Below are 55,229 nucleotides of genomic sequence, written 5' to 3'. Positions count from 1 at the left end.
CTCTCAACAAGGTCCAGACTGCGCTCACCACGGCGGACCTGGTCAAGCTCAACGACGAGGTGTCAGGCTCCGCCAAGCAGGATCCGAAGGCCGCCGCGGACGCGTGGCTCAAGGAGAAGGGCCTCGCTGGCTGACGCGCGCCGGGGCCACCGTCATCTCCCCGTCGGTGAGTGTGGCCCCGGCGGCCCGAAAGGGTGCGGGAGGCTGGCCCCTGCGGAAGGCGCCATCCGTAGTGTGGGCTGCCTCGTCTGCACTGCCTTCAACTCAGCGGAAGCGGATGGTTCACCCGGTGCGCGGGCCTGCCTACAGTCGATCCGGCAGCGCACTGAGTGACATGGATCACAGAGGGGTCAGGCCGCTCCCTTTGCGACGTCAAGGAGTTGAGGCGCGATGACAGAGGTCGGCAGGCAGTCGGGGGTCCACGCGACGGGAACTGCCCGCGCGCGGTCACTGAAGTTCTCGACCGACGGGATTCCCGCCGCCAACCGGGTCGAGCTGTGGACGATCCACAACGCGAAGGCGCTCATCGCACTCGACATCCGGACCATGGACGATTCGCCCCTCACGGCGGCTGAGATCAACCTGCATTTCCCTTCGATCAAACTGGCCCAGGTGCGGGGCAGCGCGCAGGTGATCGAGCGGAACGAGCCATACATCCGCAAGCATCCGACGGAAGTCATCGGCGTGTTCTTCGCGCTCAAGGGCGAGGCTTTCTTCTACTACCCGGGCGGGTTCGAGACCCTCAGACCGGGTCAGGCCGTCATCTACGACGCAGACCAGCCGTACATGCGCGGGTTCCACCGCGGCGTCGAAGAGATGGTCCTGACCATCCCGCGCGACGACTACCTCGCGCTCTCCGGAGGCAAGCCGCTCCTGCGGCCTGTGGTCGTCGACTTCCATGAGGCCGGTCCGGCGAACCGGCACATGCTCGCGCTTGCGCGGCTCGTCCGGGACGCGCTCGCCGAGGGGATGGGTGCCGGGGCCACAGGTGGGACTCCGCTCGACTCAGGTGCCGTCGAGTCGACATCCCTCGAACTCCTTCGCCTCCTCGTGGCAGGGCGGGGCGGGGGAACGCCCGAGGGGTACCTTGCCGCGGCCAAGTGCTTCATCGAAGACCACCTCGGTGATCCCGGTCTGTGCCCGGCCCAAGTGGCCGACGCCGTCGGCATCAGCGAGCGGCACCTCACCCGCGTGTTCGCCGAGGCGGGCGAGCCCCCTGCCGCCTACGTTATGAGACGCCGCCTCGAACGCGCCCGCGCCATCCTCGCCGACGGTTCAGAGCGCACGACGCCGATCGCGGCGCTGGCTTCCCGGTGCGGCTTCTCCTCGCAGGCCTACTTTGCCCGCGTGTTCAAGGCCCGCTTCGGCACAACGCCGCTCAAGGCCAGGCGCGAGGCATGCAGTGAGGGTCTTGTGCTTCCCGCACATGACCCGCTGTTGGGCGGGACGTTCAACCCTCAAGGAATCGGATCGGAAGGGGGCTGACGCGGTCGGGTAACTCGTAATGAGCGAGGTGCCCCGCGCCCTCGATCTCGTGATATTCGATACCGGGCACCAGCTCACGCAGCCTGCTCATAGATGCCCTCGGAATCTTCTGATCCTGCGCCCCGTAGGTGAGCAGCACGGGGATGCCCTGGGCCCCGATGCTTCGGTAGCAGGAGGTAGCGTCATGCAAGGCGTCGCCTCTCAGGTTGGCCAGGATCGCCCTGCGCTTTCCGCGATAGCGGAACTGCTCGATGACCTCGCGTTCGAGTGAGGCCCTCGTCTCAGGTGAGACGAGGGCGTCCGAGAGGTCTGCGAGCTTGCGGTCGCTCATCATCTGCAGGACGAGTTCCCCGACAATGGGCCGGACGAGGAGCCTGTATGCCGCGCCGTCTTGCCCCGGGAGCTGATCGAAGAACGGTGCCAGGAGGGCGAGCCTGCTGACGGCGCCTGGACGCTCTGCCGTGAAGCAGGCGGCGATGCTTCCCCCCTGAGACGTACCCACCACGCGGACCGGCTCCGCGATACCAAGACGGTTCAACAACTCCGTCAGCTGCACGTTGTAGAAATGGCGGTCGTATCTCTTCAGTTCCGGCCTGTCCGAGAAGCCGTGACCGAAAAGGTCGTATCGGAGCACCCGGAAACCCACCTCGCACAGAGGCCCGACCGTCTGATTCCAGGTAATGTAGGGTGCCGCGTTGCCATGGATCAGGACGACGGTCTTGGCACCCGAGTCGCCGCGGAGTTCGTAGTGTGTAACGCCTGCCGAAAGCTTTACGAAACTGCCGGGCAGGCTGCCTCGTGTCTCGTCCGTCAGAGCCTGCCGTCGGGTGCCCAACATCTCCACTCCTGCCCGTGCCGTTAGCAGCGAGTATGGGGTGCCTCGGACATCCTGTATCGGGTCAAAGGCCCCTCGTTTTTGCACTTGTCGGACGCGTTTTTGACCCTCGGGGACCAGACAGGCGATAGGGCCACAAGACCACTTGTGATCCTGAACACTCGACGGCATGGCAACTACCTCCATTGATCCCCGCGATCTGCGGCACGCGTTCGGGCGCTTCGGCACCGGCGTCACGGTCGTCACGACCCGCAACGACGAGGGCGAGGCCCATGGCGCCACCGTGAGCGCGTTCACCTCCGTTTCCCTCGACCCGCCGCTCGCGCAGGTCACGCTCATGCGCGAATCCAAGCTGTCGACCTACGTGGCTGGGCAGCCGTTCGCGATCAACATCATGAGCGCCGCGCAGCAGGCAACGTGCCTGCATTTCGCGGGCAAGCCGATGACCGACGGCCCGGTGTGGGGTGCGAGCGCCACGGGTGTCCCCGTCCTCGCGGGCAACGCGGCGACCCTCGAGTGCCGTCCGTGGGCCGTGTACGACGGCGGCGATCACCTCATCGTCGTCGGCGAGGTCGTTGCCCTCGAGATCACACCGGGTGCCCCCCTGTTGTTCTTCGGAGGGAAGTTCCACCACCTCGGCGGCCTCGTCGGCGGGGCTCCGTGGGACTTCTGCGGCGACGGCCACCTCACCCAGTTCACGTCCGTTCCGCAGTTCGCCGCCGTCTAACCCCAGACCAGAACCCGAGCCCAAGGCCTCACCCGCCCACCCCAGGCCGCGGCAGCGCCGCCGTCGACCTCACGAAAGGAAAGCTCCACCATGACCGAAACCCTCGAGAACCCCACGAACACCATCCCGGACATGAGCGCCCGCACCACGCCGGCCAACCCCCTCAAGCCGCAGACCGGCGACGAGTACATCGCCTCCCTCCAGGACGGCCGCGAGGTGTGGATCTACGGCGAGCGCGTCAAGGACGTCACGACCCACCCCGCCTTCCGCAACTCGGTGCGCATGGTCGCGCGCCTGTACGACGGGTTCCACCACGACGAGACGGCGGGCAAGCTGCTCGTCCCCACGGACACCGGCTCCGGGGGCCTCACGCACCCCTTCTTCAAGGCCGCCCGAAGCGTCGAGGACCTGAAGGCCTCGCGCACCGCGATCGAGACGTGGGCGCGGATGTCCTACGGCTGGCTTGGCCGCTCGCCGGACTACAAGGGCTCCTTCCTCGGAACCCTCGGCGGCATGCCCGAGTATTACGAGCCGTACCAGGACAATGCCAACCGCTGGTACAAGGAGTCCCAGGAAAAGGTCCTGTACTGGAACCACGCGATCGTCAACCCTCCGGTGGACCGCCACCTTCCCCCGGAGGAAGCCGGGGACGTGTTCATGAAGGTCCACAAGGAGACCGACGCGGGGCTCATCGTCTCCGGTGCCAAGGTGGTGGCGACCGGCTCCGCGATCACGCAGTACAACTTCATCGCGCACTACGGGCTTCCGATCAAGCGCAAGGAGTTCGCGCTCATCTGCACCGTCCCCATGGACTCTCCCGGGGTGAAGCTGATCTCGCGCGCCTCATACTCCCACCAGGCCGCAGTGATGGGCACGCCGTTCGACTACCCGCTCTCCTCGAGGCTGGACGAGAACGACGCCGTGTTCGTGTTCGACAACGTGCTCGTCCCATGGGAGAACGTCTTCTCCTACGGCGACATCGACAAGATGAACAACTTCACCCCGGCCACGGGCTTCCTCAACCGCTTCTCGTTCCAGGGCGTGATCCGCCTGGCGGTGAAGCTCGACTTCATCGCGGGACTCCTGCTCAAGGCTCTCGAGATCACGGGCACCAAGGACTTCCGCGGCGTGCAGACGCGCGCCGGCGAGGTGATCGCCTGGCGCAACATGTTCTACGCTCTCGCCGACGGGATGGCGCTCAACCCGGATGCGGGCCCCAACGGGACAGTCCTGCCCAAGGTCGACTACGCGATGGCCTATCGGGTCTTCATGTCGGTCGGCTACCCGCGGATCAAGGAGATCATCGAGCAGGACGTGGCCTCAGGGCTCATCTATCTCAACTCGAGCGCGCTCGATTTCAAGACCCCGGAGATCCGCCCGTACCTCGACAAGTACATCCGCGGCTCCGAGGGGGTCCAGGCCGTAGACCGCGTCAAGCTCATGAAGCTGCTGTGGGACGCGATCGGCACCGAGTTCGGAGGCCGGCACGAGCTCTACGAGCGCAATTACGCCGGCAACCACGAGGGGGTCAAGCTCGAGACCCTCATGGTCGCCGAGGCCAACGGCACCACTGCCGCCATGAAGGGGCTGGCCGATGCATGCCTTGCCGAGTACGACCTCGACGGCTGGACCGTGCCGGACCTCATCAACAACGACGACGTGAGCATCTTCCTCAACCGTCGCTGACGCCCGCCATCCAGAGCGTGGCCCCCGGACTCCGGGGGCCACGTTCTGTCTTGTCGCCCTGTCCGCGATCAGCCGCGCTCGCGGATGGTGAGTGTTCCCGCGAGGTCGAGGTCCGCGTGTGTGCCGGGGTACCCGGACTCGGCGATGAGGATGGCGCCGAACGCGGCGGCCCAGAACGTCTTGACCTCCTGACGCGAACTCCGGTCGATCAGCCAACCGCGCAGGCCGAGGACGTTCTCGAGGTGACGCTCGGACATGCGGAACAGCAGGCTCAGGTGGCCTTTGACCACGGGCCCGAGCGCCGGTTTGGCCCGAGCGAGCGCGAGCGCGCTGATGACCACCGGGAGGGAAGGCGTCACGAGCACGGTCCGGGCGACGGCCCGTCGGAACGCCTCGGCCGTGGAAAGCCGCATCCCCACGCCCTCGATCCTGCCCGCGTCCCGCAGGAGCAGTGCAAACGCGGAGTGGATGAACAGCGAGTCCTTGGACCCGAAGTGGTAGGTGATCTGGTTCGGGAACACCCCCGCGGCGGCCGCGATCTCGCTCACTGTGACCTTGTCCGATGGGCGCGCCGCAAACAGCGCGGCGGCAGCGTCGATGATGCGGTTCCGGGTACGGGCGCCGCGGCGCTTCGTCGGGAAGAGGCGGCGCACCCGTGCTCCGTTTGTGTCGCTCGACTGCTCAGTGCGGGGCTCGGTCTCGACGGTGCGCATGGAGGAATTGTATGCTGTACAAACTGAGCTCTTCTTGTATCGCATACAAATGCGGTCGGGTCCTTGGTCTGATCGGAGGAACTGTGGCCCAGACAGCGGTCGTCATCACGGGAATGGGTGCGACGACGCCCCTCGGGGGCACCGTCCCGGAACTCTGGGACGGCATGCTTGCGCTGCGCTCCGGCGTGCGATCGCTCCGCGGCGAGGGGTTCGACGCTCTGCCCGTGCACATCGCGGCGACCCTCGCGGTCGAGCCCGAGTCCGCCATGCCCCCGGTTCAGGCCCGCCGCCTCGACCGCAGCCAGCAGGCCGCGGTGATCGCCGCTCGCGAGGCGTGGGCCGACGCCGGGTTGCCGGATGTCGACGGCGACCGGCTCGCCGTCGTGATCGGGACGGGCATCGGCGGCGTCCTGACACTCCTCGGCCAGGATGACGTCCTCGAGCGCTCCGGCCCGCGCCGCGTCTCCCCGCGCACAGTTCCCATGCTCATGGCCAACGCGGCCGCAGCCCAGGTGAGCATCGAGTTCGGGGCCCGGGCGGCGGCGTGCGCGCCCACGTCCGCTTGCGCCTCGGGCGCCGAGGCGCTTGTCCAGGCTGCACGGCTCATCGAGTGCGGGGAGGCGGATATCGTGATCGCCGGAGGCGCCGAGGCCGCCATCACGCCCCTGACGATCGCCGGGTTCGCCCAGATCGGTGCCCTCTCGAAGGATCCGGGGAACCCGGAAGCCGCCTCCCGCCCGTTCGACGTGAACCGGACTGGATTTGTCCTCGGCGAGGGCGCCGGCATCGTCATCCTCGAGCGGGCCGACCACGCCCGCGCGCGCGGAGCGAGGATCCGTGCGGTCCTCGCCGGCTACGGCGTCACGGCGGACGCGTTCCACATCACCGGAACGGACCCGGAGGGGGTCGGCCAGATCAAGGCCATCCGCAAGGCCCTCGTGAAGGCCGGACTGGCGCCCGCGGACGTCCAGCACGTCAACGCCCATGCCACGGCGACCACGGTGGGCGACGTGAGCGAGGCGCTCGCCGTCCGCGAGGCCCTCGGCGAGCACGTGGCCGTGACGGCGCCCAAGGGCGCCCTCGGCCACCTCGTCGGAGCGGCGGGCGCCGTCGAGGCGATCCTGACCGCGCTCACGCTCGAGTCGGGCGTCATTCCCGCGACCCGCAACCTCGAGAAGCTCGACCCGGCGATCGACATCGATGTCGTGACCGATGCCCCGCGTCAGGCCCGCGTCGAAGCCGCAGTCTCCAATTCGTTCGGATTCGGCGGCCACAACGTGAGCCTCCTGCTCACGCGTCCGTAGCGCGGGCTTCCCGCAGGGTCACCAGAGGCGCGACTGGTCCATGAGGAGCCGGCGGCGCACCTCGTCCCGCTCGGCGTCGAGGCCAGCTTCCCGTTCGGCGGCAGAGCGCCATCCGCGCACGACGGCGCCCGCCGCGCGCCGCAGCCAGCTCGCCTCGGGTCCGCGAGGCACGGCGCCGCGAGGCACGGCGCCGTAAGACGCGGCCTCATCCGCGCGCGCGGCCTCGATGGCGCTCACTTCGCGCTCGACGCGTTCCTCGAACGCGTCGAGCTGGGCCCCCGTCAGCCTGGGCACAGGGACGTCCGCCCTTATGGGTCCACGTGCAGATGCACGCACTGTTGCTGTTGCCGTTGCGGCGGTGCTCATCGTGTGCCGTCCCTTGTGCTCGAGGTTTCCCGCCGCCGCGTGTTCGGCCCCGGGCAGCACCGCGCCGGCCAGCAGCGCAGGCGCGTGTCTTGGGTGGATTCCCCCTGTGCTGGTTAGGACGGTGCTGGAGCGTGCTGTGCTGGTGCGTGCAGTTGTGGTGCGCTCGCGGTCTACCCGGCGCGCAACCCCACGTGATGCCATGGCCTTCAACCTTTCGTTCTGCTGTCCCAGATCCAGTCTCGTCTTGCGCTAGGACAGGATCGGTCCTCTGTCTAGACGCGATATATCGTGTTTGAAAATCAAGATATATCGCGACTTTCGTGGGCGCAAGAGTAGTGTCCGAAGATCCGCTCCTGCGGACAGCACCTGTCCGCAATCCTGAGTCATGATGGAGGGGTGAACGACACAACCCAGCGCGTGCTGAGCCTCCTCAACCTGCTGCAGTCGCGCCCGGTGTGGACGGGTGCGGAGCTGGCCGAGCGGCTTGGAGTGACGACGCGCAGCATCCGCCGCGACGTCGAGCGCCTGCGCGAGCTCGGCTACCCCGTGCGCGCCGAGCACGGCACGGGTGGCGGGTACCAGCTGGGTGCAGGCAAGGCGCTTCCACCGCTCCTGCTCGACGACGAGGAGGCGGTTGCCGTCGCCGTCAGCCTGCGCCTCGCCGCCGGCGGCACGGTCACGGGGCTGGGCGAGGCGGCCGTCCGCTCACTCGCCAAGCTCGACCAGGTGCTGCCCGCGCGCCTGCGCAGCGAGGTCAAAGGCGTCATCGACGCGACCGTGAGCCTCGACGGCCCGGTCACCCCGGTCGACGCCGACATCCTCGTGGCCCTCGCCCGCGCTGTCCGAACCCCCGAGCGGGCAACGTTCGACTACACCAAGCCCGGCGGAGAGCGCTCCGAACGGCGGGTGGAGCCCTACCGGCTGGTGGCTGCAGCACGGCGCTGGTACCTCATGGCCTGGGACCTCGACCGCGAGGACTGGCGCACGTTCCGACTCGACCGGATGGTGGCCGCCCGGGGCACCGGGTGGCGGTTCAAGCCGCGGGACGCCCCGGACGCCGTCGAATACGTCCAGTCCTCCATCACCCAGGCGCCCTACCAGTTCGTTGCAAAGGTCCGCATCTATGCCCCGGCCCACCAGGTCGCCGAGCGCGTCCCCCCGACGATGGCGGTCGTGGAGCCCGACGGCGAGGCCTCGATCCTCACGGCAGGTGCCGACAATCTCGACTACGTCGCCTACCACGTGGTGCGACTCGGCTGGCCTGTGACGGTGATCGAGCCGCCCGAGCTGCGCGAGGCCATGCGCGAGCTCGCGGAGAGGCTGACGGCGGCAGGGGCGTAGCAGCGCGCCCGCCCGCGATCCCTGCCCGCGATCCCTGCCCGCGACAAGGTGTCCCCCCGGCGTTGCGGGGTCTCTGGCAGGCTGTTGTGGGGTCTCTGGCGGGGCGATGCGGGGTCTCTGGCGGGGTGTTGGGGGGTCTCTGGCGGAGCCCGGTGCGGTCACTCGAGCTCGGACCGCCGCTGCCGGAGCTCCCGGAGCGCCCGGTTGAGGGGCGAGCCCGTGAACGGCAGCTCGCTCAGGTCCGCGCGCGCGGCGGCCCCGAGCGCGAGGGCCCGCGCGGATGCGGCGGCCTTGGCGGGCAGGCGGACCGCGTCGGCGAACTCGGCCCAGTGCCGTGCCCGGATCCCTCTCGTGCGGCCCGCGATCGGCAGCGCCATCGTCATGTCGCCGTAGAGGACGGTGCTCGGGAGATCGAACATCGGGGCCACAGCCGCGTGCCCGCGCGCGTCGGTCAGGACGGCCACGTTCTTCGCGTGCAGGTCGCCGTTGCCCGTGAGCCACGCGAAGAGGAACTGGAGATAGAGGTTCCTCACGGCAACCGCCGGGGCCCGGCACACGCTGGCCACTCCAGCGACGAGCTCCTCCGCGGCGACCGAGTACTTCGCGGCCGGCAGGACACCCAGGAGCTGTGCCCCGTCTTCGAGCTCGAGACGACGCCACGCGCCGTCGTCCTTCACCCGATCGAAGCGGGAGACGAGAAGCCCTGGCGCTCCGTGGGTGTCGCGGACCACGTGGGCGGACGCCACCGGGACCCTCAGCCCGCGTGCTGCGGCCAGATGGAGCGCCTCATTGAGCACGAGGTGTGGGGTGCCGGGCGGATCGAGCTTGAGGATCCAGCGGTGCCCGGCCGAGGCGACGGGCGCGGAGAGCATCGAGGCGCTGACCTTGTCCTGCACTCCGGGCAGGCCGTGCAAGTCGAGCGCGTCGGCGAGGGTCGAGAAGTCGACCGCCTCGTGGTCGAGGTCGGCGAGCGGCTGCGGCTCGGCGGGGAGGGTTCGCGCCGGCACCACCTGTACGTCGCCCGGCACTTCGGAGCCGACGGCGAGCAGGAGGGTGAGCTCGTCGTCGAGGCTCGTCTTGGCTGCCGAGCGCAGCACCGTCAGCCGGTGGCCCTCCGGGAGGAGGCCCGCGAAGAACGCCGGCAGCCCGTGGAGAGGCCCCACCGCCTCGGGTCCTACGGGGAGGGTGCGCGCCACGGGCCGTCCGCCTGAGCCGATGTACTCCTCGCGATACGCGAAATGGATCCTGGCCCTCTCGTCGCGCCAGAGTCGACCGGCGAGGGTGCCGCCCTTGTAGACGTCGGCCTCGGTGACGAAGCGCAGGGCCGAGAAGTCGTGCGACATCAGCTGGCCCCCAGCGTGAGTCCGACGGCCGCGGCGGCCGCGGCGACGGACCCGATGCTCGGGCTCGGCGAGCCGCCCTCGATATCCCGGACGGTGCGCTCCGAGAGGCCAGCGAGCTCCGCAAGGGTTGTCTGGGTGATGCCGGCCTCCTTGCGCGCGGTGCGGATGGCCGCACCCGTGGCCCGCACCGCCGCCCCCGCCGAGTTGTCCATGCGAACTCCCTGTGCTTTCAGAACGGCAGGATCCTGCCGATCGGCTAGTCCTTGGCACCATTGTCCGGCGTTTTCGCGCAATTCGGCAAGATTCTGCCGATTCGCAGGTTGCGATGCCCATCAGGGCCGTCGCTGGCGAAAAACGGCAGGATTCTGCCGGTCCTTGGCAGGTTCAATCGGCCAGTGCTGCTCGGCGCATCGGTTGGCGGTCGCCGGTGCGTGCTCATGAGGGCCCGTACCCTCGATTACCGGCAGGTAACAATCGGCTGGACCCCTTGCCCCCGCCCCGCGCCTACCGGACCATGGCTCACAACGGTGCGTCCCCGTGTCGTGCGCGCAGATTCGAAGGAGACCCCGCATGTTCACGAGCCCATACCCCGATGTCGAGATCCCCGAGTCCACTCTCTATGAGTGCCTGTTCGGTGGGATCGCCGAGGAGGATCTGAACCGGGTGGCGATCGTGGACGGCGTGAGCGGGGCCACCACCACCTACCGCGAGCTCATCGGGCGCATCAATGCCCTCGCGGGCTGGCTCGCGGGGCAGGGAGTCGGCCCCGGCGTGACGCTCGCGATCCTGTGCCCCAACGTGCCGGCATTCCCCGTCGTCTTCCACGGGATCCTGCGAGCTGGCGCCGTCGTCACGACGGTCAACTCCCTCTACACGGGCGAGGAGATCGCCAAGCAGCTCATCGATGCCAGCGCCTCCTGGCTGTTCACCATCTCGCCCTTCCTGGATCGGGCGGAGCCGGCCGCCGCCGCGGCGGGGATCCCGCCGGAGCGGATCGTGGTGCTCGACGGCGGCCCCTCGCCGTCCGGGGCCGCCCACCCCGCACTGGTGGAGGCGCTGGCCGCCGGGCTGCCCGCGCCGGACGTGCAGGTCGATCCGCACGCGGTGGCCGTACTGCCGTACTCGTCCGGGACGTCCGGCACGCCGAAGGGCGTCATGCTCAGCCACTACAACCTCGTGGCGAACGTGGCACAAGGCCGTCCGCTGCTCGGGGTCACGGAAGAGGACCCGCTCCTGGCCGTACTGCCGTTCTTCCACATCTACGGCCTGACGATGCTGGTCAATGCGGCTTTTCTCAACCGCGCCCGGCTCGTGACGATGCCCAAGTTCGATCTGGCCGAGTTCCTGCGCATCACGCAGGAACATCGCTGCACCTATCTGTTCATCGCCCCGCCCATCGCGGTGGCCCTGGCGAAACACCCGCTCGTGGACCAGTACGACCTCTCGAGCGTGCGCGTGACGTTCTCTGGTGCGGCGCCACTGGATGCTGACCTCGGCGCGGCGGTCGCTGCCCGCCTCGGATGCGTCATGATGCAGGGCTACGGTATGACCGAGATGAGCCCCGCGTCGCACATCATGCCCCTGGCGGAGGCAGGCCGCCTCCCCGTGAGCTCGGTGGGGTTCACCCTCCCCAACACCGAGTGCAAGATCCTGGACCCGGCCACCGACGAGGAGATCCCGCTGCCTGCCGAAGGGGCGAGCGCCCCGGGCCAGCTTCTCGTCAGGGGTCCGCAGAACATGATCGGCTACCTCAACCGGCCAGACGCCACGGCGGCGACCATCGATCCGGACGGCTTCCTCCGCACCGGTGACATCGCGACCGTGACCGCGGAAGGCGTCGTGACGATCGTCGATCGGCTCAAGGAGCTCATCAAGTACAAGGGCTATCAGATCGCCCCCGCGGAGCTCGAGGCCCTGTTGCTCACGCATCCGCAGATCGCGGATGCCGCGGTGATCGGGGTGAAGGCGGACGACGGCGAGGAGGTACCGAAGGCGTTCGTCGTCACTCAGGCTGGGGCTTCTTTGGCGGCGGAGGACGTCATGGCGTTCGTGGCCGAGCGCGTGGCGCCCTTCAAGAAGGTCCGGGTGGTCGAGTTCATCGACGCGATCCCCAAGTCCTCCTCGGGCAAGATCCTGCGCCGGGAGCTCCGCGCGGCGGCCCGAGGGTAAGGGGCCGGGCGGCTCCTTCGCGGTCGGCCCGTTTCCACCTCTGCCGGGGGGAGCTGTAGGATCGGGCGCTCACCTTAGTGAAGGAGGCCCAGAGCAATGGCAGTTGACTATGACCAGCCCAGGAATCGGGAAGAGGAACAAGAAGAGTCGCTGGAGGTGCTCAAGCCGGCCGGCAGAGACGCGGCTCGGGCTGCCGTCCTCGAGCTCGACGACAACGATACGGCCGAGGGCATAGACCTCCCCGGGGCCGACCTGTCAGGTTTGGAGCTGACAATCCAGGTCGTGCCCGTTCAGGAGAACGAGTTTGTGTGCGCGTCCTGCTTCCTCGTGCGCCACCGCAGCCAGAGGGCCCTCGAGCGTCATGGTGAGACATACTGCACCGATTGCGAAGGATGAGCTGAATCGATGTGGTGAGCTGCCGGGCGTGGCCACTCGAGCGACACACGATTCGTCGCGGGCCTCCTCAGCCCTCGCCCACCGCAGCTCCCGCCAGGTACGCCGGGAATCGCCAGCCCGCGAAGAACCCGAGCGCTACGATCCAGCTCGTCTCGACCTCGGCGTCGGCGGGTGGCCCGGCGGCCGTCATCGACTCGGCGAAGGCGCCGAGCCGGTCTGCTAGTCGGTTGAGCCGACGTGCCGCGGCCGGGAGGCCAGCGGCAGGGTCGGCGTCGTCGGCGCGGCCCGCGCGGAGCGCTTCGGCGAGGTGCAGTCGGCACAGCCACGCGCCGTCGTCCACGCCGCCGCCCCGCCCGTTCCCGCCGTCCCCCGCGCCCGCCAACCGCCCAAGGCACGCCGGGCACGCGAGAGGCTCCCACGTGTCCAGCGTGGCCGAGCACCAATGCCGAGTGTGACGCGCGAGGTTCGCCTCGGCGGCAAGCGCCACGCTGTTCGAGTTCGCGTAGCCGATGGCGAGCCCCTCGCGTGCGGGGGCGGCGAGCTGCGTGCACAGGTAGCACGGGCGGGAGGGCAGGAGCGCGGCGTCGGGGCGCCGGCCCCACGCGCGTCCCCGGGCGAGCCGGGACGCGGCCTCGCGGCAGAGGTCCTCGTACAGCACGCTCACGTCGAAGGGCTGGTGGCCGCCGCGCGCGCCGACCCCAGATTCCCACAGCTCGACCTCCACGACCGCGTACGCCCATGTGTGCCGAGGACAGAAGCCGAGCGAGGCGCGCAGCCAGGTCCGCATCGGTGCGCTCATGATGTCGCCGTGCACGAAGGACCACAGGAGGCGCACCTCCTCGGTGGCCAGCAGTAGGGGAGCACCGGGAAGCGGAAGCTCAGGCACGGATCCGGCCATGCCCGCCTCCTCCCGGACGCTGGATGAGGCGACTGTACTCCCGAAGCTGGGAAGGGGGCACCGGAGTGGGCACCGCGATCCTGCCGCACCTTCGGCGTAGGGCGTGCCGCCGCTTCTCAGCGACCCGCATACTCGCGCGGCGTCATGCCGAGCACTGCGCGGAAGTCCCGCGTGAGGTGCGGCTGGTCGGCGTAGCCGAGCTCCTGTGCGAGATCGGCGAGCGGGGCCTGCGGCTCGGCGCGCAGCCGTTCGGCTGCCATCTGGATCCGCCGGCGCCGCATGATCGCCGCCGGCGTCGGGCCGAAGTAGTCGGCCGCGAGCCGCTCGAGGGTGCGCACGGACGCGCCCATCGCGGCCGCGAGGTCCGGCACCCGCAGCAGCCCGGGCTCCGAGTCGGCGAGCTCGGCCATGCGGTTCGCCTCGAGCCCCCTCGGATCGGCGGCTGGCATCCGTTCCACGATCCAGCGCACGACGGCGTCGCTCGCCTCGGCGTGCCGGGTCGCCGCCCGCTCCGGCGAGTCCATCGAACGCGTGACGGCGGCGCGCAGCGCAGGCGCGTCGATCTCGCGCTCGGAGTTCGCGAAACCCGCAGGACGATCGGTGAAGAGTGGCGTGGCCGCCGGTCTGAGCAGGGCACCCACGGCCCAACCGCGGCCCTCGAGCGTCCGGAACGAGACCGCCGTCGTGGGTCCGTAGACGGCGAGCCTGCCGGGCTGGGCGACCATGTTGAGCGCCGGGTAGCTCAGGGCGGTCTGGCGCAGGGCAACGCCGGGCGGGAGGTCCCACTCGACGATCCAGATGTGCTGCACGGCGTGGTCGGCCCAGTCCGGCGGGGCGATCCTCGTGATCGGCGAGCGCGGATCCGGGGTCAGCTCGCCGCGGGATGTCGGCTTCACAGAGGTCAGCCTAGGCGGTGCTGAGGCGGAACGGCCGCCTGGCGGGAAGGGCCCGGGAGGGAGTGGCGCGAATGTTCAAGAGCTGCGGACGGCGGCGGGGCTAGCGTGGCGGACATGAGCGAAGAGACCCAGACCGCGACCGGCCAGCACCTCACCCAGCCAGCGAACGGCGAGCACACTGTCAACGGCATGCCGCGCGGCTCGACCTCCCTGACGCCGTTCATCGTGGTGGACGGGGCAGACACAGCGATCCGCTTCTACGGGACGGTGTTCGGGGCGCGGCTCCTGTCCCGCACGGACTTCCCCGGGCCGGCTGGCACGCCGATCGTTGCGCATGCCGTCCTCGACTTCGGCACCGGCCGGCTCGAGCTCGGCGACTCGAACCCGCAGTACCACCTCGTGCTCCCGCCCGCGGGAGAGGACGATTGCCTCTCGCTCGCGGTGTACGTGCCGGACGTCGATGCCGCCGTCGAGCGAGCCGTCGCCGCGGGGGCCACGGTGCGCGAGCCCGCGACGAACTTCGTCTCAGGGGACCGCTACGCGAGCATCAGGGATCCGTTCGGCATCCGGTGGTCGGTGATGACCCGCGTCGAGGATCTCTCCGACGAGGAGGTCAAGGCCCGCATCGACGCATGGGCCGCCTCGATGGGCGGCTGACGCCGTGGTGGTTCAGCGCCGCTCAGGCTTCGGGAAACCGCACCGGGTCCCAGTCGAGGACGTGGGCCTCTGCGAGGCCCTCGGTCACAAAGGGGTCGGACGCCACGAAGCGCTCCGCATCCTCGCGATTCGTGAACAGGCCCATCGAGCCGGCGACCGGGTTGGGCGGGAAGGGCCCGAGCGCAACGAGCCCGCCGCCGTCGGCCTTGAACGCCTCGTAGTAGGCCTTGTGCCGCGGATACACCTCGAGGACCTGGGCGCGCTCCGCGCCCTGTCGCATGCTGTAGAGGACTACGCATTCCATGCCCGGATCATAGCCTCCCGGGAGCCCTACTCCGGCAGCGCCGGTGCGGCGGGGAAGTCGAACTCGGTGCGCGCGTAGCGGTTGAAGTAGTTGTTGAAGATGTTGCCCATGATGTGGGCGAAGGCCTCGACGAGGTCCTGCTCCGTCCATCCCGCGTCGAGGGCCGCCTGCCACACGTCGTCGGGAACGTCTCCCGTGTTCGACGACGCGCTGCGGACGAGCGCCGTCATGGCCGCGGTCTTCGGGTCCCATGTGACCTTCCCGGCGCGGATCGCAAGCATCTCCTCGTCGGTCCATCCGGCGCGACGGGCGGTGCGGGTATGGGAGGCCTCGCAGTACTCGCAGTTGTTCTCGTTGGCCATCGCGAGCGCGATGGCCTCACGGGTCTTCGCGTCGAACGTGCCGTGGTCCTTGAGGGCCTTGGTCTTGCCGAGGTAGATCTCGAAGATGGCCTGATTGTCGGCGAGCTCGCCCAGCATGTGGCTCAGGCGGCCCACGCCTCCGGCGATCTGGTTGACCCCGTTCTGGGCTTCGGCGGGGAGGTCTTCGCGGGTGTGCTCTGGAATGCGCGGCATGGGGTCAGCATTCCATGCCGCGCGGTGATTGGGGAGGGCCCGAGGGCCTCGCACGGCTCGGCATCTGGCCTGCCCGGAATGCCACGCGACCCTCCCGCGTTGAAGATTCCGATAGAGTAGTTGACGAATCAACTTCAGGGAGAGCTGGATGGAGCACCGCATCAGGAGCGTCGGCATTCTCGGGGCGGGCCGGGTCGGGACGGCCGTGGCCCGCGAGGCCGTCAAGGCGGGGTACGAGGTCCGGATCGCCACGGCCAAGCCCGTCGAGGACATCGCGCTGATCGTCGAGATCATCACCCCGGGCGCAGTCGCGGTCACGGCCGCCGAGGCCGCCGCATCGGCCCTCGTGGTCCTCGCCCTCCCGCTGCACAAGTTCCGCTCGCTCGATCCCGCCGCGCTCGCCGACCGTGTGGTCATCGATGCCATGAACTACTGGGAGCCCACCGACGGCGCGATGCCCGAGATGCACGCTGGCCGCGGCACATCCGAGGTGGTCCAGGACTTCCTCGCGGCCGCGCACGTGGTCAAGACGCTCAACCACATCGGGTACCACGAACTCGAGTCGGATGGGCGCCCCGCCGGCGCCGCGGACCGGCGCGCGCTCGCCGCGGCCGGTGACGATGAAGAAGCCCGCGCCGTCGTGCTCGCCTTCATCGAATCGCTCGGCTATGACGCGGTCGACGCAGGGCCTCTCGCGGCCGGGCGCGCCTTCGAGCCGGGCACGGCGGTCTTCGCCGGGGCGCACGACGCCGCGCGGCTGGGTGAGGCGCTCGGGCGCGCGTGCGTGGGGGCGGCCGCCTCGGCCTGACTCGCGTGGTCGGGCCCTGGGCTGCGCTCACGCCGGGTTCGGCAGGGAGAGGCGGCCCTCGAGAGGCGGCCCTCAGCGGCCGGGGCTCGCCTCTTCCGCCCCGTCGGCTCCCGTCTTCGCCGCGAGGAATTCGAGGAGCCTGCTGCGGAAGACCTGGGCTGGCTCGGTGTCGAGGTTGAACTGGTACTCGTGGTCGAGTGCCGGAACATGGTCGGGCCAGAACACGGTCTCGGGCTCGAGGCCCGCGGCACGCATCGCTTCGTGGAGCCGCTCCGTGTGGGCGCGCAGAGGGTCCGCGTTGCCCACGGTGAGAAGCGTCGGCGGGAACGCCGGAGTGAGGAAGTCCGGGATCGACCACGCGGCGAAGGTGATGTCCCGGTTGAAGTTGCGCCGTCCTGAGTAGGACCACCCCGCCGCCCGGACCAGGATCGACTCGGCGAGGCCGCTCACGCCGAGCGTCAGGGAGAGGTCGAAGGTGCCGCAGGCCAGCACCAGGCCCCGGACCTGCTCGGCCGCGATCGTGGGCGGGATCCCCACGAGGCCGGCGTATCCCGGGGTCGTGGCGAGGGTACCGATCTGCGCCGCGATGTGGGCTCCTGCGGAATTGCCCGCGAGCACGATCCGATCGGGATCGAGGTGGAAGCTGGTCCTCTCGGCCTGCAGGAAGTCGAGGGCCCGCATGACCTGGCGGACCGGCACCGGGTAGCGGTACTTCGGTGCGAGCGCGTACCGGGGGGCCGCGACTGTGTAGCCGTGCGAGGCGATCATCTGGAAGTAGCCCGCGAGCTCGTCCTTGGATCCGCCCACGAAGCCGCCGCCGTGGACCCACAGGAGCAGCGGATGGGGTCCGTCGCCGTCGGCCGGGCGGAACACGTCGAGCAGCATGTCCGGCTCCGGTCCGTACCGGAGGTCCCTGAGGGCTTCGACGCCGACCGGTGCGTGCCGCATGAGCGACGCCGCCGTGCGCAGGCCAGACCTGCGGAACGTCTCCCGGATGAGGAACGCAGCGAGACGCGGAGTGACCAGCATGCTGGCCCGGACCCCGGCGCCCGCGGCCTCCAGTGCTCCCCTCCTGACGGCCGTGCTGACCGCCGCGCCCAGCGCGGGGCTCAACGTCGGTGCGTGCACCCGGATGGTTGCCATGGCACACTTTACCGCCGGAATTCGGGGCCGGACTATGGGCCTTTGGGCTCAACATCCAGCGCAGCGACCGCCACCACTGCGGGGCGCCCCTGGCCTGGTTCTGGGTGCATGTCGACGAGCGCGAGCTGCGCCAGGTGCAGCGGCTGGCCTTCTTCGGCGGCGCCGCGCCTCGTCGCCGTGATGTGCGCGCGGAAGCCATCCCCGGTGAAGTCGGGGCGGTGGAATGTGGGGACGTGGAGATCGAGGGCGTCGATGAACGACCGGTGCAGGGCCCGGATCGCAGGGGAGTCGACGAGCGCCACAGGAGTGTCGTGCCGGGGACCGAAGAGCTCGGCGGGACCGGCGGCGGCGTCGATCGGAGCGGTCCGCGCGGCGACTTCGCCCATGCCTGCCGCGAGCTGGGCCCTGCTGGCCCACGTTGCGAACACCGGCATGACGGTGATGTGTAGGGGCCAGTCCCGCACGGCGTAGCGCTCGCCCACGGCCATGGGCTCCAAGGGCAGGACGATCGCGAAGCGGTGCACGCTTCGATCCTAGGGTGAGCGTAGGCGTGGGTAATCTGGCCTCATGACCACCGAGCCTGAGACCTCCACGCCCGGCACCCCGCGGACGGCCGCCTCCCCTCTCCGGGTCGCGATCCACGGCGAGCCGATGCCCTTCCTGACCGCAGCGATCACAGCGGGAGGGGGCACCGTCGTCGGCCTCGAGGACGAGCCCGAGGTGCTGGTGCTCGACCACGGCAACCCCAAGCACGAGCTCCTTGATGCGCTCCACGACGCCTCGTCGATCCGCTGGGTCCAGCTGCCGTCCGCCGGCATCGAGTCCTACGCCGACGCGCTCGCCGCCTACCCGGACAAGGTCTGGACCAGCGCGAAGGGCGCCTACGCGAAGCCCGTCGCCGAGCATGCCCTCGCCCTCACCCTCGCCCTCCTGCGCCATCTGCCCGAGCGTGCCCGCGCCCGCTCGTGGGCCCCGGCGACCGGCACATCGCTGCACGGCCTGCGCGCCGTCGTGATCGGCGCCGGCGGCGTCGGGCTCGAGATCCTGCGCCTGTTCCGGGTGTTCGACGTCGAGGTCGACGTCGTGCGCCGCACCCTCGTCGCCGTTCCGGGCGCACGGCGCACGACGACGCCGGCCCACCTCGCCGAGCATCTGGCGGAGGCCGACGTCGTGGTCGTCGCCGCGGCGCTCACGGCGGACACCTCCAAGCTCATCGGCGCGCCCGAGCTCGCGCTCATGAAGCCGAGCGCGGTCCTGGTGAACATCGCGCGCGGCGGACTCGTCGACACGGACGCCGTGGTGGAGGCCCTGCGCGCCGGATCCATCGCCGGCGCGGCCCTCGATGTCACCGATCCCGAGCCCCTCCCCGACGGTCACCCGCTGTGGGACGAGCCGCATGCGCTCATCACGCCCCACGCGGCAGACACGCTCGAGATGATCCGTCCACTCCTCGGCGAGCGCGTGACAGAGAACCTCCGCCGCTTCGCCGCCAGCGCGGAGCTCGAGGGCCTCGTGGACGCGGCCGCGGGCTACTGACGCGGAAGGCCTGTTCCGCCCCTTTCCCTCCTACGGCCGCTGTCATATCTTCGGATGATCGGGGGCGGATCCCTGGATCCGCCGGGCTTCAACCGCAAGGGGCGTCGCGATGGCACACGAAGCTGTAACTCCCATACCGACCCACGGCGGGCACGCTCTCAAGCGCGTCGTCGGGTACTGGGGCCTGATGTTCGTCTCCCTTGGATCGATCATCGGATCCGGCTGGCTCCTCGGGGCCTTGGGCGCCGCGAAGTCGGCGGGCCCGGCGTCGATCGTCTCGTGGCTCATCGCCGCGGTCATGCTGATCGTGCTGGCCCTCATCCACGCCGATCTGGGCGCCGCGTACCCCGTGGCCGGCGGAACTGCCCGGTACCCGCACTACGCCTTCGGCGCGCTCGCGGGCTTCACCGCCGGCTGGGTCGGCTATCTGCAGGCTGTGGCGATCGCGCCGATCGAGGTCGAGGGGGCCATCACCTACCTCGAGTCGGCGCCGTGGGCCAAAGGCCTGGACATGGTCAACCCGGACTCGACCCTCACTCCGATCGGGCTCGTCATCGCGGCCGCGGCCCTCGCCGTGTTCACGGTGATCAACATCATGGGCGCCAAGTGGCTCTCCGACAGCAACATCGCGGTGGTGATCTGGAAGACCGCGGTGCCTGTCCTGGCCATCGTCGTCCTCATGTCCCTGTCCTTCCATCCCGGGAACTTCGGCCAGACAGGCGGCGGGTTCGCCCCTAACGGCTTCCACGGCATCTTCGCGGCACTGCCTCTCGGCGTGGTGTTCGCCCTGCAGGGCTTCGAGCAGGCCGCGCAGATGGCCGGCGAGGCCCGCAACCCGAAGAAGGACGTCGCGCGGGCCATCATCACGGCGATGATCATCGGGGCGGCCGTGTACATCTTCCTCGAGGTCGCGTTCATCGGCGCGGTCGACCCGGCCAATGTGGTCAATGGCTGGGACAACCCCCTCGGCGCCGGCGCGTTCGGCCCGTACTACGACCTCGCGCTCGCCGCTGGCGCGGGGTGGCTGGCGACCGTCCTGTTGATCGACGCAGTCGTCTCGCCGGCAGGCACTGGCCTCGTGTACATCGGAACCTCAGCCCGCATCTCGTACGCGCTCGGCGAGGACGATGCCCTGCCGCCGTGGCTCACGTCCGTGAGCAAGCGGGGGGTTCCGTTCGGGTCGATCCTGCTCGCGTTCGTCATCGGTCTCGTCGCGCTGTTGCCCTTCCCGAGCTGGCAGTCGCTCGTGGGTCTCATCACGGATGCGACGGCCATCATGTACGCCTTCGCGCCGGTCTCCCTCGAGGCGCTCATCCGCCGGCACGCGGGCCGCGCACACCCCTACCGGGTCCCTTGGCCCCAGGTCCTCACGCCGTTCGGCTTCGTGGCGGCGAACCTCATCATCTACTGGTCGGGCTTCGAGGCGATCTGGAAGATCCTCACCGCCATCCTCATCGGGCGGGTCATCTTCGAGATTGCGCTGCACCGGTCCAAGTCGCTGCGGTTCCGCAGGGACCTCGACTGGCGCGCGGCGTCGTGGATCTGGCCATGGCTCATCGGGCTCGTCGTCCTGGGGCTCCTCGGCCGGTACGGCAACGGGTCGCTGAACATCCTCCCCGAGTGGGTCGACATCCTGTTCGTCGTCGCGTTCGCACTGCTGATCTTCTACTATGCGGTGAGCCTCTCGATGAGTCCCGAGGACATCGCAGTGGCGGTGGGCGAGGATGAGTTCGAGTTCGAGGCGGTCGACAGCGCAGTCTCCTCAGACACCGCAGGCGCCGCAGATGAGAAGCGCCGCGGGGCGCCCGGGGTGGGGGATCGACCGAAGGGCTGACGCCGCTCCCGTCAACCGATCGGAGCGCTACGAGGTGGTCCGACGTCAGGAGGCCGGATGTCCGCTCGCGTGCTGTCTGGCATCACGGTGGTCTCCCTTGCCGTCAACATCCCGGGCCCGCTCGCGGCCTCGAGGCTCGCCGAGCTCGGAGCCAGGGTCATCAAGGTCGAACCTCCGCAGGGCGATCCCCTCAGGAGCGCGGCGCCGACGTGGTACGCCGAGCTCGTCGCGGGCCAGAAGATCGTCTCGCTGGACCTGAAGGACCCTTCCGGCCGTTCCCGCCTCGACAGCCTGCTCGATGACGCAGACCTACTGCTCACCGCGATGCGTCCCTCGGCGCTTGACCGTCTCGGCCTTGCCGAGGCTGCTCTGAGTCGCGGCGTGGCGCTCATCGAGATCGTGGGGCACGACGGCGCGCACGCCGAGCAGCCCGGGCACGATCTGACCTATCAGGCGGCTTGCGGCACGCTCCTCCCGCCCGCCCTGCCCCTCGTGCCGATCGCGGACATGCTGGGCGCCGAACGGGCCGTGGTTGCCACGCTGGCCGCGCTCCGCCTGCGCGACCACGGCGTGCGGGAGGTGCGTGAACGCGTGGTCCTCGAGTCGGCGGCGTGGGCCGCCGCGAGCGCCGTGCGACACGGCCTGACCTCACCCGGCGCCGTCTTGGGCGGAGCCGAGGCCGCGTACGGCATCTACGCGGCGTCGGACGGATTCATCGCGGTCGCCGCGCTGGAACCGCACTTCGCCCGGCGGCTCGCGGTGCACGTCGGCGGGACTCGTGACGAGCTTGCCCGCGCGTTCGCAGCGCGTCCCGCGGCCTACTGGGAGGCTCTGGGAAAAGCCCACGACCTTCCCCTCGTCGCGGTCCGCGAGCCAGCGGCTGCCCTCGATCCGCGCGGCCCGATCGTCACCGAAGACTAGACGGTGACGGCCGACGCCGAGGGCGCCTCAGCCGTGCTGGTGTGCGCTGGGCGTCGCTGCTCCGCCCGCTGCCGAGGGATCGACGACGGTGAACTGCCCCATCATGCCCTCGTCCTCGTGGGTGAGCAGGTGGCAGTGATACATGTACGGGTGCTCGGGGTCCGACCATTGCGGCATCCGGAGGGCGATCCGGTTCTGTTCGCGCGGCAGGAGCGGGATCGTGTCCTTCCACCCCGCCCGCTCGGGCGGCGGCTGCTTGCCGTCGATGTCCACGAGCCGGAACTGGACGCCATGGATGTGCAGATTGTGCTGGTAGGCGCTGACATTGTCGACGAACCACACCTCGGACCCACCGGGCACGGCCGTGAAGTCGGTCCGGGTCATGTCCGTGGTCTTGTTGTTGATCGTCCGGCCGTTGAACGTGAAGGAGCGCGAGACCGCCGTCGTCGTTCCGGCAGGCGCGGGCAGCTCGGTGAACGCCGCGGGCAGAGCGGGCGACGGCGCGAGGCTCGCGGCCGCGTCGAGCCGCACGACGTCGAACTCCTTCCCTCCGCCGAAGGCCTCCGGGGGATTGACCCGGCCCAGATCAGGTGCGAACGAACGCAGCATGACGGACTCGCCGGCCTTGAGCTCCACGACGACCTCGGCCCGTTCCGCGGGCGAGAGCTGGACGGCGTCGAGCTCGAGCGGCGCGGCGAGCAGCCCGCCGTCGGACGCGACCATGTGGAACTTCCGCCGATCCGCGAAGCCGAACGTGAACCACCGGCCCGCGCTCGCGTTGAGGATCCGAAGCCGCACGCGCTGCGTCGTGACGGGCAGGACCGCGCCGAGCGTGCCGTTCGCGGCGATCGAGTTGCCGAGGGTACCCAGGGAGTTGCCGGAGGGGTCGAAGGTGAGCTTGCCGTTCGCGTCGAGGCGGCGGTCCTGGACCACGAGCGGGATGTCATCGACGCCGTAGTCCTGGGGAAGGCCGGCCTGCGGCCCTTCATCGACGAAGAACAGCCCCGCGAGCCCGTAGGAGACCTGCTTCTCGGTGTTCCCGTGCGGGTGGGGGTGGTACCAGAGGGTCGCTGCGGGCTGATCGATGGTCCACTCGGGCGATGTGGAGGCGCCCGGGTCGATCATGGCGTGCGGTCCGCCGTCCTGCGCGGCCGGCAGCATCATCCCGTGGAAGTGGAGGGTCGTGGCGTCCGGCAGCCTGTTCTCGGCGAGAACCCTGACCTTCTCGCCGCGGGAGGCCCTCAGCGTGGGGCCGAGGTAGGCGCCGTTGTAGCCCATCGATTCGGCGGGCTTGCCGGGGACGAACTCATGGGTGCCGGGCTGCGCGGCGAGCCTGAACGTGCGTACGCCGTTCTCCACGGTGCCCGCGTCCAGCGGCGGGATGGGCAGTCTTGTTCCGAACGCGACGCTCGGCACGTCCTCGGAGGCTGCGCAGCCGGCCAGTGACGAGGCCAGTGGCACGAGGAAGACGGCGGCCGTGGAGGCGCGGAGGAACAGGCGGCGGGTCACAGGCACGCCTTCTAGCGTAGGCCTTTCGGCTGGGAGGCTACATTGACGGTATGGCAGCAGATCTGGACCAGACGCCTGAGCCGCCGATCGTCGGGGAGGCCGCGACCGTCGTCGTGCTCCGCGACGCTCCCGCCGGACTCGAGGTACTCCTCCTCGAGCGGCTCTCCACCGGCTCGTTCGGGGGCGCGTGGGCGTTCCCGGGTGGTCGCGTGGATCCGGAGGACGCGGGTCCTGAGGACCCGCAGCCCGAAGAGGCCCCGCGCTCGGAGGACTCTGCGCACGACGCCGGCGCCTCCTTGGGCGCGTCACCCGCCGTGCCGCTCGCCGTGCCACTCGCCGTCCCACTCCGTGTGAGACGCGCAGCCGTCCGCGAGACCCGCGAGGAGACGGGGCTCGTGGTACCCCAGGACTCGCTCGTCCCGTTCTCCCGCTGGGTCCCGCCGCTTCGCGTCACCAAGAGGCTCATCACCTGGTTCTTCCTCGCCCCGGATCCGGCAGGGGAGCTCAGCGTGAGCGCCGACGAGCACGTGGACTCGGCGTGGCTGCCGCCCGCGGAGGCCCTGAGGCTGCACGCCGCTGGCGAGCTGCAGCTCTTCCCGCCCACGTGGATCACCCTCGATGCGTTGGGGGGAGCCTTCTCGGTGGCGGAGGCGCTCGCCGCCGCGCCGCGCCCGCCGAAGGAGTTCGAGAGCTTCCAGCTGAGCGGCGCGGACGGGCGGCTCGAGGCCGTCCTGTGGGCGGGCGACGCCCAGTATGGCGACCCGGCGGCCAAGGGAGGCGCCCGCCACCGGCTGTGGATCAACAGCCTGCCGTGGCGCCTCGAACGCAGCACCTGATGTCATCCGTTCTGAAGCGACCATTCCAAAATGTGACGCATCCCACTAGTCTCGAGTCGTTCGAGGGGACTATGGCAACGCCGTGAGCCTCTCGTTGCCCCGGCCTTCCGCCGGGGGGAGGTCAAGCCGGCGGGCACTGCACCCATCTCGCCGGCGGGATGAAAGGCACATGATGCGATCACGCACCTTCGTAAGGCCCCTCCTATGTACAGGCCTCGCGGCCGGGCTCGCGATTGCGGGGACCGCGCCCGCGGCCGTCGCGGTTACGGCTGCCACGGCGCAGGCCACTGGACCGTCGGCGCAGACGGCCGCCCAAGGCACACAGAACTACCTCGTGCTCTACAAGTCCGGTGGAACGGCCGCCGGCAAGTCCCTCGACGCCATCACGGCCGCGGGCGGCGCGCTCGTGCAGGACTACAGCGCGATCGGCGTCGCCGTGGTGAGTTCCGCGGCGTCGGACTTCTCGGTGAGGCTGCGCGCGGCGGATCCGAGCGTGGACGCGGCCTCGTCGACGGCGGGCTTCGGGGTCTCACTCGGCGGCGACGCCGCGGCAGACTCTGCTGCGGAACCAGTCCTCCCGGCGGCACCCGCCCCGGGCGGCGACGCTCTGTCTGGCCTCCAATGGGACATGAACCAGATCCACGCCCCAGAGGCGCGGGCGATCAACGGGGGCAGCCCCTCCGTCGTTGTCGGCGACATCGACACTGGCCTCGACTACACGCACCCGGACCTCGCGCCGAACGTCGACTTGTCGCGGTCCGTCTCGTGTCTGGGCGGCGCGCCGAACCAGACGCCGACAGCCTGGATGGACGACAACGGGCACGGAACGCACACCGCCGGCACGATCGCGGCGGCCAAGAACGGCATCGGCATCGTGGGCGTGGCGCCGAACGTCAAGCTCGCCGGGATCAAGGCCGGGAACGCGGACGGGTTCTTCTTCCCCGAGGCCGTGGTGTGCTCGTTCATGTGGGCTGCAACGCACGGCATCCAGGTGACGAACAACAGCTACTTCGCCGATCCGTGGTACTTCAACTGCAAGAACGATCCGCAGCAGCGGGCTATCTGGGAGGCCGAGCGCCGCGCCATCAGGTACGCCCAGCAGCAGGGGACGACAGTCGTGGCTGCGCTCGGGAACTTCTCCGATGACCTCGCCCATCCCACGCAGGACATGCAGAGCCCCGACAACACGACCCCGGTCACGCGCGACGTCACGAACGCGTGCGCCGTGGTGCCTGCTGAGGTGCCCGGGGTGATCGGCGTGACGGCGAACGGCAGCAAGGGTTTCAAGTCGTTCTACTCGAACTACGGTTCGGGCGTGGCGGACGTGATGGCACCCGGCGGCGATAGCCGCAATGTGGCTCCGGGTGTGGCCAACGGCCGCATTCTCTCGACGTGGCCCGCCTCGCTCATGAGCCACTGTTTTCGGAAGGTCATCGACGCCTCGGGTGCCACGTACTGCAACATCCAGGGCACGTCCATGGCCTCGCCGCATGTCGCCGGCGTCGCGGCGCTCATCGTGAGCGCGGGTGTGACGAGTCCGGGTGCGGTAGCTGCGCGGATTGGCGGAACGGCGGATGCGGTGCCGTGCCCGGCGGATATGACCCCGTATCTGGCGTTCCCGTCACTTGAGAACGGGGCCCCGCAGACGTGCACCGGCGGCACGGGCTACAACTCGTTCGCCGGCAAGGGCCGGATCAACGCCCTGAGCGCGATCCGCGGCTGAGAGCAGAGCAGGGCCGGTCAGCGGCCCTGCGCCAGGAACGCCTGCAGCACGGCCTCCTCGGCGGCCGTGCTGCGGCGCCTCGCGGAGCGGGCGAGCTGGATCTTCCAGATCAGGGCGGTACGGACAGCCCACACGCCGTCGAGCTCGCCGGCCTCTCGTTTCTCCAGCGGCAGCGCGCCGCCATCGAACGCAGACTCGGGGACGAAGCCGACGCCGAGCCCGTCCCGGATGAGCTCGAGCGCCATGCCGAAGGTCACGACCTCGGTCCGGACGGCCCGGCCGAGCCCGGCCGCCGCGAAGGCGGCATCGACGGTGGCGCGGTTCCCCCAGCCCTCCGGGAAGTCGACGAAGGGCTCGCCCGCGACGTCGGCCAGCGTGATGCGCCTGCGGCCCGCGAGCCGATGGCCCGGGGCGCACACGAACAGGATCCCGTCGGCATGCAGCGGGGTCAGGTCGATGTCCGGGGCCGCGGCCTCGGAGACGGAGACCATGGCGAGGTCGAGCGCGCCCGAGCGCACGTCGTCCAGACTCGTCCGCGTTCCCTGGATGGTCTGACGGAGCTTGACCACGATCTCGGGGTACTGCCGGTGGACGGACCGCAGGACCCCGGGAACGTCGAGGTTCCCCGAGTGGGCCAGCACGCCCAGGGCGACCGTGCCCCGGGCAGTGCCCCGCACGCCGTCGACCGCGTCACGCGCCGCCTGCACCGCGTCGAGCACGTCGAGGGCGCGGGGGAGCAGCGCCTCCCCGGCCGGGCTGAGCCGGACGCTCCGGCCGAGCCGCACGAAGAGCTCGGCGCCCATCTCCCGCTCGAGCTGCCGGATGGCAGCGGACACGGCCGACTGCACGACGCCGGCCGCCTCGGCCCCGCGGGTGAAGCTCAGGGCCTCGGCGACGGCCACGAAGTATTCGATCTGGGCGAGCTGCACGGAACAAGTATCGCCGATGGTGATCGATTAAAGCACCAATGAGTGTTGGACGTGATCGGTAGGTTGCCCGAGACTTGGAGCCATGCCCAAGAAATCAGCCCACGGCCGCGGCTTCTGGATCGTCACGTTCGTCTTCATGATCACGATGGCCTTCGCCGGCGCCCCCGCTCCCCTCTACGTGCTCTACCAGCAGCGGGACGGCTTCAGCGCCTTCACCATCACCCTCATCTTCGCCGCCTACGCCCTGGGCGTCGTCATCAGCCTGTTCCTCGCGGGACACATCTCGGACAGATTCGGGCGGCGACGCATCATCGCCACCGCGGTGCTCCTGAATGTGCTCTCCGTCCTCGTCTTCATGGTCTGGCCGGACGTGCCCGGCCTCCTGCTGGCCCGGTTCATCTGCGGCCTCGGCATCGGCATGCTCACCGCCACCGCGACGGCCCACCTCACCGAGCTCCACGGCGTCGCCCGCCCCGGCACCGGTACGCGCCGGGCCGAGGTGGTCTCCACCGCCGCGAACATCGGCGGCATCGGCGTCGGGCCGCTCGTCACCGGTGCCCTCGCGGAGTACGCGCCGCAGCCGCTCGTCACCCCGTACGTGGTCTTCGGCTTCCTGCTGGTGGTCGGCGCGCTGCTGATCGTCACCGTTCCCGAGACCGTCGAGGGTGTGGACCAGTCGTGGGAGTACCGGCCCCAGCGGGTCGTGGTCCCGCGCGAGGGGCTCGGCCAGTACATCGCCGCGACCATGATGGCATTCGTGGGGTTCGCGATGTTCGGCTTCTTCACCTCGCTCGCCCCCTCCTTCGTGGCCGGCCAGCTGGGCATCAGGTCCCACATCGTGGCCGGACTCGTGGCCTTCCTCGTCTTCGCCGCCTCGGCCGCGTTCCAGGTGCTGTCCTCGCGGTGGGCCCGCACGGCGCAGTTCGGCGTCGGCCTGGTGCTGCTCGCCGCGGGCCTCGTCCTGACGACTTCGGCGATCGTCGCGTCGTCGCTCGTGCTGCTCGTGGTCGGCGGCCTCGTGGCGGGCTCCGGCGTCGGCGTGACCTTCAAGTCGGCGCTCGGAACCGTCGTCTCCATCGCCCCCGCAGAGACCCGTGGCGAGGCGCTCGCGGGCCTGTTCCTTGTGGGCTACATCGGGATGGCCCTGCCGGTGGTCGTCCTGGGCCTCGCGCTCCAGGCGCTGCCGCTCGTGCCGTCGGTCATCGGCTTCGGCGCGGTCATGCTCGTGCTCGTCGCGGCCACGGCGGTCACCCTCGTCCGCACCCAGCGCCGCGTCCTAGCCATGGCCTGAACGTCGCGCGGGCGTCAGCCCCGGTGGGCCTCCACCGCAGCGCGGACCACAGGGGCCAGCCGCCGCACGCCCTCACGGATCTGCTCGGGCGCCACGCCGGAGAACGCGAGCCGGAGCTTGTTGCTCGGAACGTCCGACGGCGTGAACGCGGCGCCGGGGATGAACACGACCCCCGCGTCGATCGCCTGGTACAGCAGGGGGTAGGTGTCGATCCCCTCGGGGAGGGTGATCCACACGAAGAAGCCGCCGTCCGGCGTCGTCCACGTCGCCTCGGCCGGGAACTCCGCGGCGAGCGCGTCGAGCATCGCGGCGCAGCGCTCCGCGTACACGGCGCGGGACTCTGCGAGGTAGCCGCGCCAGTCGAAGACGCGGAAGAACTCGGTGACGAGCATCTGGTTGAGGGTGGACGGGCAGAGCACCACGGCCTCGGCGGCGAGGTAGAACCGGCGGTACAGGTGCTTCGGCACGAGCGCCCAGCCGAGGCGCACGCCCGGGGAGAAGATCTTGGAGAACGAGCCGCAGTAGATGACGTCGTCCGGGTTGTCGGCGCGCAGCGGCGTGAGCGGGTGCCCGTCGAAGCGGAGCATGCCGTACGGGTTGTCCTCGAGGACGAGGATGTTGTGGCCGCGGCAGATGTCGACGACGCGCTGCCGGCGTTCGGCGGCCATCGTGATGCCCGAGGGGTTGTTGAAGCTCGGGATCGTGTAGAGGATCTTGATGGTCTTGCCCTCGGCTTCAAGGGCAGCGATGCGCGCCTCGAGCTCTGTGGGGTCGAGCCCGTCCACGTCCATGCGGATCGGCTCGACCTGCACCTGGTACGCCTCGAACGTGTTGAGCGCACCGACGTAGGTGGGGTCCTCGACGAGCACCACGTCGCCGGGGTTGCAGAAGACCTTCGTCGCGATGTCCTGGGCCGACTGCGAGCCGGTGGTCACGACGACATCCTCCGGCGAGGCTCCGAGGATCCCTTCCTCAGCCATGATCTCGCAGATGAGCGTCCGCAGCTCGAGGGTGCCCTTGCCGCCACCGTAGTGCAGGGCCTCCATGCCGTGCTCGGTGATCACGCGGGACGCGGTCTCGGCGACGAGGTCCAGCGGGAGCTTGGTGAGGCTCGGGGAGCCGCCGGCGAGGGAGACGAGGCCGGGACGGATCGAGATGTCGAAGACGTCCCGCACGGCCGACTGCTTGATGTTGTGGGCCCGTTCGGAGAAGAGTGCCTCGTGGCGATGGCTTGCCTCGGCACGCTCGAGGGCAGTCTGCGTCTCGGCGCTGAGCTCGATGTCCTGCGTGGGCGCGATGTCCTGTGATGTCACGCACACATCGTAGCCCATTTGTTTCTCAATATGCACCCTATGTTGATCGGACGCATCCTTCGGGCGACGACGCACGACGGCGGCGACCCGCCCCGTGTGGGCGAGCCGCCGCCGTCGTAGGTCGGCTGTGCGGGGGTCAGGCGCGGCGTCGGGTGATCGCGCCGTAGATCGCCAGAACCACGAGCGAGCCGAGTATCGCGACGATCCACGTCTGGATGTTGAAGAAGCCTTCGAGGCCGATGTGGAAGACGGTGCCGCCCACCCAGCCGCCCACCAGGGCACCGACTACGCCGAGAAGCATGGTGATGATGATCCCGCCGCCCTGGCGGCCGGGGAGGATGGCCTTGGCGATGGCGCCAGCGATGAGACCGAGAATGAGGAAAGCGAAGAAACCCATGGAACTACTCCTGTTCAGATGATGATTCAGGTGAACTCTGTGTGTGAGCGGACGCGTCCGGTGCTGCTCAGCGACCCAATTCTTCGCCGAGACCCATGGTTTGTCGTCCTCCCATCAGTGGGAGGGCCGGTTGCCCTCCCTCGCTCGTGTCGGATTCTGTTCGAACGAGACATAAGTTTTGGTGCATTCTGGGCGGTTTCGCAAATCGGGGCGCACACGCGCACGACGGCGGCGGGGTGCCCCACAGGGGGCCCCCCCCCCCCCCGCGGGGGGGGCCCCGCGGGGGGGGGGGCCCCCCCGCCGTCGTGGGTCGGCGCAGCGGGGTTCTGAATCGGTTATCCGACCGGCTGCTTGAGGGCGGAGAGCACATGCTGGAGCCGGGCGAGGTCCTCGGGGTTGAGGTCGGCGGTGGGGCGGCGGGCCGCGCCGGCGGGGAGCCCCTGTAGGGCCAGCCCGGCCTTGACGGCCGGGATGAACGGCACCGAGAGGAGCGCGTCGATGACCGGGTACAGAGACTTCCAGCGCACACGTGCCCCCGTGAGGTCGCCCTCGGCGATGAGGCGGCTGACCGCGACGATCTCCTCGGGAACCACGTTGGCGGTGCCGGCCATGACGCCGGCCGCGCCCTCGACGAGGGCGCTGTAGAGGTAGGCGTCCCAGCCGATGAACGTGCCGATGACGTCGCTGTGGTGGTGGATCAGCTGGAGGGCCTGCTCCCAGTTCGCGCTCGAGTCCTTGATGTAGCGGATATTCGGAACGTCCTCGGCCAGCGAGCGGACCGTCGCCGGGTCGAGGTTCACCCCGGTGACGGCCGGGATGTTGTAGAGCATGACCGGAAGGTCCACAGCCCCGGCCACGTCCTTGATGTAGGCGACGGTCTCGGCGACCGAAAGCGGCTCGTAGTACGGGGTGATGAGCATGAGCACGTCCGCGCCCGAGGACTGGGCGGCCTTGGAGAGGCGGACGGCCTCGCGGGTGGAGGTTGCGCCGGTCTGGGCGATCACCGGGACGCGCCCGTCGGTGTGCTCGATGACCGTGTCGATGAGGAGCAGGCGCTCCTCGGAGGACAGGGCCCCGACTTCGCCGGTGGAGCCGGCGGCCACGACGCCGTCGACTCCAGCGTCGATGGAGCGGTCGACGACCCGGCGCAGGGTGGTGACGTCGATGGCCTCGTCGGGGCCGAAGGGGGTGGAGAGGGCGGTGAGGACGCCGCGGAGGTCACGGGACATGGAGGGTTCCTTGTTCTGGGGGTCGTGAGTGGTTCTGGAGTTGCGGCGCCAGGTTCAGGCGGCGTCGTTCGACACGCCTGTGGAGACGCCTGTGGAGACGTGGGAGAGGGGGTGCGTCTGCCGCTGCGTGGCCAGGAGGCTCGCCGTCTCCTGGGCTGCCGAGAAGCCGGAGGTGATCGAGCTCTCGGTGTAGAGGGTCCCGAGGTAGTCGCCGGCGAGGAACACACGGTCGGCGCCCCGCATGAGCGTCGACTGGATCTTGGCCCGGCCGGGGAAGCAGTACGGGGAGGCGACCTTCCACCGGTTCGCCTTGGCCTCGACGACGCTCTCGGCGAAGCCGTGGCCGAGGATCGCATCGAGGTCGGAGAGGTGGGTCTGGATGACCTCCTCGTCGCTCTTCTCCAGCAGTGCGCGTCCGAGGCTCGCCGGGGAGAAGGTCATGAAGCTGCCGCCCGGCTTGCGTTCGGACTCGGCGCCGCGCACGATGCTTGCCTGGTTCAGCGCGATCGCGAACGAGCGCTTGGGCGCCGCAATGGCGTAGATGTCGTCCCACGGCCGTGCCGAGGTCTCGTTGGTCAGGAAGGCCGTGCTCACGTGCGGGCCGTACTTGATATGGCCGAGCGCGCCCCGCAGGTCCTCCGGGAGGTCCACCCCGATTCGGTGCGAAACGTCCGCGGTCGTCGCGAGCACGACGGCGCGCGCCTCCACTTCGCGGTCCACGCCGCCCTGGCTGTACCGCACGAGGACGGAGTTCTTCCGGTGCACGACTTCCTGCACCGTGGCGCCGAGCTGGATGCGGTCCCCGAGCGCGGCCGCGATCGACTCGGTCAGCGTCGAGGGTCCGCCCACGATGCCGCGGTTCAGACCCTGGCCGAATCCGAGGACCAGGCTGAAGTAGCCGATTCCCGCACCAGCCGAGATCTGGTCCATGTCTCCCGCCGAACGGGTCACGGTGGTCTTGAAGAGCGCGGCGGCATCCTCGGGGAGGTCCCCGATGAAATCGAGGAACGAGCTGTCGTTCTCGAAGTCGTAGATGCGCTGCTGGCGCGTGGCGCCCGACTCGCCCGCCCGCTTGCGCACCACTCCGGTGTACTTGGCGACGCCGGCGACGACCTTGATGCCGGCGCGCATCGTGGCGATGCGGGAGGACAGCGGCATCGGGATGCGGAACGGGTAGGTCGCGATGTGCCCCTCGCGGATGAACTTCCCGTTCATCGCCAGGGCCTGGAGCGAGCCGGGGATTTCCACGGCTGTGACCCCGACCTCGTTAAGCAGGGCGTCGGTGGACGATCCGGGCCCCGCGAAGACGTGGCCTCCCCAGTTCATCCAGTAGGCACCGCGCCGCTCCGAGCGGATCCTCCCGCCCACCCGGGCGTCCGACTCGAGCAGGACCGTGTCCCAGTGGCGCAGCCGCCATCCCGCAGAGAGGCCGGCGAGTCCAGCTCCGACGATGACTACATCTTTCATGTTCGTGACTTTCCTTTGTCGAGGGGACGTCTCGGGGACGGCCTGCAGGGTGCTTGGTCTAGGAGCGGACGAGCTTCCGGGCCCCGGCCGGCTGAGCAGCCGCGCCGGCGAGGGAAGCGCTCTCACTCAGGGATAGGCCACGGGTCTCGGGGGCCCAGAAGACGGAGATCGCGGCGCCGAAGAGGGTGATGCCGGCGGCGATGAGCATCGTGGTCCCGATGCCGAGGCTGTTGAGTGCCACGGGCACGAGGAACGTGCCCACGGCGGCGCCGATGCGACTGAGCGAGGACGCCAGACCGACGGCCGAGCCGCGGATCTCGGTGGGGAACAGCTCGTTGGGGTAGACCCACTGCATGATCTGCGTGCCGCCGATGAGGGTTGCGTAGCCGATGAAGAGGACCATGACGATCGCCGTCGGCGCGCCGGGGAACAGGCCGAGGAGCGCCAACGCGACCCCGGACCAGAGGAAGCTGTGGATCATGAGGGGGCGGCGGCCCATCCTGTTCACCACGAAGACGGCGATGACGCAGCCGACCATGAACATCACGGTGATGAGTGCCGAGCCCCACTGGGCCATGTCGCCGTCGAGGTGAAGCGCGCCGAGGATGGCAGGAGCGAAGGCGTAGACCGCGAACAGCGGGATGATCGAGGCCGTCCAGAAGACGGCGATGAACAGCATGCGCCCGCCGTAGCCTGAGCGGAGGAGTGCCCGGACATTGAGGTTCTCCTTCACCTCGTCGGGGAGGTCGGCGATGCTCACCCCCTCGCCGTAGACCTGCCGCAGCACGGCGTTGGCCTCGTCGATGCGCCCACGGCTCGCGAGCCATCGCGGCGATTCGGGCGTCCCGATGCGGGCAAGGACGATCAGCAGCGCGGGCAGCGCGGCGCTGGCCAGCATCCACCGCCAGCCGTCCTGGCCGAGGTTGCTGAGCATCTCGCCGAAGATGTAGGCCGCAGCCGCGCCGACGAACCACATCGTGACGTAGAGGCCGAGCAGCGGCCCGCGGTACTTCCTCGGCGCGAACTCGGCGAGCAGCGACGTCGCTATGGGGTAGTCCGCGCCGACCGCCACGCCGATGAGCAGGCGAAGCACGATGAGCCACACGACGTCGCCCACGAAGAACTGGGCGGCGGAGAAGGCGATGATGGCGACGAGGTCGATCGTGAACAGCATCTTCCGGCCGAAGAGGTCGGTCAGGTAGCCGCCGGCGAACGCGCCGAGCAGGATGCCCAAGAGCGTTGAGGCCCCGATGAGGCCCTGCTCGGTCGCGTCCAGATGCCACTGGCCCGTGAGCTGCGCCATCGCAACTCCGATGATGGACAGGACGTAGCCGTCGAGGAACGGGCCGCCCGAGGAGAACAGTGCGAGCTTCTTGTGGAAGGGGGACAGTGGTGCGTCGTCCAACGGATTCGTGGTCATCGAGAACTCCTGGTCGATGTAGCGCGGGGTTCGATCGTGGTCTGAGGGGCTCCGGTGCGCCGGAGCCGATGCGCTGGTGCGCTGAAGGGCTGGGGCGACGTGCCGGTGATCTCTCGCTGTTGTGAAGCACGTCTCGTCTACAAAGATAGGATTCGATCAAAGATCTAGCAAGTCTTTTGATCAAAAACTTGAAACAGGTCCGGCTGGCTGCGCAGCGTGGGATGAGAGCATGCCTTCGGCGGACGACGGCGCGCGCGGACTTCCGGGGCGCGCTGACGTCCCGCCGGGTCCGCCCGGTGGGGCTAGTTGCCGCTGCGCTGGGCCGCGAGGAGGGCCTTGATGCGGTTCGTGGCGTTGACGAGCGAGGCGTCGTTGACCGCCGCGCCGGAGATGGCGTCCCGGTTGCGGGCGGCGGTGATGAGTGACTGCTGGTACCGCCACAGCGAGTCGTCGCCCACCGCGTCGAGGGTGCCGGTGGCGCCCACGATCTTGTAGGCCCGGCACTGGAGCCAGAGGTTCTGGATCATCTTCACCAGCAGCGGGTTGCCCGAGGCGCTGTAGAGGATGGTGAGGAGCGATTCGTCGTGGTCCAGGAGGTCCACGACCCTGCGTTCTCGGATTGCCTCGCGTATGAGGTCGTACTCCGCCTGCATCCTGTCGCAGTCCTCGTCCGTGACGTGTTCGCTGCCCAGGCGCGCCGCCTCGACTTCGAGCAGCCGCCGGATGTCGTAGACATGGACGAGCTCCTCGAGCGTGAGGGCCTTGACGACCGCGCCCTTGTGGGGTTCGCGTTCAACCATCCCGGCTTCCTCGAGCCGTCGGATCGCCTCGCGGACCGGCATCGCGCTGGTTCCCACCTGCTCGGCGAGCTCGCGCACCGTGAGACGAGACCCAGCGGGCAGATCCCCGTTGAGGATCGCGGCGTGAAGCGTCGCATAGACCTGGTCGGTCAGCAGCGCCGGCTCGGCCCGCTTGGAAATCGGCATGGATCAAATATATCGGCGGATCTCCGCCGCGCTGCGTGAACCACGCCGCCTCAACGGACGACTCAACGAACAGCCCCGGCGGAGATCAAGCATTGATCTTTGATCGAATCCAACTATGATGGTGATCACACGTCGAGACGACAGCACCCGCAGCCGGGAGCGCACGGTTCGCCCGACTGCCCCGACCCTCTTCGAGCCAAGGACGACATCCGATGACAGTTTCAGACCAGACGGCGTTCACGCTCCGGCGAGCTTACGGAGCGGCCCACCTCCTGAATCCCGGTGACCTGCCGCCGGCGCAGCACTTCATCGACGGCGCATTCAGGGAGACTCCCGGCGGGGATCTCGTGGACGTCGTGGACCCGTGCTCGGAGGAGGTCATCACCCGGGTCCCGGCGGGCACCGCGGCTGACACTGACGCGGCGGTCGCCGCCGCGGCCGCCGCAAAGGCCTCGTGGGGCCGGATGGTCCCGAGGGAGCGCTCCGGGGTCCTGCACAGGATCGCCGACCGGCTGGCCGAGCACTACGACCTCCTCGTCCGCCTCGAGTCCGCGGACACCGGCAAGCCCTTCGCGGTCTCCCGGGACGACGTGGACAGCGCGATCGACACGTTCCGGTTCATGGCCGGTGCACTGCGGGCAACCACGACAATGGCTGCGGGCGACTACGTCGAGGACCACCTCTCCGTGATCCTGCGCGAGCCCCTCGGCGTCATCGGGGTCGTCACCCCGTGGAACTACCCCCTGCTCATGGCCGCCTGGAAGATCGCCCCAATCCTGGCGGCCGGGAACACCCTAGTCATCAAGCCGTCCGAGCAGACCCCGCTGACCACCCTGAAGTTCGCCGAGCTGACCGCCGACCTCCTCCCGCCCGGGGTCTTCAACGTCGTTGCGGGCAAGGGCTCCGTGGTCGGGGCGCGCCTGGCCGAGCACCCGGACGTGGACATGATCGCCCTGACCGGCTCGGTCGGCAGCGGCCGCGCCGTCGCCCGCGCCGCCGCGGAGTCCCTCAAGCGTGTCCACCTCGAGCTCGGTGGCAAGGCACCCGTCGTGATCTTCGCCGATGCGGACGTCAAGGCCGCTGCTGCGGCCCTGCGCACGGCGTCCTTCTGGAATTCCGGCCAGGAATGCGGGGCTGCGTGCCGCGTGCTCGTGCACGAGTCCGTCGCAGAGGAGTTCACCGCCCACCTCGTTGCCGAGGTCACGGCCCTGGCCGTGGGGGAGCCGCAGGCCGGGGACGACATCGAGATCGGCCCGCTGTTCTCCAAGACCCACTACGACCGCGTCCTGGGCCACATCGAGCGCGCCCTCGCGGAGGGAGCGCGGGCCGCTGCCGGCGGTTCCGCGATCCTGGGACCCGGCTACTTCGTTGAGCCCACCGTCCTTGTGGACGTCCCCGAGGGCGCCGAGTGCACCCGCGAGGAGATCTTCGGCCCCGTGGTCACCGTGGAGACCTTCGCCGACGACGACGAGGCCATCCGCCGCGCCAATGACGTGCCCGTCGGCCTTGCCGCCTCGGTCTGGACCGAGAACGCCCGCCGCAGCCACAACGCCGCTGCCCGCATCGACGCCGGCACCGTCTGGGTCAACTCCCACCTGGTCATTGCCAACGAGGCCCCCTGGGGCGGCTTCAAGGGCTCCGGCTACGGACGCGACCTCTCCATCTACGCCCTCGACGACTACTCCCGCACCAAGCACGTCATGCACCACCACGGACACTGAGACGGGCACCGCGCTGAGGATGCGCACCCAGCTGCTGGCGTGACTGGACGCGCGACGGCGGCGACCCGCCCCGCATGGGCGAGTCGCCGCCGTCGTACATCCGCTGCTCGACCGGGCTCAGGTCCTCGGACTACTTGTCGGTGACGTCGCGGACGGCGTCCTTGACGTGCTCTCCGGCCTGCTTGACGCCGGCCTTGGCCTGATCGGCCTTGCCTTCGGCTTCGAGATCCCTGTTGTCCGTCGCGTCTCCGACGTGCTCCTTGGTCTTGCCCTTGAGCTCTTCGGCCTTGTTCTCGAACTTGTCTCCGAGACCCATAATGGTGTCCTCCTTCCGCGCGCCGGATCGGTGGCGCCCAGCGCGTACAGCTTTCTTTCCCCCTTGCAGGGCAAAGCAAACATGGCGCCCTTCGGACGAGCCGAGCGGTCAAGCTGTGTAGCCCGTCTACGACCGGGCAAAAGTGAGGGATGAAGCCCTCGAAGATGCAGCCCTCGAAGATGCACAGCACCCTTCCTCCCGAGCCCGGGCCACCGCGTGTCCCGCCGCGGCCCGGTGGCCCGGAAGACCCGGGCATCCCCGAGCCCGGCCCGGACACGTTCCCGCCGTTCGACCCCGATGGGCCGCTCCCCGGGCCCGGACGGCCTTCACCGGGTGGGCCGGTGCCGGGGGAGCCCATCCCCCCTGATGGCCCCGTCCCGCCGGGCAGCGGCCCCGCAACGCCGCCGCGTTAGACAAATGCGGCAGCTGCGCTCGGCGGCGCCGCGGGCGAGCACTGACTCGCGGGTGAGTACAGGATCGGCTCGTTCAAGCTCCGCCGGCCCGGGGCTCGAGCAGTCGGGACGCTGGAGCCTTAACGCCGCCTTCATGCCGCACTAGAGTTGGCTCCATGGCTGCTTACACGATCACTCGCAGCGCCTTCATCCCAGCCCCGCCCGAGGCGGTCTATCCGCACGTCGTGAACTTCCACGGGTGGCCGGCGTGGTCCCCCTGGGAGGACCTCGACCCCGGAATGGAGCGCACCTACTCGGGCCCCCAGTCTGGTGTCGGGGCCCAGTACTCGTGGCGGGGAAATCGCAAGGCGGGGGCCGGGAGCATGCAGATTCTCGAGGCCGTGGAGGCCGAGAGCATCCGGCTGCGCCTCGTATTCGTCAAGCCGTTCAAGGCGGTCAACCCGACCGGCTTCACGTTCGAGCCCGACCACGGCGGCACGCGCGTCACCTGGTCCATGAAGGGCCAGAACACGGGGGTGGCCGCAGTCTTCGCGAAGGTCATGAACATGGACACGATGATCGGCAAGGACTTCGAGAAGGGCCTTGCCAACCTCGCCAAGGTGGTCACCGAGGGCCGCTGAGAGCGGCCTAGCGGAAATCTCCCGTGTCAGCGGTTCTCGCGCAGGTGCTCGCGGAGCCCGGGGATCGCGAACCGCACGATCCCGTACCCGGCCGGCTCGATGAGGCCGGCGTCGATGAGCCGGGACCTGTAGTTGCCGATGGTGTTCGGCTTGGCCACGATGCGCGCACCGATGTCGCCTACCGACGAGGCGTCGTCGTCCTCAGCCATGGCTCTCAGGAAGTCGAGGTCGCGGTGGGACGCGCTCGACAGGGCCGCTTCGATGACCACTCGCTCGTTCCTGCGGTGCGCCGCCGCGACGGCGTGCTCCACATGTGCCGCCGTGAGTTCCGACGCCTCCTCCGCCTCCTGCCACAGGAAGTACCCGACGAGCTGGATCAGGAAGGGGTAGCCGCCGGTGGCTTCGGCTGCGGCCGCCGCCAGAGCGGGTTCGAGAGGAAAGCCTCCTGCGGCGAAGGTCTGCTCATAGGACCGCTGGACCTCCTCGATGGATGCCCCGTGCAGATCGATCCTGTCTGCTCTCCGCAGGAACGTGGCCACCCCCTCGTTGAGCAGGTCGGAGACCGCAGCAGGGAGGCCCGCGAAGACCAGGCCGATGGGCAGCCCCTCCCTGATGAAGTGCTGCACGTCTGCCGCAAGCTGGGCGATCTCCTGCCGATCGGCAGCATGGATCTCGTCCACGGTGATGACAAGTCCCGTTCCGCGGGAGTCGAGGAGCCTCAGCAGGCGCGCCCCTGTCTCGCGCCACTCGACCTGCTTCTCCGGCGGGAGATGGGTCGTCACGCCGAAGCCGGCGACGGTCACCCCGGTGATCTTCCTGCCGGAAGGCCCGTCGCCGAGCTCGTCGGCGAACTCGCCCATGGCGTTGCCGATGCGGCCCAGGAAGCCGTGCGTCGCCGTCTCGGAGATGACGGCCCACCCTTGGGTGCGGGCGGTGTTCTCGGCGGCCCCGAGCATGACGGTCTTGCCCACCCCCCGCGCCCCGGTGAAGATGGTCAGGAGGCCGGGGGCCCCGGATCGGATCCGGAGCCCGTAGGCGAACTCGTCGAGCAGGCCCTGCCTGCCGATGATGTCGGGGGGCGTGGCGCCAGCGGTCGGCTTGAAGGGGTTTTCCACACGATCTCCTGTGAATGTCGGTGAATCCTGTGAATCTCGTGAATCTCAAGCCATCATAGGGTCTGCCGAGAGGTAACGCCACGGACCCGGCCGTGGCGTTACCTCTCCGCGCTGGCAGCCCCTCGCCAGCGCGCCCGCAGGTTTCTCAGCAGCTAGTCTTCGTCGGGTCCCTCCGCTGGCGCCTCGGAGTGGGCCCGGATCTCTGTCACGTCCAGGTCGGGGTCGCCCTCGGCCGGTGCCTCGCTGTGGATCCGGTCCTCGGCGTCCGGCTCGAATCCTGACATGTCTGTCGCCTCGGTTCTTGGCTGTGAGGCCGTGCCCGCGCGGCCGCACGGGTCAGTGCCGGCCTCCCTTCCAGAGTAGGCCGGGAGGACGCGGGGAGCGACCGCTCAGCCTTTCAGGCTCAGCACATCCGCGAGCGGCCGCCCGTTCACGAACACCGCGGCCCGCTGCGCCCCGGCAGCCGCCATCGCCGTCAGGTTGATCTGCGCCTCGGCACGCGGAATATCGCACACCCCGCCGAGGAGGAACGAGCCGGAGAGCTGGACGGTGATCGTGGTGCCGTCGAAGGATCCGCTCACGTAGGTGAGGTTCGACTGGTACAGGACGTTGATGAGCCCGGACTGGCCGATCGTCCTGCTGTGGTTGGCGAACAGCCTGTTGAGGCTCGGCCCCACCTGGTCGCGGAACGTCACCGGCTCGGTGTACGTCGCGACGGCGCTGTCGCCGCAGCCCACGGTCGGGCCCGACACCCCGCCGTCGCCGACCGCGATGTAGTAGATCGTCAGCGGGGCGGTCTGCTCGGGAAGCTGGCCGCCGGTCGGCTCCGCTGCGGGCGAGGACGTCGAGGGCGCGGGAGTGCTCGGCGTCGGGGCCGTGCTGGGCGTCGGGGTTGTGCTCGCGGTGGATGGTGCGCTCGCCGAAGGGGTGCCCGTGGAGGACGACGGCGCGGGGCTCGCGCTCGTCGTCGTGCTCGCGGACGCGCTGGGCGGGACGGACTGGGAGGCTGATGCGGACGGTGAAGGGCCCGGCGACGGGGGTCCGAAGCAGCCCGCGAGGGCGAGAGCGGCAGCGAGTGCGGCAGAACCTGCAGCCAGCCGGATGGTCTTCATGATGTCCCCCTCGGTATGGAGCCCAGAGTGCTTCTCAGCGTGGATGGGCAAGGTCCACGGTCTCGAGGTGCTCGGGGACGCGGGCGCGCCACCCGAGCTCGTGCTGGATGCGGCGCCGCAGGGTGTCCGAGGCGCCGACCTCGCCGTGCGTCACGTAGACCATTTTCGGCGCGCGTGGGCACGTGCCCATCCAGCGCATGATCTCGTCGCCGTCTGCGTGTGCGGAGAGGTTGTCCAGACTCACGACTTCCGCGCGGATCGGCACGTCCCGGCCGTAGATGCGCAGGCTCGTCGCGCCGTCGAGCAGGGAGGCCCCGCGCGTCCCGCCGGCCTGGTAGCCGCTGAGCACGATTGCGTTCTTCGGGTCTTCTCCGTACGCCTCGACGTGGTGCAGCACGCGTCCGCCCGTGAGCATGCCCGACGCGGAGATGATGACCATCGGGCCGCCACGGAGGTTCAGCAGGCGCGAATCGTCGGCGTCGCGGACCATCTGGGGGAGCGCGTACATCTCGCGGAACTCCCGCTCGTTCAGCCGGTGCTCCTCGGGGTACTTCTGGTAGAGCTCCGTGGCATCCACGGCCATCGGGCTGTTGAGGTAGATCGGGATGTCCGGGATCCTGTCGCGGCGCCGCAGCCGCGCGAGGTGCAGCATGAGCGTCTCCGCCCGTCCCACCGCGAACGCGGCGATCACCACGACCCCGTTGCGCTTCGCAACGCGTCGCACGACGTCGCCCAGCGCCTCCGTGGGATCGTTCCGGGGATGTGCCCGGTCGCCGTAGGTCGACTCGGTGACGAGCACGTCCGTCGGCTCGAGGGGCGCGGGCGGCTTCATGAGCGGATCGTCCTCGCGTCCGAGGTCCCCCGTGAAGTGGACCGAGGACCTCTCGGCTCCGGTGCCTGCGGTGACGTGCACCTGGGATGCGCCGAGAATGTGTCCCGCCGGGATGAACCGCACTTCGAGTCCGGGCCCGAGCCGGAGCGGCTCGCGGAACTCGTGCGGGTGGAAGTACGCGAGCGAATCGACTGCGTCCCGGGCCGTGTACAGGGGCTGCGGATCGCTGTGCCGCGACGAGCCGCGCATCCGGGCCGTCTCTGCCTCTTCCTCCTGGAGGTGCCCGCTATCCGGCAGGAGGAGCGTGCACAGGTCCGCGGTTCCGGGAGTGGAGTACACCGGACCGCGGAATCCGCGCTTCACGAGGGCAGGGATGTAGCCCGAGTGGTCGAGATGGGCGTGGGTGAGCACGACGGCGTCGATCGACTCGGGCGGGACAGGCAGGGGCGCTCGGTTGCGCTCGCGCAGCTTCTTGTAGCCCTGGAAGAGGCCGCAGTCGACGAGGACCCGCTTGTCCCCGTGCTCGAGGAGGTACCGGGAACCGGTGACCGTATCCGTGGCGCCGAAGAAGCTCAGGTGCGTCCCGCCGTCGTGCGTCATGGCGAAATGCTAGGTGTGCCGACCGCCTGCGGCTACTGTCCAAAGACCCCACAGACGTCTGAAGGTCATGTCCTGGGAGCCACCTCAAGTGACCCCCAGGACATGACCCTCAGAAGATGACCTTCAGATGAGCCTGGTGCGGCGTCAGTTGGCCGAAGCGACCTCGGCCACGGCGACCGGGGCGGCGAGCGCGGTCAGGACGGACTTGATGCCCTCGACGACCTCAGAGTCATCCTTCGGCTCCACCTCGGCGAAGCGCGAGTAGGAGGCGCCGATCGCGAGCTTGGCGTCCTCGAGGACCTCGGCGCCGGCGATCTTGAGGGACTTGCGGACGTCGTCGTGTGCCCAGACGCCACCGAACTGGCCGGCGGAGGTACCGATCACGGCCGCCTTCGTGCCGGTTGCGGAGGAGGCGCCGAACGGGCGGGAGATCCAGTCGATCGCGTTGTTGAGCACGGCCGGCATCGTGCCGTTGTACTCGGGGCTGACGAAGAGGACGCCGTCCGCGGCGGCGACCGCGGCGCGGAGCTCGGCGGCCTTGGCCGGGACCTTGCCCTCGACGTCGAGGTCCTCGTTGTAGAACGGGATCTCCTCGAGGCCCTCGAACGTGCTCACGACGGTGCCCTCGGGGGCGGCCGCGGCGGCCACCTCGGCGAACTTGCTGTTGACGGACTCAGCGCGCAGGCTGCCGACGAGGGTCAGGATGGTGTTCTCGGCCAAGGGGGCTCCTTACAGATTCGATGACCCGCACCAGCGCGGGCACTTCTGTGATGTGTCAACTTCCTGAGGTCGGGAGGCATTCCCCATCCGCTGTGTGGTCTTGGCCACAACGCACGACGGCGCCCCCGGGTAGGGGGCGCCGCCGTGCCGGCCGGGATCAGGCCGGGACGACCTCGTGCCAGTCGCTCTGGAGCGGCAGCCCGAGCGCCTCCGAGACCGAACGGTGGACGACCTTCCCTGCGGCGACGTTGAGGCCGGCAGCCAGAACCTCGTCCTTCTCGAGGGCAGCCTTGACCCCGAGGTCCGCGAGCTGGATGCCGTAGCGGAGCGTGACGTTGGTGAGCGCGTAGGTGGACGTGTTCGGCACGGCACCTGGCATGTTCGCGACGCAGTAGAAGATCGAGTTGTGCACGAGGAACGTGGGGTCCTGGTGCGTGGTGGGGTGCGAGTCCTCGAAGCAGCCGCCCTGGTCGATCGCGATGTCCACGAGCACGCTGCCGGGCTTCATCCGGGCCACCAGCTCGTTGGTCACCAGCTTCGGCGCCTTCGCGCCGGGGATCAGGACGGAACCGATCACGAGATCGGCCTCGACGAGTGACTTCTCGATCTCGTACTTGTTCGACGCGACCGTCTTGAGGCGCCCGCCGTAGAGGGCGTCCAGCTCGGTGAGCCGGGGGATGTTGATGTCGAGGATGGTGACATCGGCACCGAGGCCCATCGCGACGACGGCGGCGTTCGTGCCCGCCACGCCCGCACCGAGCACAACGACCTTGGCCGGTCGGACCCCCGGCACGCCTCCGAGGAGGATGCCCTTGCCGCCGTTCGGGGCAAGGAGCGACTGGGCGCCGACCTGAACCGACAGGCGGCCGGCGACCTCGGACATCGGGGCGAGGAGCGGCAGCCGGCGGCCATCCTGGACCGTCTCGTAGGCGATCGCGGTGACGCCGGAATCGAGCAGGGCGCGGGTGAGCTCCGGCTCGGCGGCAAGGTGGAGGTACGTGAAGAGGATGAGGCCCTTGCGGAAGTTGCGGTACTCGGAGGCGATCGGCTCCTTGACCTTCATGACCATGTCGGCGCGGGCCCACACGTCCGCGGCGTCCGTGACGAGCTCGGCACCGGCAACGTGGTACTCGTCATCGGTGATGCCTGAGGCGACGCCCGCGCCGCGCTCGATCAGCACGGTGTGGCCGTGGGCCACGAACTCGTGCACTCCTGCGGCCGTCATGGCCACGCGGAACTCGTTGTTCTTGATTTCCTTGGGGACTCCGATGATCACTTTCGTCTCCGATTGCTCGAGGGGCCGGTAGGCCTCTGTTCCCTTACCGGGGGGCCGTTCGCTGGTACTTCAAGCGTAGGCCCGCTTGTGAGGCGTGTTACAGACACGGTGGCGGACGCATGGCGGACTTCCCCGGATTTCCGCGGATTTCGGCATCTCCGATGCGACAGCTGTCTGATGATGGAGCGGCAGTTGTCTCCTCGTGTGGTCCGCGACACCGTATGCTGGAGCAGTGCGTCATGGCGTCGAAGATCTGGTGGAAGCGGCGGCAGCCAAGCTCGGGCGCGGGCTGAGCGTCGAGGACCTCGATGGCCTGCTCATCGCGTACTCGTCCAACCAGGCCCAGGCCGACCCCGTGCGGGTGAATTTCCTCCTCTCTAAGCGGCTCCCCGCGGACGTCCAGGCGTGGCAGCTCTCGCACGGCATCGCCACAGCCGTCCGCCCCGTCACCGTCCCGGCGAACCCCGATCTCGGCATGTACGGCCGGGTGTGCGTGCCCCTGCTCGTGCGCGGCTTCCGGGTCGGCTACCTGTGGGTCCAGCAGGCCGCAGACGAGGAGACCTCGGCGGAGATCCTCTCCGCCCTGCCCGGCATCCGCCTCGAGCTTGAGCTCATCGGAGGGCTGCTCCTCGAGTCCAACACGGCGGAGTCCGATCACCGGCGCCGGCGCGAGGCCGAGTTCCTGGCCGCGGCGGCCGGCGACAAGTCGGCGCTCGCGGCCATCGCGGGATGGCGGGAGGTCCACGGCCACGCTCCGTGGCAGGTTGTGGTGCTCCTCGACCCGGATGGCGTCACGCCGCAGGACCCGCAGGCCGCGGTCGTGGCCACCAGCACGGCGGCGATGCAGGCCACGGCCGGCATCGACCCGGCCCTGTTCACGGCCGGAGTCGAGACGCACGCCGTCGTGCTGTTCGCCGGCACCCCGGCCCGTGCGAGCCATGCAGCCGTCCTCACGCACTACGAACGCGAGCTGGCCAAACGCTCCGGCCGGCCCGCGGGACGCGTGCTCGTGGGCATCAGCGAGCCGTTCACGACGCTCCGCGGCCTCGGCGAGGCCTACACGCAGGCCAAGATCGCTGCGCAGGCTGCCGCCGTCGATCCCGCACTCGGCGAGCTCGTGGACGTGCGGGCCGTCGGCGCCTACCAGCTCATGGGCACGCTCGCGGCTGAGCCGACCAGCGTCTACTTCTCGATCCTCGAGGCCGAGGACCGCAACGGGGAGCTCCTGCCTGTCCTCGAGATGCTCTATGACTCCGACGGCGCCGTGCAGACCGTCGCGGACCGCCTCCACGTGCATCGCTCGACCGTCTACCACCGGCTCGCACGGGTTCGGAAGATCATCCGTGCCGAGCCGCTGACCGGCCGCGTGCGGCTCGAGCTGCACCTCGCGCTGAAGGCGAGGCGCTGGGCGGGCCGCCCGCGCATCTGACCCCTCAGGTCCCGACGATGCGGAGTCATGTCTCGACGATGCGGGGTCACCTCGCAACGATGCGGGGTCATGTCCCGACGATGCGGGGTCAGGTCCCCTGGGACTTTTTCTGCCCGGCCACCCACGCGAGCACGTCCTCGCACCGGATCCTCCGATGCGATCCCCGGTACTGCACGGGCCAGATGCCCGCGTCGGTCAGCTTGCGCACGTAGGAGTGGCTGATTCCCGCGAGGTCGGCGGCCTGCGCGACCGTCAGGACGTCCTCCGCGCTGCTCACCGTCACGGCCTCGCCGCGGGCGAACCGCGCGAGCAGATCGCGGACCGCCTCGTCCACGGGGCCAGCGAGGCGGTGCGCCGTGCCGTCCACGAACAGCGAGACGTCCCGCGCCGCGAGCGCGTCGGCCAGTCTGGCTGCTTCGGCAGGCTCGAGGGCCGGGGTAGTGCGCGGGGCGAAGCGGCTCATGCGCTCAGCGTAGCGGGACCGGAGTCATCCGAAACCTCTGAGGGCAGCCGGGCCTTGACCCCGCCGGTCTCAGGCCGAGTATTGCATCATCGCCTGCTCTGGCCCGCGTCTCCTTGCTCGGTCACGCAAGGGGGATGCGGGCCAGGCAAGGGGGACGTGGGCCAGGCAAGGGATGCGGCCCAACGAGGCGCGTCTGACGCACGCACCGCGGGATGGGCCGGGTTGAGCACGACGACGGGTGACCGGCTCGCGTGAGCCGGCCACCCGCCGTCGTGCGCACCCGCAATGGCCTGGGCCGCGGGACCCGCCCTGGAATCGGGCGGGGTGAAACGGTCAGACCGTGACCTTGGCCTCCTCGGCGAGGGTCTCGTGGTGGTTGACGATCCGGGCCTGGTGGACCGGCGACTTCTTGACGAACTGCCAGGCCACGCCCAGGACGATGAACCAGAGCGGGGTCACGAGGAGGGCGGTGAACGTGTCCGGCTGGGTGGTCAGCGCCCAGACGAGGAACGCGAAGAACGCGAACACGATCCACACCATCACGCGCCCACCGGGCATCTTGTACTTCGAGGCCGCGTGAAGCTCGGGGCGGCGCTTGAGGAACGCGAGGTAGCTGACCAGGATCATCGACCAGACGAACATGAAGCACACGGCGGAGACGGTGGTGACCATGTCGAAGGCCTCGCCGATGTCCTTGCCCGAGTAGAGGAGCACGAGGCTTGAGAGCAGGAGCACGCCCGAGAGGAAGAGGGCGTTCTGCGGCACCTTGCGCTTGGAGAGCTTGCCGAACAGTGCTGGCGCGTCGCCCTCCTGGGCGAGGCCGAAGACCATGCGCGAGGTCGAGTAGATGCCTGAGTTGGCGCTCGACATGGCGGAGGTGAGGACCACGAGGTTCACAATCGTCGCGGCGGCACCGAGCCCTGCGAGGGAGAACATGCCGATGAAGGGCGAATGGCCCGCCTTGAACTCCATCCAGGGGGTGACCGACATGAGGATCACAAGCGCGCCGACGTAGAACAGGCCCACGCGGATGGGGATGGCGTTGATGGCCATGGGGAGGTTCTTCTCGGGGCTCTTGGTCTCGGCGGCGGCGGTGCCGACGAGCTCAATGCCAGTGAAGGCGAAGACCGCGATCTGGAAGCCTGCGACGAAGCCCATGAACTCCTTCGGGAAGAATCCGCCGTGGTCCCACATGTTGCTGAAGGAAGCGGTGCCCGCGTTCGAGGTGAAGCCCGAGAAGATCATGAAGAGGCCCGTGGCGATGAGGGCCACAATGGCGACGATCTTGATGAGCGCGAACCAGAACTCGACCTCGCCGAAGGCCTTGACCGTAGGCAGGTTCAGGGCGAGGAGGACGACGATGGTGGCGATGCCGGGAACCCACACCGGGATGCCTGGCCACAGCTCGTTCGCGTAGCCGGCGATCGCGACGACATCCGCGACACCCGTGACGACCCAGCAGAACCAGTAGGTCCATCCGGTGAAGAAGCTGGCCCACGGGCCGAGGAGGTCGCCGGCGAAGTCGGAGAAGGACTTGTAGTTGAGGTTGCTCAGGAGCAGCTCGCCCATGGCCCTCATGACGAAGAACAGCATGAAGCCGATGATCATGTAGACGAAGATCACGGACGGGCCAGCCACCGAGATGGTCTTGCCGGAACCCATGAACAGGCCGGTGCCGATGGCGCCGCCGATTGCGAGCAGCTGGATGTGGCGGTTCGAGAGACCGCGGGCGAGGTGCGGTTCCTCAACGTGGCTCGACACTGAGCCAGACGGGATCCGGGATGAGTTGGGCGTTGTCATAATGCGCAGACCTTCGCAGTAATGCCTTCAATGTGATCCCTCTAACAGGGGCGCCTCTAGCCTACAGCGCGACCTGTGTGGCCCTTGCCATACAGAGTGTCCGAATGATCACACCGATGATGCGACAAATGTCGTATCGATCAAGGCTTGATCGGACTTGGGAGGGGGTTCGTGCATTTGTTGGACGTTTCGTTGACTGCGTACGCTTTACTGTCACTCTTCGGAGGCTAGGAGGTCTCATGTCCAGCGGCAGTCATGCCCACGATTCACTCACCGTTGTTGTCGGCGCCGCCCACGAGCTCGATTCCGCGCTCGGAAGCGCGATCGGAACGCTCCAGAAGCGCGCCGCCACGAGCCCATGCTGCGGCATCCTCGTGACCCGCGAGGCGGCAGGCGAGTACACCGTCGCCCTCGACGACAGCGTCCCCTACGGGATCACGCAGGAGCGCTGCGCCTGAATCGGGCGCGGGCCTGAACCGGCCACGCCCGCAAGCGGGCGAAGTACGACGGCGCGCGGCACCTTCCCCACGGAAGGCGCCGCGCGCCGTCGTCGTTCTCGCGGTGGCCCGAGGCTCCGCCCCGGTCAGCCCGCAGTCGTCGTGACAGTGATCTCCTCGACGTTAGGCAGCGCGTGGGCTAGCCGGTGCGCCGCGTCGCCGCGCACGACGTCGGCGCTCGCCACCGTGGTCGCCGCACCGACCCGGACGGTTGCCGAGCCGTGGAGGCGGTGCCCGATCCAGCGGAGCTGGACGCGCTCGATCCCCGTGACGCCGGGCGTATGCTCGAGCGCGTGCTCGGCGCGGTGGACCAGCTCGGGGTCCACGCCGTCGAGCAGCCGCTGGCCCAGGCTCTTGACCGTCCCCCACAGGAGGACGAAGATCGCGGCGCTGATGAGCAGGCCGATGATGGGGTCCGCGAGTGGGAACCCGAGCATGACGCCCGCAGCGCCGACCACCACCGCGAGGGACGTGAAGCCGTCCGTCCGCGCGTGGATTCCGTCCGCGACGAGGGCTGCCGAGCCGATGCGGCGCCCCACGTTGATCCGGTAGGCCGCGACGGCCTCGTTGCCCGCGAAGCCGACGACCCCGGCCGCCATGACCCACCACAGGTTCTCGAGGGGCTGGGGGTGGATGATGCGGTCGACCGACTGCCACGCCGCGACGACCGCCGAGAGCGCGACGACCACGATGATGAAGAGCCCCGCGAGGTCCTCGGCCTTGCCGAGCCCGTACGTGTAGCGCCTCGTGGCCGGGCGGCGGGCCAAGAGGAACGCGACCCACAGGGGGAGCGCGGTCAGGGCGTCGGAGAAGTTGTGGACCGTGTCCGCCAGGAGCGCGACCGACCCGCTGACGAGCACGACGGCGAACTGGAGCACCGTGGTGCCCAGGAGCACGAACAGGCTGATCTTGAGCGCGCGCACGCCCTCCGAGCTGGCCTCGAGTGCGTCGTCGATCGAGTCCGAGGAATCGTGGGTGTGGGGGACGAAGAACTCCTTGAGCGCGCCGAGGAAGCCATGACCGTGTGCGTGCGCGTGATCGTGCGAGTGGTCGTGTCCGTGATCGTGGCCGTGCGCGTGTCCGTGGTCGTGATCGTGCGAGTGGTCGTGATCCTGGTCGTGATGGGCGTCCCGCGCGGCGTGCTCTGCGCCGTCGTGCGCGGGATGGCCCGCAGGGGAGTGGGTGTGGGTGTGGTCGTGCGGCGCGCTCATGCTCCCGCCCTCTCTGTGTGGTGGTGGCGGGGGTGGGCGTCGAGGGCGTGCTCAGCCTGGAAGATCGCGTCGGAGACGAGCGTGCTCGCGTGCTCGTTCTCGAGGCGGTAGAAGACTCGCGTGCCTTCCTGCCGCGTCGAGACTATCCGTGCGAGGCGCATCTTCGCGAGGTGCTGCGAGACGGCGGCGGGGGACTTGCCCACGGCCTCGGCGAGGTCGTTCACGCTGCGTTCGCCCTCGCGCAGGGCGAGGACGATCCGGATGCGCGTCGCGTCTGCGAGCATCGAGAAGATCTCGACGGCGAGCTCGACGTACCCGCTGTCGACGTCGAGTCCGCACACCTTCTTATCTGCATTCATACGCAGATTATTTCACGGAACGCGGGCGGAATCCCGCGGACCGGAGCAGGTCGGGTGCCGTTAGCCGTCCACCGCGCTGCGCATCACCGCGAGGAGTGAGGCGAAGCGCGGATTGCGGCGCAGGTCGTCGAGGAGGATGCCGTTGCCATCGGCGCCCGTGAGGGGAATGCGCCAGTTCGGATGCTCGAGGTAGGTGCCGGGCTGGTTCTGCGTGCGCCTGTCGCCGACCGCATCCACGAGCGCGACGCCGAGCAGGGACGAGGGCGTGAGCGCTGTCAGCTCGTACAGCGCCTCGATGACGCGCTGCTCGTCGGCGAGGCTGACCTCCGCTGGGAGCAGTCCGCGCTCGCGGAGGAGCCCGAGGACGCCGTCGATCTCGGCCTCGGCGGCGGCGAGCTCCTCCTCGACGGAGCGCTCGAGCAGTCCCAGTGTTTCGCGGAGCCGCACGTGCTCGCCCGCGAGGTAGCCCGCGGTCGGCGGGAGGTCATGGGTGTTCACGCTCGTGAGGCACGCCTGCCTGTACTTCTCCGGCGCGAGGGGGCGCTCGCCGTCGTACTCGAACCACAGGATCGAGGTGCCGAAGATCCCCCGCTCGGCCAGGTAGTCCCGCACCCACGGCTCGAAGACGCCCAGATCCTCGCCGATCACGATCGCGCCGGCGCGCTGGGCCTCGAGCGCGAGGATGCCCACGAGCGCCTCGTGGTCGTAGTGGACGTACGCGCCATCGCCGGGCAGTGCGCCCTCCGGGACCCACCAGAGGCGGAAGAGCCCGAGGACGTGGTCCACGCGGATCCCCCCGGCGTGCCGGAGGATGGTGCGCAGCATGTCCCGGTACGCCGCGTAGCCCGACTCGGCCAGACGCACGGGGTGCCAGGGCGGCTGGCTCCAGTTCTGCCCCTGCTGGTTGTACATGTCCGGCGGCGCCCCGACCGCGACGCCGCGGGCCAGGACGTCCGCCAGCACCCATGCGTCGGCGCCGTCGGGCCGCACGCCCACGGCGAGGTCGTGCAGCAGGCCGATCTCCATGCCGGCCGCCCGCGCGGTGCGCTGGGCCGCGTCGAGCTGCTCGTCGCTGACCCACTGGAGCCAGCGGTGGAAGTCGATCCGGTCCGCGAGCTGCTCCCGGAGGAGGTCCGCCCTCGCGCTGGCAGGCGGCGGCCACGCGTCCTCGTGCAGACCGGGTCCGTCGGGCCGCTCGGCGAGCGCGCACCAGAGCGCGAAGTCGTCCAGGCCCGGCCCAGCGCCGTCGCAGAACCGGCGGTACGCGTCCTCGCGTGCGCGGCTCCGGGGAACCCGCCAGATCATGTCGAGGGCCTCGAGCTTGGCGGTGTAGGAGGCGTTGCGGTCCAGGAGGTCTGTCGAGGCGTTCGACGCCGCGAACTCGCCCGCCAGTGCCTCGACCTCCGCGCGGTCCTCCCCGGTGAGATATGCGTAGTCGGGGATGTCCTCGACCCGGAGATAGAGCGGGTTGACGAACCGCCGGGTGGTGGGCAGGTAGGGGGAGTCCTCGATGGGCGGTGCCGGCTCGGCCGCGTGCAACGGGTTGACGAGGACGAAGCTCGCGCCCTCGGCCGCTCCAATGGCGGCGAGGTCGCCGAGGTCCGCGAAGTCACCGACGCCCCACGAGCGGGACGACCGCACCGAGTAGAGCTGGCCCATGAGGCCCCATCTTTGGCGGTCCGCGAGGCGGTCTGTCGTGGTGAGACGGTCTGGCGTGACCACGAGGGTGGCCTCGGCGGTGCCTCCCTCGTTCTGGGCGTGGAGGGTGTGCCAGCCGAGGGGGAGGCCCTCGGGAAGGAGGAAGGCAGCGCGACCGGTGAGGACGCCGTCGACCGTCCTCGGCTCGTCCCAGTTCTCGACCTGCAGGGCAGGGTATTCGGTGCCGTCCTCCGCCGTCACCCAGACCGAGACCGCGCTCCCGTGCGGAATGTGTGCGAGCACCGTGGTGTCGTGGCCCTCGCGGGCCACCGTGGTCGGAGGGAGGACGCGGCGCCATGCGGCCAGGTCGGCGTCCTCGAGCGCGGCGCGCATCTCCTCGGCGGACCCCGCGGGTACGCCGAGCGCGCCGAGCACGGACCTCAGGGTCTGTGGCGACACTTCCTTCAGGGCCCCGCCCCAGCCCCAGAACGACGTCGCCACACCGTGCCGACCGGCCAATTCGCGCAGGAGATCGTCTGCATCCGCCATGCCTTCACCCTATGCGGGCTGGCTCGGACTGCAACATCGCGGCTCGCCGACGGCGGGTGCCCCCGTGGGGCCCGTCAGCGCGGCGGGGCGACTCAGTGCGGCGCGGCGACCGCCCGGAACCGGATCGGGAGTTCGGGCAGTCGCAGCGGGCCATGGGGCCGTCGCCCTCGCGCACGAGGAAATCGCCGGCGGTCTAGGCCGAAGCTACTAGGCGACGGCGAAGGTGTGGACGACGACGCGGTCGGGATACCGCTCGCCGGTTCCCACGAAGAGCGTCCGGTTGACCCAGTCCCATCGCGGGGCCGAGCTCCTCAGCCGGGGCGCACACCGGAAGTAGACCTCGGCCGGGTCCACCGGCTCGCCGCGCGCTATCCGGCCCAGCGCCTCGGCGGAGCCGGCGCGGATTGCGGCGTTGTCAACGGAGACGATGGCGCCGTCCTCCGTCTCGATCGCATAGCGCGCCTCAAGCTGCGAGAGCTGCGGGGTGTGGAGGATCTGGAAGTCGGCGCCTCCCGGGAGCACTCGCCCGCTGAGCCGTGGGCCGGACACGGTGCCGCCCGTGATCGGGATGATCCTCCGGTGCCCCTCGGGCGTGGGGCCCACATCGATCGGGTCGGCGATGAGGACAGAGAGGGTTCCGACGTACTCGAGCGCGGGCGGCTGTGGTGTCTGGGCCATGGCTAGGACAGTACCTGCGTCATGCAAGTTCTCCCCGCCGTTCAAGGACCCCGAACGTGATCCGGCTTGGCGCCCCGGCCCCGAGGTGGAGCCGCTGGTGTGCCACCACGGTGTCGGACGAGTCGAAGGCCCTCGCCCCCGTGTTGAGGTTCCTGTCCCACCGGGGGTGGCAGCTCGACGTGACCTGGATGCGGATCCTGTCGCCGGCGGCGAACGTGCACGCGGTGGACCACAGGCTGATCGTGTACTCCTCGACTGCTCCCGGCGTGAGGGGACGCCGCGGCATCCCGGCCCGGAAGACGCCGTCGTGCGCGCACGCGTCCCGCCATGAGGCGCGCACGATCCCGTCCGCGAGGGCCACCGAGCGGCCGTCCGGCGTGACGCGGCACAGCCGCACCACGAAATCCGTATCGACGGCCGACGACGACGCGTACAGGTGCGCTGTCACGTCGCCGAAGACGGTGAGTGCCTCCCCGAGGGGCTCGCCAGTGAAGGTCAGGACGTCGTCGCGGGCCTCGACGGCGGACTGCTCGGCCGGGCCCGGGAAGTCCGCACCGAGGTGCATCGTCGAGCCGCCGGTCGAGGGGACCGGGTCGAGCGGATCGTAGCTGTACGACGCCGATGCCTCCACGCCGGGCGCCTCACCGAGGGCACCGGCCGAGGAGAGGAACAGCTCGCGCCGCTGGGAGGGCTCGGGCAGCTCGTCGAACCCTTGCCACCGGTCCTCGCCCATGACGTACACGAGCACCGGCGGCATGGCGGGCTCGGGGCCGTCCGCGAGGGCGTGGCGGAACCACTCCCCGTGGATCGAGGAGAGGTCCCCGTAGGCGCCGACGGCCGCGGACGAGGCACCCGCGAACGCCGTGTCGGGGAACAGCGCCGTGAAGCTCGCGTGGCTCCAAGGCCCGATGATGAGGCGCGGCCGCGGGACGGCAGGGTCCTGACGGGACGCCTCGAGCTGGAGCCGGTACTGGCCGAGGGTGTTGGGCAGGAAGATGTCGAACCACCCGCCGATGTGGAGTGTGGGCAGCGGGACGGGCTCGGAGACGGGCCAGTTCCAGGCCGCCGACGCCTCCCCGCCCGGATCGGCACCGGTCGAGGGGATGATGTGCGACTCCATGAACGTGCCCGCGCGGGACTTGAGGTCGGTGAGCGGGAGCGTGCGGTAGGCCGTGCCGTCGGCGAACGAGGCGTCCAGCGCGCGCCAGGCCTCCAGCTCGAGGCGCAGGCGCTCGGGGTCGCCGGCGAACTCGCGGCGGATGGTGTCGAGGGAGATCGAGCCGTGTCCCCAGCTCAGCCGCGAGCCGAGCTCGAACGCCCCGCCCCGGAAGAGCGCTCCGTTGTCCGCACTGCCGGCAGCGCAGACCCCCGGTGCAAGGGCTCCGAGGCCGTGCGGGGCGCGCCGGGCGGCTCGCCACTGCGACTCGCCGAAGTACGAGCGGCCCCACATGCCCACCCTGCCCGAGGAGTACGGGAGGCGGGCTGCCCACTCGACAGCCTCGGCGCCGTCGTCCGCCTCCTGCTCGCCCGGACGGAACTCGCCGTCCGAGCCGAACCGGCCGCGCACGTCCTGGAGGATCACCACGAAGCCCGCGGCGGCGACCGTAGCCGGGTTGAAGTAGGCAGAGTTGACGGACAGGTCCCGCCCGTACGGCGTCCGCGTCATCAGCACGGGGAAGCGCTCGCCCTCGGCCACAGGCCGGTAGACGGTGGAGCGGAGGATGGTGCCGTCGCTGAGCAGGGTTTCGACGTCGTTCTCGATGAGGATGCTGCGGGCCACGGTTCAGGCCCCAGTCCGCGCGCCGAGATCGTGGGTGTCGACCCTGTAGGTCTCACGGACCCAGACGAGGGTGACGAGCGCTGAGATGCCGCAGCAGATGGCGGTGAAGACGGCCACCGGCACCCATCCGTCAGGGCCCGGACGCACGACGGCGGCGGCGATCGTGGGCGCGAAGCCGGTCACGATGAGGCCGAGCTGGGACGAGACGGCGGCGCCGGAGTAACGGATCCGGGTGGGGAACATCTCGGCGACGATGGCGGGGCCGAGCGGGTTCACCATGCCGTAGCCGACCACCATGACGACGATCTGGGTGGCGAAGACGAGCGGCACGCTGCCCTGCGAGATGGACCAGAAGTACGCGAAGATCGACGCCGCGCAGATCACGTTGCCGGTGATGAAGACGGGCTTGCGGCCGATCCGGTCAGCGAGGATCCCGAAGAGCGGCTGGGCCACGAGGGCGAGGGCTGCGGTGACGATTGTGGCTGCGAGCATGATGCTGCTCGAGACGAGGTGGTTGTTCGTGGCGTAGGAGAGGCTGAAGGCCGAGACGATCGTGGACACGACGGCCCACACCCCGAAGATGACGACCTTGATCACCGTGGGCCAGTAGTCCCGCAGCACGACCTTGAGCGGAAGCTCGTGGGATTTCTCTGCGCCGCGCGCCTCCTCGAACAGCTCGGCCTCCGGAAGGCGGCGGCGGATCACGAAGCCGGCCACGGCGACGCCGATGCTCGCGAGGAACGGAAGACGCCATCCCCACGCGACGAGGTCGGCCTGCGGCATGAGCGAGACGAGCAGGAAGGCGAGCGAGGCCAGCATGATGCCCGCCGCGGCGCCCGTGTTGACCCAGCTTGCGAAGAACGCGCGCCGGCCCGAAGGGGCATGCTCGAGGGAGAGCGTGACGGCGCCGACCGATTCGCCGGCTGCCGAGATGCCCTGGACCACGCGCAGGAGCACGAGCAGGATCGGCGCGGCGGCCCCGATCGCGGCCGTGGGCGGAAGGCAGCCGATGAGGAACGTCGCGAGGCCCATCGAGACGAGGGTGAAGACGAGCATCTGCTTC

General features: G+C 69.6%; 54 protein-coding genes (2 of these 54 running past the window's edge). 20 read left to right on the top strand and 34 right to left on the bottom strand.

Features of this window, described 5'->3' with window-relative positions; genetic code table 11:
• Both RBS60_RS03505 and RBS60_RS03500 read left to right on the top strand, forming a co-directional pair.
• Positions 1–134: the 3' portion of an ABC transporter substrate-binding protein gene (locus tag RBS60_RS03505; protein ID WP_307956138.1), read on the top strand. The gene continues 805 nt to the left of window position 1, outside the view; 134 of the gene's 939 nt are visible here — the last part of the coding sequence; its start codon lies off the left edge, out of view; it ends in the stop codon at positions 132–134.
• Positions 135–390: 256 nt separating this feature from the next.
• Positions 391–1,485: an AraC family transcriptional regulator gene (locus tag RBS60_RS03500; RefSeq protein ID WP_307956137.1), complete on the top strand. Its 1,095-nt coding sequence runs from the start codon at positions 391–393 to the stop codon at positions 1,483–1,485.
• Here the strand turns inward: RBS60_RS03500 and RBS60_RS03495 are convergent.
• The gene (locus tag RBS60_RS03495) at positions 1,451–2,323 is read right to left on the bottom strand and encodes an alpha/beta hydrolase (protein WP_307956136.1); all 873 of its coding nucleotides are present in this window, start codon (positions 2,321–2,323) and stop codon (positions 1,451–1,453) included. The genes RBS60_RS03500 and RBS60_RS03495 overlap by 35 nt on opposite strands.
• A gap of 166 nt (positions 2,324–2,489) precedes the next feature.
• On the opposite strand from RBS60_RS03495, the gene RBS60_RS03490 reads away from it, so the two are divergent.
• Positions 2,490–3,047, top strand: a complete 558-nt coding sequence (locus RBS60_RS03490) for a flavin reductase family protein (protein ID WP_307956135.1) — start codon at positions 2,490–2,492, stop codon at positions 3,045–3,047.
• A gap of 90 nt (positions 3,048–3,137) precedes the next feature.
• Entirely contained in the window at positions 3,138–4,733 is a 1,596-nt protein-coding gene (locus tag RBS60_RS03485) for a 4-hydroxyphenylacetate 3-hydroxylase N-terminal domain-containing protein (protein WP_307956134.1), read from the top strand.
• A 68-nt stretch (positions 4,734–4,801) separates the two neighbouring features.
• On the opposite strand, the gene RBS60_RS03480 is transcribed toward RBS60_RS03485, so the two are convergent.
• Positions 4,802–5,446, bottom strand: coding sequence for a TetR/AcrR family transcriptional regulator C-terminal domain-containing protein (locus tag RBS60_RS03480; protein WP_307956133.1), 645 nt, complete (start codon positions 5,444–5,446; stop codon positions 4,802–4,804).
• Positions 5,447–5,529: 83 nt separating this feature from the next.
• Here RBS60_RS03480 and RBS60_RS03475 point away from each other — a divergent pair, with 83 nt between their 5' ends.
• Complete coding sequence (locus RBS60_RS03475; protein ID WP_307956132.1) at positions 5,530–6,750, top strand: beta-ketoacyl-[acyl-carrier-protein] synthase family protein; 1,221 nt, start codon at positions 5,530–5,532, stop codon at positions 6,748–6,750.
• Between the two features lie 18 nt (positions 6,751–6,768).
• Here the strand turns inward: RBS60_RS03475 and RBS60_RS03470 are convergent, their stop codons facing one another.
• On the bottom strand, positions 6,769–7,044 hold the full coding sequence (locus RBS60_RS03470; RefSeq protein ID WP_307956131.1) for a hypothetical protein: 276 nt from the start codon (positions 7,042–7,044) through the stop codon (positions 6,769–6,771).
• A gap of 468 nt (positions 7,045–7,512) precedes the next feature.
• Between RBS60_RS03470 and RBS60_RS03465 the strand changes: the two genes are divergently transcribed.
• A complete protein-coding gene (locus RBS60_RS03465) occupies positions 7,513–8,457 on the top strand; it encodes a YafY family protein (protein WP_307956130.1) in 945 nt (314 codons plus the stop codon).
• Between the two features lie 158 nt (positions 8,458–8,615).
• Here the strand turns inward: RBS60_RS03465 and RBS60_RS03460 are convergent, their stop codons facing one another.
• Both RBS60_RS03460 and RBS60_RS03455 read right to left on the bottom strand, forming a co-directional pair.
• On the bottom strand, positions 8,616–9,800 hold the full coding sequence (locus tag RBS60_RS03460) for a HipA domain-containing protein (protein ID WP_307956129.1): 1,185 nt from the start codon (positions 9,798–9,800) through the stop codon (positions 8,616–8,618).
• Complete coding sequence (locus RBS60_RS03455; RefSeq protein WP_307956128.1) at positions 9,800–10,012, bottom strand: helix-turn-helix domain-containing protein; 213 nt, start codon at positions 10,010–10,012, stop codon at positions 9,800–9,802. Before RBS60_RS03455 ends, RBS60_RS03460 begins: the two co-directional genes overlap by 1 nt.
• Positions 10,013–10,370: 358 nt before the next feature.
• On the opposite strand from RBS60_RS03455, the gene RBS60_RS03450 reads away from it, so the two are divergent.
• Positions 10,371–11,969 (top strand): AMP-binding protein, encoded by a 1,599-nt coding sequence (locus RBS60_RS03450; RefSeq protein ID WP_307956127.1) that lies wholly within the window; start codon positions 10,371–10,373, stop codon positions 11,967–11,969.
• Between the two features lie 96 nt (positions 11,970–12,065).
• Positions 12,066–12,365 (top strand): DUF4193 domain-containing protein, encoded by a 300-nt coding sequence (locus tag RBS60_RS03445; RefSeq protein WP_307956126.1) that lies wholly within the window; start codon positions 12,066–12,068, stop codon positions 12,363–12,365.
• A gap of 67 nt (positions 12,366–12,432) precedes the next feature.
• Here the strand turns inward: RBS60_RS03445 and RBS60_RS03440 are convergent, their stop codons facing one another.
• Both RBS60_RS03440 and RBS60_RS03435 read right to left on the bottom strand, forming a co-directional pair.
• Complete coding sequence (locus RBS60_RS03440; protein WP_307956125.1) at positions 12,433–13,263, bottom strand: hypothetical protein; 831 nt, start codon at positions 13,261–13,263, stop codon at positions 12,433–12,435.
• Positions 13,264–13,379: 116 nt separating this feature from the next.
• Complete coding sequence (locus RBS60_RS03435; RefSeq protein WP_307956124.1) at positions 13,380–14,159, bottom strand: helix-turn-helix domain-containing protein; 780 nt, start codon at positions 14,157–14,159, stop codon at positions 13,380–13,382.
• Positions 14,160–14,273: 114 nt separating this feature from the next.
• Here RBS60_RS03435 and RBS60_RS03430 point away from each other — a divergent pair, with 114 nt between their 5' ends.
• Positions 14,274–14,816, top strand: coding sequence for a VOC family protein (locus RBS60_RS03430; protein ID WP_307956123.1), 543 nt, complete (start codon positions 14,274–14,276; stop codon positions 14,814–14,816).
• Positions 14,817–14,838: 22 nt separating this feature from the next.
• Here RBS60_RS03430 and RBS60_RS03425 read toward each other — a convergent pair whose 3' ends face one another.
• Together RBS60_RS03425 and RBS60_RS03420 are read right to left on the bottom strand one after the other, a co-directional pair.
• Entirely contained in the window at positions 14,839–15,120 is a 282-nt protein-coding gene (locus tag RBS60_RS03425; protein WP_307956122.1) for a YciI family protein, read from the bottom strand.
• Positions 15,121–15,146: 26 nt separating this feature from the next.
• The gene (locus tag RBS60_RS03420) at positions 15,147–15,695 is read right to left on the bottom strand and encodes a carboxymuconolactone decarboxylase family protein (protein ID WP_307956121.1); all 549 of its coding nucleotides are present in this window, start codon (positions 15,693–15,695) and stop codon (positions 15,147–15,149) included.
• A gap of 148 nt (positions 15,696–15,843) precedes the next feature.
• Here RBS60_RS03420 and RBS60_RS03415 point away from each other — a divergent pair, with 148 nt between their 5' ends.
• Positions 15,844–16,503 carry an NAD(P)-binding domain-containing protein gene (locus RBS60_RS03415; protein WP_307956120.1) on the top strand — a complete coding sequence of 220 codons (660 nt, stop codon included), beginning with the start codon at positions 15,844–15,846 and terminating at the stop codon, positions 16,501–16,503.
• A 72-nt stretch (positions 16,504–16,575) separates the two neighbouring features.
• On the opposite strand, the gene RBS60_RS03410 is transcribed toward RBS60_RS03415, so the two are convergent.
• A complete protein-coding gene (locus RBS60_RS03410) occupies positions 16,576–17,646 on the bottom strand; it encodes an alpha/beta hydrolase (RefSeq protein ID WP_307956119.1) in 1,071 nt (356 codons plus the stop codon).
• 32 nt (positions 17,647–17,678) lie between these two features.
• Complete coding sequence (locus tag RBS60_RS03405) at positions 17,679–18,170, bottom strand: 2'-5' RNA ligase family protein (RefSeq protein WP_307956118.1); 492 nt, start codon at positions 18,168–18,170, stop codon at positions 17,679–17,681.
• Positions 18,171–18,213: 43 nt separating this feature from the next.
• Between RBS60_RS03405 and RBS60_RS03400 the strand changes: the two genes are divergently transcribed.
• From RBS60_RS03400 to RBS60_RS03390, 3 genes are all read left to right on the top strand, one after another.
• Positions 18,214–19,182: an NAD(P)-dependent oxidoreductase gene (locus RBS60_RS03400; RefSeq protein WP_307956117.1), complete on the top strand. Its 969-nt coding sequence runs from the start codon at positions 18,214–18,216 to the stop codon at positions 19,180–19,182.
• Between the two features lie 109 nt (positions 19,183–19,291).
• Positions 19,292–21,016, top strand: a complete 1,725-nt coding sequence (locus tag RBS60_RS03395) for an APC family permease (RefSeq protein WP_307956116.1) — start codon at positions 19,292–19,294, stop codon at positions 21,014–21,016.
• A gap of 57 nt (positions 21,017–21,073) precedes the next feature.
• Entirely contained in the window at positions 21,074–21,937 is an 864-nt protein-coding gene (locus tag RBS60_RS03390) for a CoA transferase (protein WP_307956115.1), read from the top strand.
• 27 nt (positions 21,938–21,964) lie between these two features.
• Here the strand turns inward: RBS60_RS03390 and RBS60_RS03385 are convergent, their stop codons facing one another.
• On the bottom strand, positions 21,965–23,452 hold the full coding sequence (locus RBS60_RS03385) for a multicopper oxidase domain-containing protein (protein ID WP_307956114.1): 1,488 nt from the start codon (positions 23,450–23,452) through the stop codon (positions 21,965–21,967).
• Between the two features lie 44 nt (positions 23,453–23,496).
• Here RBS60_RS03385 and RBS60_RS03380 point away from each other — a divergent pair, with 44 nt between their 5' ends.
• Positions 23,497–24,282 carry an NUDIX domain-containing protein gene (locus RBS60_RS03380; RefSeq protein WP_307956113.1) on the top strand — a complete coding sequence of 262 codons (786 nt, stop codon included), beginning with the start codon at positions 23,497–23,499 and terminating at the stop codon, positions 24,280–24,282.
• Positions 24,283–24,451: 169 nt separating this feature from the next.
• A complete protein-coding gene (locus RBS60_RS03375) occupies positions 24,452–26,005 on the top strand; it encodes a S8 family serine peptidase (protein ID WP_307956112.1) in 1,554 nt (517 codons plus the stop codon).
• 17 nt (positions 26,006–26,022) lie between these two features.
• Here the strand turns inward: RBS60_RS03375 and RBS60_RS03370 are convergent, their stop codons facing one another.
• On the bottom strand, positions 26,023–26,934 hold the full coding sequence (locus RBS60_RS03370) for a LysR family transcriptional regulator (RefSeq protein ID WP_307956111.1): 912 nt from the start codon (positions 26,932–26,934) through the stop codon (positions 26,023–26,025).
• 82 nt (positions 26,935–27,016) lie between these two features.
• On the opposite strand from RBS60_RS03370, the gene RBS60_RS03365 reads away from it, so the two are divergent.
• Entirely contained in the window at positions 27,017–28,225 is a 1,209-nt protein-coding gene (locus RBS60_RS03365; RefSeq protein WP_307956110.1) for an MFS transporter, read from the top strand.
• A 14-nt stretch (positions 28,226–28,239) separates the two neighbouring features.
• Here RBS60_RS03365 and RBS60_RS03360 read toward each other — a convergent pair whose 3' ends face one another.
• From RBS60_RS03360 to RBS60_RS03335, 6 genes are all read right to left on the bottom strand, one after another.
• Entirely contained in the window at positions 28,240–29,556 is a 1,317-nt protein-coding gene (locus RBS60_RS03360; protein ID WP_374049204.1) for a PLP-dependent aminotransferase family protein, read from the bottom strand.
• 118 nt (positions 29,557–29,674) lie between these two features.
• The gene (locus tag RBS60_RS03355) at positions 29,675–29,935 is read right to left on the bottom strand and encodes a GlsB/YeaQ/YmgE family stress response membrane protein (RefSeq protein ID WP_307956108.1); all 261 of its coding nucleotides are present in this window, start codon (positions 29,933–29,935) and stop codon (positions 29,675–29,677) included.
• 335 nt (positions 29,936–30,270) lie between these two features.
• Complete coding sequence (dapA, locus tag RBS60_RS03350; RefSeq protein WP_307956107.1) at positions 30,271–31,164, bottom strand: 4-hydroxy-tetrahydrodipicolinate synthase; 894 nt, start codon at positions 31,162–31,164, stop codon at positions 30,271–30,273.
• Positions 31,165–31,218: 54 nt separating this feature from the next.
• On the bottom strand, positions 31,219–32,631 hold the full coding sequence (locus RBS60_RS03345; RefSeq protein ID WP_307956106.1) for an NAD(P)/FAD-dependent oxidoreductase: 1,413 nt from the start codon (positions 32,629–32,631) through the stop codon (positions 31,219–31,221).
• Between the two features lie 58 nt (positions 32,632–32,689).
• Positions 32,690–34,051: an MFS transporter gene (locus tag RBS60_RS03340; protein WP_307956105.1), complete on the bottom strand. Its 1,362-nt coding sequence runs from the start codon at positions 34,049–34,051 to the stop codon at positions 32,690–32,692.
• A gap of 302 nt (positions 34,052–34,353) precedes the next feature.
• A complete protein-coding gene (locus tag RBS60_RS03335) occupies positions 34,354–35,037 on the bottom strand; it encodes a GntR family transcriptional regulator (protein ID WP_307956104.1) in 684 nt (227 codons plus the stop codon).
• A gap of 212 nt (positions 35,038–35,249) precedes the next feature.
• Between RBS60_RS03335 and RBS60_RS03330 the strand changes: the two genes are divergently transcribed.
• On the top strand, positions 35,250–36,758 hold the full coding sequence (locus tag RBS60_RS03330) for an aldehyde dehydrogenase family protein (RefSeq protein ID WP_307956103.1): 1,509 nt from the start codon (positions 35,250–35,252) through the stop codon (positions 36,756–36,758).
• A gap of 130 nt (positions 36,759–36,888) precedes the next feature.
• On the opposite strand, the gene RBS60_RS03325 is transcribed toward RBS60_RS03330, so the two are convergent.
• Positions 36,889–37,074, bottom strand: coding sequence for a CsbD family protein (locus RBS60_RS03325; RefSeq protein ID WP_307956102.1), 186 nt, complete (start codon positions 37,072–37,074; stop codon positions 36,889–36,891).
• 568 nt (positions 37,075–37,642) lie between these two features.
• On the opposite strand from RBS60_RS03325, the gene RBS60_RS03320 reads away from it, so the two are divergent.
• Positions 37,643–38,107, top strand: coding sequence for an SRPBCC family protein (locus RBS60_RS03320; RefSeq protein WP_307956101.1), 465 nt, complete (start codon positions 37,643–37,645; stop codon positions 38,105–38,107).
• A 26-nt stretch (positions 38,108–38,133) separates the two neighbouring features.
• On the opposite strand, the gene RBS60_RS03315 is transcribed toward RBS60_RS03320, so the two are convergent.
• The 6 genes from RBS60_RS03315 to ald form a co-directional block, all read right to left on the bottom strand.
• Positions 38,134–39,222 carry an ATP-binding protein gene (locus tag RBS60_RS03315; protein ID WP_307956100.1) on the bottom strand — a complete coding sequence of 363 codons (1,089 nt, stop codon included), beginning with the start codon at positions 39,220–39,222 and terminating at the stop codon, positions 38,134–38,136.
• A 152-nt stretch (positions 39,223–39,374) separates the two neighbouring features.
• A complete protein-coding gene (locus RBS60_RS03310; protein WP_307956099.1) occupies positions 39,375–39,506 on the bottom strand; it encodes a hypothetical protein in 132 nt (43 codons plus the stop codon).
• A 105-nt stretch (positions 39,507–39,611) separates the two neighbouring features.
• Positions 39,612–40,334 (bottom strand): hypothetical protein, encoded by a 723-nt coding sequence (locus tag RBS60_RS03305; protein WP_307956098.1) that lies wholly within the window; start codon positions 40,332–40,334, stop codon positions 39,612–39,614.
• Positions 40,335–40,368: 34 nt separating this feature from the next.
• On the bottom strand, positions 40,369–41,766 hold the full coding sequence (locus RBS60_RS03300; protein WP_307956097.1) for an MBL fold metallo-hydrolase: 1,398 nt from the start codon (positions 41,764–41,766) through the stop codon (positions 40,369–40,371).
• 144 nt (positions 41,767–41,910) lie between these two features.
• Positions 41,911–42,486, bottom strand: coding sequence for an NADPH-dependent FMN reductase (locus RBS60_RS03295; RefSeq protein ID WP_307956095.1), 576 nt, complete (start codon positions 42,484–42,486; stop codon positions 41,911–41,913).
• A gap of 157 nt (positions 42,487–42,643) precedes the next feature.
• A complete protein-coding gene (gene ald, locus RBS60_RS03290; RefSeq protein WP_307956094.1) occupies positions 42,644–43,762 on the bottom strand; it encodes an alanine dehydrogenase in 1,119 nt (372 codons plus the stop codon).
• 232 nt (positions 43,763–43,994) lie between these two features.
• Between ald and RBS60_RS03285 the strand changes: the two genes are divergently transcribed.
• Entirely contained in the window at positions 43,995–45,191 is a 1,197-nt protein-coding gene (locus RBS60_RS03285; protein ID WP_307956093.1) for a helix-turn-helix domain-containing protein, read from the top strand.
• 88 nt (positions 45,192–45,279) lie between these two features.
• On the opposite strand, the gene RBS60_RS03280 is transcribed toward RBS60_RS03285, so the two are convergent.
• On the bottom strand, positions 45,280–45,654 hold the full coding sequence (locus RBS60_RS03280; protein WP_307956092.1) for a helix-turn-helix domain-containing protein: 375 nt from the start codon (positions 45,652–45,654) through the stop codon (positions 45,280–45,282).
• 333 nt (positions 45,655–45,987) lie between these two features.
• The gene (locus tag RBS60_RS03275; RefSeq protein WP_307956091.1) at positions 45,988–47,454 is read right to left on the bottom strand and encodes an amino acid permease; all 1,467 of its coding nucleotides are present in this window, start codon (positions 47,452–47,454) and stop codon (positions 45,988–45,990) included.
• A gap of 239 nt (positions 47,455–47,693) precedes the next feature.
• Between RBS60_RS03275 and RBS60_RS03270 the strand changes: the two genes are divergently transcribed.
• On the top strand, positions 47,694–47,912 hold the full coding sequence (locus RBS60_RS03270) for a hypothetical protein (RefSeq protein ID WP_307956090.1): 219 nt from the start codon (positions 47,694–47,696) through the stop codon (positions 47,910–47,912).
• Between the two features lie 125 nt (positions 47,913–48,037).
• On the opposite strand, the gene RBS60_RS03265 is transcribed toward RBS60_RS03270, so the two are convergent.
• The 6 genes from RBS60_RS03265 to RBS60_RS03240 form a co-directional block, all read right to left on the bottom strand.
• Positions 48,038–49,162: a cation diffusion facilitator family transporter gene (locus tag RBS60_RS03265; RefSeq protein WP_307956089.1), complete on the bottom strand. Its 1,125-nt coding sequence runs from the start codon at positions 49,160–49,162 to the stop codon at positions 48,038–48,040.
• On the bottom strand, positions 49,159–49,521 hold the full coding sequence (locus RBS60_RS03260) for a metalloregulator ArsR/SmtB family transcription factor (protein WP_307956088.1): 363 nt from the start codon (positions 49,519–49,521) through the stop codon (positions 49,159–49,161). The genes RBS60_RS03265 and RBS60_RS03260 overlap by 4 nt, the downstream gene beginning before the upstream one ends.
• 60 nt (positions 49,522–49,581) lie before the next feature.
• Positions 49,582–51,708, bottom strand: coding sequence for a 4-alpha-glucanotransferase (gene malQ, locus RBS60_RS03255; RefSeq protein WP_307956087.1), 2,127 nt, complete (start codon positions 51,706–51,708; stop codon positions 49,582–49,584).
• Positions 51,709–51,915: 207 nt separating this feature from the next.
• On the bottom strand, positions 51,916–52,386 hold the full coding sequence (locus RBS60_RS03250; RefSeq protein ID WP_307956086.1) for a DUF3237 domain-containing protein: 471 nt from the start codon (positions 52,384–52,386) through the stop codon (positions 51,916–51,918).
• Between the two features lie 19 nt (positions 52,387–52,405).
• Positions 52,406–54,166 carry a CocE/NonD family hydrolase gene (locus RBS60_RS03245; RefSeq protein ID WP_307956085.1) on the bottom strand — a complete coding sequence of 587 codons (1,761 nt, stop codon included), beginning with the start codon at positions 54,164–54,166 and terminating at the stop codon, positions 52,406–52,408.
• Positions 54,167–54,169: 3 nt separating this feature from the next.
• Positions 54,170–55,229, bottom strand: the 3' portion of a protein-coding gene (locus tag RBS60_RS03240; protein WP_307956084.1) for an MFS transporter. Its footprint extends 281 nt past the window's final position; only the last 1,060 of its 1,341 coding nucleotides appear in the window; the start codon falls outside the window, past its right edge — the gene reads right to left on this strand; its stop codon occupies positions 54,170–54,172.

The organism is Sinomonas sp. ASV486, assembly GCF_030908215.1.
Taxonomy (GTDB): Bacteria; Actinomycetota; Actinomycetes; order Actinomycetales; family Micrococcaceae; genus Sinomonas; species Sinomonas puerhi.
The sequence above is the reverse complement of the archived record's forward strand: the minus strand, read 5'-3'. Positions and strand labels throughout refer to the sequence as shown.

Excerpts from the sequence above, each read along its gene's own strand:
- RBS60_RS03490 (WP_307956135.1), top strand. The coding sequence starts at position 2,490 with ATGGCAACTACCTCCATTGATCCCCGCGATCTGCGGCACGCGTTCGGG.
- RBS60_RS03335 (WP_307956104.1), bottom strand. The coding sequence starts at position 35,037 with ATGCCGATTTCCAAGCGGGCCGAGCCGGCGCTGCTGACCGACCAGGTC.
- RBS60_RS03250 (WP_307956086.1), bottom strand. The coding sequence starts at position 52,386 with ATGGCCCAGACACCACAGCCGCCCGCGCTCGAGTACGTCGGAACCCTC.
- RBS60_RS03420 (WP_307956121.1), bottom strand. The coding sequence starts at position 15,695 with ATGCCGCGCATTCCAGAGCACACCCGCGAAGACCTCCCCGCCGAAGCC.
- RBS60_RS03300 (WP_307956097.1), bottom strand. The coding sequence starts at position 41,766 with ATGACGCACGACGGCGGGACGCACCTGAGCTTCTTCGGCGCCACGGAT.
- RBS60_RS03305 (WP_307956098.1), bottom strand. The coding sequence starts at position 40,334 with ATGAAGACCATCCGGCTGGCTGCAGGTTCTGCCGCACTCGCTGCCGCT.
- RBS60_RS03375 (WP_307956112.1), top strand. The coding sequence starts at position 24,452 with ATGATGCGATCACGCACCTTCGTAAGGCCCCTCCTATGTACAGGCCTC.
- RBS60_RS03455 (WP_307956128.1), bottom strand. The coding sequence starts at position 10,012 with ATGGACAACTCGGCGGGGGCGGCGGTGCGGGCCACGGGTGCGGCCATC.
- RBS60_RS03460 (WP_307956129.1), bottom strand. The coding sequence starts at position 9,800 with ATGTCGCACGACTTCTCGGCCCTGCGCTTCGTCACCGAGGCCGACGTC.
- RBS60_RS03265 (WP_307956089.1), bottom strand. The coding sequence starts at position 49,162 with ATGAGCGCGCCGCACGACCACACCCACACCCACTCCCCTGCGGGCCAT.
- RBS60_RS03330 (WP_307956103.1), top strand. The coding sequence starts at position 35,250 with ATGACAGTTTCAGACCAGACGGCGTTCACGCTCCGGCGAGCTTACGGA.
- RBS60_RS03310 (WP_307956099.1), bottom strand. The coding sequence starts at position 39,506 with ATGTCAGGATTCGAGCCGGACGCCGAGGACCGGATCCACAGCGAGGCA.
- RBS60_RS03395 (WP_307956116.1), top strand. The coding sequence starts at position 19,292 with ATGGCACACGAAGCTGTAACTCCCATACCGACCCACGGCGGGCACGCT.
- RBS60_RS03430 (WP_307956123.1), top strand. The coding sequence starts at position 14,274 with ATGAGCGAAGAGACCCAGACCGCGACCGGCCAGCACCTCACCCAGCCA.
- RBS60_RS03365 (WP_307956110.1), top strand. The coding sequence starts at position 27,017 with ATGCCCAAGAAATCAGCCCACGGCCGCGGCTTCTGGATCGTCACGTTC.
- RBS60_RS03355 (WP_307956108.1), bottom strand. The coding sequence starts at position 29,935 with ATGGGTTTCTTCGCTTTCCTCATTCTCGGTCTCATCGCTGGCGCCATC.
- RBS60_RS03485 (WP_307956134.1), top strand. The coding sequence starts at position 3,138 with ATGACCGAAACCCTCGAGAACCCCACGAACACCATCCCGGACATGAGC.
- RBS60_RS03415 (WP_307956120.1), top strand. The coding sequence starts at position 15,844 with ATGGAGCACCGCATCAGGAGCGTCGGCATTCTCGGGGCGGGCCGGGTC.
- RBS60_RS03345 (WP_307956106.1), bottom strand. The coding sequence starts at position 32,631 with ATGAAAGATGTAGTCATCGTCGGAGCTGGACTCGCCGGCCTCTCTGCG.
- RBS60_RS03480 (WP_307956133.1), bottom strand. The coding sequence starts at position 5,446 with ATGCGCACCGTCGAGACCGAGCCCCGCACTGAGCAGTCGAGCGACACA.
- RBS60_RS03440 (WP_307956125.1), bottom strand. The coding sequence starts at position 13,263 with ATGGCCGGATCCGTGCCTGAGCTTCCGCTTCCCGGTGCTCCCCTACTG.
- RBS60_RS03495 (WP_307956136.1), bottom strand. The coding sequence starts at position 2,323 with ATGTTGGGCACCCGACGGCAGGCTCTGACGGACGAGACACGAGGCAGC.
- RBS60_RS03280 (WP_307956092.1), bottom strand. The coding sequence starts at position 45,654 with ATGAGCCGCTTCGCCCCGCGCACTACCCCGGCCCTCGAGCCTGCCGAA.
- RBS60_RS03390 (WP_307956115.1), top strand. The coding sequence starts at position 21,074 with ATGTCCGCTCGCGTGCTGTCTGGCATCACGGTGGTCTCCCTTGCCGTC.
- RBS60_RS03400 (WP_307956117.1), top strand. The coding sequence starts at position 18,214 with ATGACCACCGAGCCTGAGACCTCCACGCCCGGCACCCCGCGGACGGCC.
- RBS60_RS03275 (WP_307956091.1), bottom strand. The coding sequence starts at position 47,454 with ATGACAACGCCCAACTCATCCCGGATCCCGTCTGGCTCAGTGTCGAGC.
- RBS60_RS03320 (WP_307956101.1), top strand. The coding sequence starts at position 37,643 with ATGGCTGCTTACACGATCACTCGCAGCGCCTTCATCCCAGCCCCGCCC.
- malQ (WP_307956087.1), bottom strand. The coding sequence starts at position 51,708 with ATGGCGGATGCAGACGATCTCCTGCGCGAATTGGCCGGTCGGCACGGT.
- RBS60_RS03325 (WP_307956102.1), bottom strand. The coding sequence starts at position 37,074 with ATGGGTCTCGGAGACAAGTTCGAGAACAAGGCCGAAGAGCTCAAGGGC.
- RBS60_RS03450 (WP_307956127.1), top strand. The coding sequence starts at position 10,371 with ATGTTCACGAGCCCATACCCCGATGTCGAGATCCCCGAGTCCACTCTC.
- RBS60_RS03380 (WP_307956113.1), top strand. The coding sequence starts at position 23,497 with ATGGCAGCAGATCTGGACCAGACGCCTGAGCCGCCGATCGTCGGGGAG.
- RBS60_RS03500 (WP_307956137.1), top strand. The coding sequence starts at position 391 with ATGACAGAGGTCGGCAGGCAGTCGGGGGTCCACGCGACGGGAACTGCC.
- RBS60_RS03270 (WP_307956090.1), top strand. The coding sequence starts at position 47,694 with ATGTCCAGCGGCAGTCATGCCCACGATTCACTCACCGTTGTTGTCGGC.
- RBS60_RS03410 (WP_307956119.1), bottom strand. The coding sequence starts at position 17,646 with ATGGCAACCATCCGGGTGCACGCACCGACGTTGAGCCCCGCGCTGGGC.
- RBS60_RS03425 (WP_307956122.1), bottom strand. The coding sequence starts at position 15,120 with ATGGAATGCGTAGTCCTCTACAGCATGCGACAGGGCGCGGAGCGCGCC.
- RBS60_RS03360 (WP_374049204.1), bottom strand. The coding sequence starts at position 29,556 with ATGGGCTACGATGTGTGCGTGACATCACAGGACATCGCGCCCACGCAG.
- RBS60_RS03445 (WP_307956126.1), top strand. The coding sequence starts at position 12,066 with ATGGCAGTTGACTATGACCAGCCCAGGAATCGGGAAGAGGAACAAGAA.
- dapA (WP_307956107.1), bottom strand. The coding sequence starts at position 31,164 with ATGTCCCGTGACCTCCGCGGCGTCCTCACCGCCCTCTCCACCCCCTTC.
- RBS60_RS03260 (WP_307956088.1), bottom strand. The coding sequence starts at position 49,521 with ATGAATGCAGATAAGAAGGTGTGCGGACTCGACGTCGACAGCGGGTAC.
- RBS60_RS03340 (WP_307956105.1), bottom strand. The coding sequence starts at position 34,051 with ATGACCACGAATCCGTTGGACGACGCACCACTGTCCCCCTTCCACAAG.